38 protein-coding genes and 2 pseudogenes (1 of these 40 running past the window's edge) are annotated in these 43215 nt (G+C 70.3%); 16 read left to right on the top strand and 24 right to left on the bottom strand.

The features are described from left to right. Positions 1-71 precede the first annotated feature (71 nt). A complete protein-coding gene (locus tag QMG73_RS07690) occupies positions 72-1550 on the top strand; it encodes a glycoside hydrolase family 53 protein (RefSeq protein ID WP_281893372.1) in 1479 nt (492 codons plus the stop codon). Then, positions 1550-3055 carry a glycoside hydrolase family 53 protein gene (locus QMG73_RS07685; RefSeq protein WP_281893370.1) on the top strand — a complete coding sequence of 502 codons (1506 nt, stop codon included), beginning with the start codon at positions 1550-1552 and terminating at the stop codon, positions 3053-3055. The genes QMG73_RS07690 and QMG73_RS07685 overlap by 1 nt, the downstream gene beginning before the upstream one ends. Here QMG73_RS07685 and QMG73_RS07680 read toward each other — a convergent pair. Next, positions 3042-4916: an EAL domain-containing protein gene (locus QMG73_RS07680; protein ID WP_281893387.1), complete on the bottom strand. Its 1875-nt coding sequence runs from the start codon at positions 4914-4916 to the stop codon at positions 3042-3044. The two genes, QMG73_RS07685 and QMG73_RS07680, sit on opposite strands and share 14 nt — an antisense overlap. A gap of 2 nt (positions 4917-4918) precedes the next feature. Further along, positions 4919-5461 carry an RNA polymerase sigma factor gene (locus QMG73_RS07675; protein ID WP_281893368.1) on the bottom strand — a complete coding sequence of 181 codons (543 nt, stop codon included), beginning with the start codon at positions 5459-5461 and terminating at the stop codon, positions 4919-4921. A 364-nt stretch (positions 5462-5825) separates the two neighbouring features. Between QMG73_RS07675 and QMG73_RS07670 the strand changes: the two genes are divergently transcribed. Continuing rightward, positions 5826-6398 (top strand): PadR family transcriptional regulator, encoded by a 573-nt coding sequence (locus tag QMG73_RS07670; protein WP_281893366.1) that lies wholly within the window; start codon positions 5826-5828, stop codon positions 6396-6398. 49 nt (positions 6399-6447) lie between these two features. Here the strand turns inward: QMG73_RS07670 and ispG are convergent, their stop codons facing one another. From ispG to QMG73_RS07650, 4 genes are read right to left on the bottom strand one after another with little or no spacing between them, the layout of a single operon-like run. Beyond that, complete coding sequence (gene ispG / locus QMG73_RS07665) at positions 6448-7620, bottom strand: flavodoxin-dependent (E)-4-hydroxy-3-methylbut-2-enyl-diphosphate synthase (protein WP_281893364.1); 1173 nt, start codon at positions 7618-7620, stop codon at positions 6448-6450. Positions 7621-7632: 12 nt separating this feature from the next. Beyond that, entirely contained in the window at positions 7633-8913 is a 1281-nt protein-coding gene (locus tag QMG73_RS07660) for a M50 family metallopeptidase (protein ID WP_281893363.1), read from the bottom strand. Continuing rightward, a complete protein-coding gene (gene dxr / locus QMG73_RS07655) occupies positions 8910-10112 on the bottom strand; it encodes a 1-deoxy-D-xylulose-5-phosphate reductoisomerase (RefSeq protein WP_281893362.1) in 1203 nt (400 codons plus the stop codon). Before dxr ends, QMG73_RS07660 begins: the two co-directional genes overlap by 4 nt. Positions 10113-10122: 10 nt before the next feature. Continuing rightward, on the bottom strand, positions 10123-12264 hold the full coding sequence (locus QMG73_RS07650) for an MMPL family transporter (RefSeq protein ID WP_281893361.1): 2142 nt from the start codon (positions 12262-12264) through the stop codon (positions 10123-10125). Positions 12265-12360: 96 nt separating this feature from the next. Between QMG73_RS07650 and QMG73_RS07645 the strand changes: the two genes are divergently transcribed. Together QMG73_RS07645 and QMG73_RS07640 are read left to right on the top strand one after the other, a co-directional pair. Next, positions 12361-13059 (top strand): TetR/AcrR family transcriptional regulator, encoded by a 699-nt coding sequence (locus tag QMG73_RS07645; protein ID WP_281893360.1) that lies wholly within the window; start codon positions 12361-12363, stop codon positions 13057-13059. Positions 13060-13069: 10 nt separating this feature from the next. Continuing rightward, positions 13070-14623, top strand: a complete 1554-nt coding sequence (locus QMG73_RS07640) for a phytoene desaturase family protein (RefSeq protein ID WP_281893359.1) — start codon at positions 13070-13072, stop codon at positions 14621-14623. A 60-nt stretch (positions 14624-14683) separates the two neighbouring features. Here QMG73_RS07640 and QMG73_RS07635 read toward each other — a convergent pair whose 3' ends face one another. Then, complete coding sequence (locus QMG73_RS07635) at positions 14684-16000, bottom strand: S8 family peptidase (protein WP_281893357.1); 1317 nt, start codon at positions 15998-16000, stop codon at positions 14684-14686. A gap of 124 nt (positions 16001-16124) precedes the next feature. After that, entirely contained in the window at positions 16125-17669 is a 1545-nt protein-coding gene (locus tag QMG73_RS07630) for a Rieske 2Fe-2S domain-containing protein (protein WP_281893356.1), read from the bottom strand. Between the two features lie 119 nt (positions 17670-17788). Between QMG73_RS07630 and QMG73_RS07625 the strand changes: the two genes are divergently transcribed. Then, a complete protein-coding gene (locus tag QMG73_RS07625; protein WP_281893355.1) occupies positions 17789-18010 on the top strand; it encodes a DUF2631 domain-containing protein in 222 nt (73 codons plus the stop codon). A gap of 51 nt (positions 18011-18061) precedes the next feature. Here the strand turns inward: QMG73_RS07625 and QMG73_RS07620 are convergent, their stop codons facing one another. The 3 genes and pseudogenes from QMG73_RS07620 to QMG73_RS07610 form a co-directional block, all read right to left on the bottom strand. Continuing rightward, positions 18062-19333, bottom strand: coding sequence for a DivIVA domain-containing protein (locus tag QMG73_RS07620; RefSeq protein ID WP_281893354.1), 1272 nt, complete (start codon positions 19331-19333; stop codon positions 18062-18064). Positions 19334-19338: 5 nt separating this feature from the next. Continuing rightward, complete coding sequence (gene rlmN / locus QMG73_RS07615; protein ID WP_281893353.1) at positions 19339-20472, bottom strand: 23S rRNA (adenine(2503)-C(2))-methyltransferase RlmN; 1134 nt, start codon at positions 20470-20472, stop codon at positions 19339-19341. A 36-nt stretch (positions 20473-20508) separates the two neighbouring features. Beyond that, positions 20509-21429: pseudogene (locus QMG73_RS07610) on the bottom strand (phosphatidate cytidylyltransferase); the annotation flags it as partial. A gap of 142 nt (positions 21430-21571) precedes the next feature. On the opposite strand from QMG73_RS07610, the gene QMG73_RS07605 reads away from it, so the two are divergent. Next, positions 21572-22333, top strand: coding sequence for an META domain-containing protein (locus QMG73_RS07605; protein ID WP_281893352.1), 762 nt, complete (start codon positions 21572-21574; stop codon positions 22331-22333). Positions 22334-22336: 3 nt separating this feature from the next. Here the strand turns inward: QMG73_RS07605 and frr are convergent, their stop codons facing one another. The 5 genes from frr to QMG73_RS07580 form a co-directional block, all read right to left on the bottom strand. After that, positions 22337-22894 (bottom strand): ribosome recycling factor, encoded by a 558-nt coding sequence (gene frr, locus QMG73_RS07600; protein ID WP_281893350.1) that lies wholly within the window; start codon positions 22892-22894, stop codon positions 22337-22339. Between the two features lie 20 nt (positions 22895-22914). After that, on the bottom strand, positions 22915-23679 hold the full coding sequence (pyrH, locus tag QMG73_RS07595) for a UMP kinase (RefSeq protein ID WP_281893348.1): 765 nt from the start codon (positions 23677-23679) through the stop codon (positions 22915-22917). A 124-nt stretch (positions 23680-23803) separates the two neighbouring features. Further along, the gene (gene tsf / locus QMG73_RS07590; RefSeq protein WP_281893346.1) at positions 23804-24634 is read right to left on the bottom strand and encodes a translation elongation factor Ts; all 831 of its coding nucleotides are present in this window, start codon (positions 24632-24634) and stop codon (positions 23804-23806) included. A gap of 41 nt (positions 24635-24675) precedes the next feature. After that, positions 24676-25545, bottom strand: coding sequence for a 30S ribosomal protein S2 (rpsB, locus tag QMG73_RS07585; RefSeq protein WP_281893344.1), 870 nt, complete (start codon positions 25543-25545; stop codon positions 24676-24678). Positions 25546-26912: 1367 nt separating this feature from the next. Beyond that, positions 26913-27734, bottom strand: a complete 822-nt coding sequence (locus QMG73_RS07580; protein WP_281893343.1) for a hypothetical protein — start codon at positions 27732-27734, stop codon at positions 26913-26915. A 95-nt stretch (positions 27735-27829) separates the two neighbouring features. On the opposite strand from QMG73_RS07580, the gene QMG73_RS07575 reads away from it, so the two are divergent. The 6 genes from QMG73_RS07575 (at position 27830) to QMG73_RS07550 (ending at position 34438) form a co-directional block, all read left to right on the top strand. After that, a complete protein-coding gene (locus QMG73_RS07575; protein WP_281893341.1) occupies positions 27830-28966 on the top strand; it encodes a DUF2332 domain-containing protein in 1137 nt (378 codons plus the stop codon). Positions 28967-29069: 103 nt separating this feature from the next. Then, complete coding sequence (locus QMG73_RS07570) at positions 29070-29429, top strand: YraN family protein (protein WP_281893340.1); 360 nt, start codon at positions 29070-29072, stop codon at positions 29427-29429. Next, a complete protein-coding gene (locus tag QMG73_RS07565) occupies positions 29430-30953 on the top strand; it encodes a YifB family Mg chelatase-like AAA ATPase (RefSeq protein WP_281893339.1) in 1524 nt (507 codons plus the stop codon). After that, positions 30950-32272, top strand: a complete 1323-nt coding sequence (gene dprA / locus QMG73_RS07560) for a DNA-processing protein DprA (RefSeq protein ID WP_281893338.1) — start codon at positions 30950-30952, stop codon at positions 32270-32272. Before QMG73_RS07565 ends, dprA begins: the two co-directional genes overlap by 4 nt. A gap of 86 nt (positions 32273-32358) precedes the next feature. Beyond that, positions 32359-33246 (top strand): tyrosine recombinase XerC, encoded by an 888-nt coding sequence (locus tag QMG73_RS07555; RefSeq protein WP_281893385.1) that lies wholly within the window; start codon positions 32359-32361, stop codon positions 33244-33246. A gap of 13 nt (positions 33247-33259) precedes the next feature. After that, positions 33260-34438, top strand: a complete 1179-nt coding sequence (locus QMG73_RS07550) for an aminotransferase class V-fold PLP-dependent enzyme (protein WP_281893337.1) — start codon at positions 33260-33262, stop codon at positions 34436-34438. 63 nt (positions 34439-34501) lie between these two features. Here the strand turns inward: QMG73_RS07550 and QMG73_RS07545 are convergent. The 8 genes and pseudogenes from QMG73_RS07545 to trmD form a co-directional block, all read right to left on the bottom strand. Further along, a pseudogene (locus QMG73_RS07545) lies at positions 34502-35095 on the bottom strand (murein hydrolase activator EnvC family protein); the annotation flags it as partial. Between the two features lie 111 nt (positions 35096-35206). Beyond that, a complete protein-coding gene (locus QMG73_RS07540) occupies positions 35207-35530 on the bottom strand; it encodes a DUF2469 domain-containing protein (protein ID WP_265252411.1) in 324 nt (107 codons plus the stop codon). Next, the gene (locus QMG73_RS07535) at positions 35530-36315 is read right to left on the bottom strand and encodes a ribonuclease HII (protein ID WP_281893336.1); all 786 of its coding nucleotides are present in this window, start codon (positions 36313-36315) and stop codon (positions 35530-35532) included. The genes QMG73_RS07540 and QMG73_RS07535 overlap by 1 nt, the downstream gene beginning before the upstream one ends. Next, on the bottom strand, positions 36309-36785 hold the full coding sequence (locus QMG73_RS07530; protein ID WP_281893335.1) for an NUDIX hydrolase: 477 nt from the start codon (positions 36783-36785) through the stop codon (positions 36309-36311). Before QMG73_RS07530 ends, QMG73_RS07535 begins: the two co-directional genes overlap by 7 nt. Positions 36786-36810: 25 nt before the next feature. Beyond that, on the bottom strand, positions 36811-37449 hold the full coding sequence (gene lepB / locus QMG73_RS07525) for a signal peptidase I (protein ID WP_281893334.1): 639 nt from the start codon (positions 37447-37449) through the stop codon (positions 36811-36813). Continuing rightward, positions 37446-38345 carry a signal peptidase I gene (lepB, locus tag QMG73_RS07520; RefSeq protein WP_281893333.1) on the bottom strand — a complete coding sequence of 300 codons (900 nt, stop codon included), beginning with the start codon at positions 38343-38345 and terminating at the stop codon, positions 37446-37448. Before lepB (QMG73_RS07520) ends, lepB (QMG73_RS07525) begins: the two co-directional genes overlap by 4 nt. Before the next feature lie 235 nt (positions 38346-38580). Beyond that, complete coding sequence (rplS, locus tag QMG73_RS07515; protein ID WP_265252416.1) at positions 38581-38937, bottom strand: 50S ribosomal protein L19; 357 nt, start codon at positions 38935-38937, stop codon at positions 38581-38583. A gap of 97 nt (positions 38938-39034) precedes the next feature. Next, entirely contained in the window at positions 39035-39808 is a 774-nt protein-coding gene (gene trmD / locus QMG73_RS07510; RefSeq protein ID WP_281893332.1) for a tRNA (guanosine(37)-N1)-methyltransferase TrmD, read from the bottom strand. Between the two features lie 63 nt (positions 39809-39871). On the opposite strand from trmD, the gene QMG73_RS07505 reads away from it, so the two are divergent. From QMG73_RS07505 to QMG73_RS07495, 3 genes are all read left to right on the top strand, one after another. Further along, a complete protein-coding gene (locus QMG73_RS07505) occupies positions 39872-40099 on the top strand; it encodes a hypothetical protein (protein ID WP_281893331.1) in 228 nt (75 codons plus the stop codon). Between the two features lie 5 nt (positions 40100-40104). Next, the gene (locus QMG73_RS07500; RefSeq protein WP_281893329.1) at positions 40105-40416 is read left to right on the top strand and encodes a hypothetical protein; all 312 of its coding nucleotides are present in this window, start codon (positions 40105-40107) and stop codon (positions 40414-40416) included. A gap of 108 nt (positions 40417-40524) precedes the next feature. After that, positions 40525-43215, top strand: the 5' portion of a protein-coding gene (locus QMG73_RS07495; RefSeq protein WP_281893328.1) for a helix-turn-helix transcriptional regulator. The gene runs 186 nt beyond the window's last position; 2691 of the gene's 2877 nt are visible here — the first part of the coding sequence; the start codon lies at positions 40525-40527; its stop codon lies beyond the right edge, outside the window.

The raw sequence follows: 43215 nt of genomic DNA, 5'->3' as shown, positions 1-43215 counted from the left end.
ATTGTAAGCGCTCACAGTGTGTCGGCAGTGTTTCGTACGTAACTCCTCGTCACCTGACTGTGAGCGCTCACATGAAGAAGTTACGAACCGCTACCGTCGTCGCCCTTACCGCCATTATCGCGACCGGCGCGGTGCCAGGCGCCGCCCAAGCCGCCCCCACCCTGCGGAATCCCGGATTCGAAGACGGTCTCGCCGGCTGGCGCGGCACCGGTGCGGTCGCCGCCGGAGGCCACACCGGAGCGCAGCGCCTCGCCCACACCGGTGCCGCCGTCACGTACCAGCACGTCAAGGGGCTCGCGTCGGGGGCGTACACCTTGCGTGTCTGGGTGCGCGGTGGTGGCGCCGCGTCTGCCGGGCTGACCGGCTGCGGCGCCGCAGATCGCCGGGTCGACGTGCCGCGCACCGGCCCCGACCTGTGGGTACAGGTCGCGGTCAGCGCCTGGGTCAGCGGCCGCTGCACGATCAGCCTTTCCTCGCGCGACTGGGCCGACTTCGACGATGTCACGCTCACCAGGGGTGCGCTCGACCCGGTGCGGATCAAGGGCGCCGACATCTCGCACCTGGCGAAGAACGAGGCGTATGGCGCGATCTACCGCGATCGGCACGGCCGGCGTGGCGACGCGGTGCGGCTCCTGCGCTCGAACGGCGTCAACTACGCGCGGCTCAAGGTCTGGGTCGACCCGGCCGACGGCTTCAACAGCTCCGAGCGCGTGCTCGCGATGGCCAAGCGGGTCAAGGCGCAGGGCATGAGGCTGCTGATCGACTTTCACTACTCGGACGCGTGGGCCGACCCGGGCAAGCAGAACAAGCCCGCCGCGTGGGCGAACCTGCCGTTCGACCAGCTGACGCAGGCGCTCTACGACCACACGTACGACGTGATCGCGGGGCTGCGGGCGCAGGGTACGCCGGCCGACATGGCCCAGGTGGGCAACGAAATCAACGGTGGGATGCTGTGGCCGGACGGGCGGTGGGACAACTGGGACGGGCTCGCGGCGCTCCTGACCGCCGGTAGCAACGCCGTCAAAGCGGCTTCACCGTCTACAAAGGTCGCGCTGCACCTCGCCGAGGGCGGCAACAACGGCGGCCACCGCTGGTGGTTCGACAACGCGGTGTCGCGCGGGGTGCCGTTCGACGTCATCGCGGTGTCGCACTACGTGTACTGGCACGGGCCGCTCGGCGCGTTGCAGGCCAACCTCATGGACCTGACCGTCCGATATGGAAAGCCGGTCGCGGTCGTGGAGACGGCGTACGGGTTCACGCTCGCACAGGACGACCACGAAACCAACATCTTCAACGCGTCGCTGGCGCAGGCCGGTGGGTACCCCGCCACGCCGGAAGGCCAGGCCGACGCGCTGCGCGACATCTTCAACGTCGTCGCGGCTGTGCCGAACAGCCTCGGCGTCTTCTATTGGGAGCCGACCTGGACCGCCGTCGACGGCGCCGGCTGGGACCCGGCCGATCCGTCCTCTGGGGACGGTTGGGAGAACCAGGCGGTCTTCGACTACTCGGGTCGGGCGCTGCCAGCGCTCCGCGTCTTCGGGAGGTTCTGATGAGGGTACGGCTCGCGCTCCTGGCCGCCATGGTTCTGCTGATACCGGCGGCACCCGCCAACGCGGCCACGACGCTGACGAACGCAGGGTTTGAGTCGGGGCTCAGCGGATGGAGTGGCAACGGATACACCGAGTCGGGCGGGCGGTCGGGTAACCGGCTCACGCACTGGGCGTCGGCGGCGTACCAGTGGGAGACCCGCCAGACGCTGACCGGGCTCACCAACGGCAGCTACACGGCACGTGCCTGGGTGCGCTCCGGCGGCGGCCAGATCGCCGCGTACCTGGCCCTGAAGAATTGCGGCAGCGCGGAGCAGCGGGCCACCGTGCCGGCGAGCGACGCGTGGACGCAGATCTCCGTGACGCTGAACGTGTCGGGCGGCAACTGCACGGTCAGCCTGTTCTCCAACGCGAACGCCGGAAACTGGGCCAGCTTCGACGACATCACGTTCGGCCCGACGTCCAACGGAGGTGGCAGCACGATCCAGATCCGTGGCGTGGACATCTCCACGCTGAAGAAGAGCGAAGACCGTGGCGGCGTGTACCGGAACAGCGCCGGTACGCAGAGCGACGCCCTCACCCTCATGCGCTCCAGCGGGGTCAACTACGCCCGGCTCAAGGTATGGGTGAACCCGGCCGACGGGTACAACAACAAGGCCCGGGTGCTCACCATGGCCAGCCGCGCCAAGGCGCAGGGCATGAAGCTGCTGATCGACTTCCACTACTCAGACTCCTGGGCCGACCCGGGCAAGCAGAACAAGCCCGCCGCGTGGGCGTCGATGTCGTTCAGCCAGCTCCGGCAGGCGGTGTACGACCACACGTACGACGTGTTGAACGCGTTGAAGGCGCAGGGCACGACGGCCGACATGGCGCAGGTGGGTAACGAGATCAACGACGGCATGCTGTGGCCGGACGGGCGCAGCAACAACTGGGCGAACCTGGCCTCGCTGCTCACCGCGGGCAGCCAGGCGGTCAAGGCGGTGTCGTCGTCGACGCAGGTGATGCTGCACCTCGCCGAGGGCGGAAACAACACCCAACACCGCTGGTGGTTCGACCAGGCCACGTCGCGCGGCGTGCCGTTCGACGTGATCGGGGTGTCGCACTACGTGTACTGGCACGGCAGCGTGGCGAGCCTGCAGTCCAACCTCATCGACCTCGCTGGGCGGTACGGCAGGCCGGTCGCGGTCGTCGAGACGGCGTACGGCTTCACGCTCAACCAGGACGACGGCGAGCCCAACATCTTCAACTCGTCGTTGCAGCAGGCCGGCGGGTACCCGGCGACGGCGCAGGGCCAGACGGACGCGCTGCGTGCGGTCTTCAACGCGGTCAAGGCGGTGCCGAACGGGCGCGGGCTCGGCGTCTTCTACTGGGAGCCGACGTGGACAGCGGTGACCGGCAACGGCTGGGACCCGACCAACCCGTCGTCCGGCAACGGCTGGGAGAACCAGGCCCTCTTCGACTACTCCGACCGAGCCCTGCCCGCGCTACAGGTCTTCACAAACCCCTGACGGCCAGTTCCAGCACGATCGACTGCTCGGCCGATCGCGGTGCTCCCGCGATCGGCCGAGGCATGCCCACGGCCTCGCCCTGCACGAAGTCGACACCGTACCCGCGCAACAGGTCGATCGTCGCGCCGTCCTTCACGTACTCGGCCGCGGTGAGAATCCCCAACGCCCGGCACATCTGCACCAGCGAAACCACCATCGCCTGAGCCGCCGGTGAGTTCCGCAGGTCCACAATGAACTCACCATCGATCTTCACGAGGTCGATGGGGAACGACCGCAGGTAGCTGAACGAGCTGTACCCCGTGCCGAAGTCGTCGAGCGCGAGCTGGCAGCCGAGCTCCCGTACCCCGTTCGCGAACGTCAGGGCCTGCATCCGGCTCCCGATGATCGCCGTCTCGGTGATCTCGAAGGTGATCTGCCGGGGGTCGACGCCGTACTGGTCGATGAGGTCGCACACGTGACCCAGCAGATCGGGGTCGTCCAGCGAACGCGCGTTGAGGTTCACCTGGTAGTGCGACGTCGGCGGCCCCTGCGCGATCAGCTCCAGGGTGCGGTCGAGCACCCACCGGTCGATCACCGGCATCTCGTCGACCCGCTCGGCGATGTCGAGAAACGGAGACGGCGAAACCGGTTCGCCGGCGTCGTTCAGCGGCCGGAGCAGGATCTCCTGGCGGGTGATCTGGTTGAGCCGGAGGTCGAGGATCGGCTGGGTGTAGAGCGTGAACCCGTTGCCCGCCACGGCCGCGCGTACGCGGGTGCGGCAGGTCTCCGCCCGCTCGTCGGCCGGCGCGGGCTGCGACCAGGCGTGCAGGCTCTCGCCGGTCTCCTTGGCCCGCCGCCACGCCGACTCGGCGTCGATGATCAGGTCGAAGCTGGACGCGCCGTCGTTGGCGCGGTATCGCACCAGGCCGCCCCACGCGTTGACCCGCAACCGATGCCGTCCGGCCACAAAGGACTGACCACGGAGGGCCTCGACGATCGCGCGAGCGCGGGCGGTGGCCGCGCGCAGTGGCGTGTCGTGCATGAGAACGCCGAGCTCGCCGTAGCCGACCACGCCGCACAGGTCGCCACGCTTGGCGACCTGCATGACAAAGGCGGCCACAGCCGCGGAAAGGCCGGCCTCAGGGCTGGAGCCGCCGGCCTCCGCCGGGCCCACCATCTCGGTCGCCACGACCAGCAACGCTCCGGTACCGGCACGCAGCGCCCGCTCCACCTCGTCGGTGAACCGGACCCGGGTGAGCAGCCCGGTGACCGGGTCGGCGTGCGGTGGCTCGGCACGCACGGTCTGCCGGCGCCGGGCGAGCCGGTCACGCTCCTGGCGGGCGAGCTCCAACTCGGTGACGTCTTCGACGGTGGCGACGATGCCGTACGGCCGGTGGCCCTCACCCGCGACCAACTCGATCAGGGCGTGGACGTACCGCGTGGTGCCGTCGTGCCGGATCACGCGGCAGGTGGTCTCGGTGACGCTGCCCCTCACCCACGCGCGCACCGCATCCCGGTGCGCCTGGATGGCGTCGGCGGGGTGGACGGCCGCGAAGAGCGCGTCGATCGACGGTCGCACCGCGCCCGGTGGACGCCCCAGGATCAGGGACATCTCGTCGGACCAGGTCAGCTCGCCGGTATCGGCCAGCCACGTGACGCTGCCGAGCTTGGCGAGCTGAGCGGCCCGCACGATGCGGGTCACCTCATCGGCGACGGTGGTCAGCGGGTCGGACGGGTCGACGTCGCCGACCACGTCGAGTCCGGCGGCGGTGGCGTCGGCGTACCGCCTCAGGACCTGGTCGGCGGCGCGCCGGGCGCGTGCCGACTCGAATGAGGTGGGCGTGGGGTCGGCTGCCAGCGCCAGGATGTCGTCGAGGTCCATCGTCACGCCTTGAACCCGGCCTCTTCGGCGATCCGCCGCAGGCGCTGCCGGGCCACGCGCTTGTAGGTGCGCACGGTGTTGTACGCGACCCCGAGCACGCGGGCGATCTCATCGTCGGACCAGCCGTCGAGGGACATCTGAAGGATCTCGCTCTGGCGCGGCGGCAACTGCCGCAGCCACTCGGCGAGCAGGTCGCGCGCCTCCTGCGCGTTGGTCGGTGCGGCGAGCAGCCGATCCGGCACGTCGTCGAGCGTGGCCATGCTGTTCTGGCGGCGCAGGCCCTGCTGGGCCATCAGCTTGTACCGCGCGGTCTTGATCAGCCAACCGAGCGGCTTTTCGAACTCCCGGAGGTGTCCCCACTTTGCCCACGCCGTGATGAACACCTCCTGCACGGCCTCCTGCACGAGGTCGAGGTCGGCGCACTGGCCCTGCAGGAACCGCCGGACCTTCGGGTGGTACTCGTGGCAGAAGAGCTCGAACGAGGCGCGGAACTCCGCCGCGGCCACTGTCTCCGCGCGTGCGGCCACCGGCTCGACCACGCTCATGCCGCCGCCTCCTGACCCATCATGTCCCCCTCCGCAGTTATGCTCCTGCATATCACTCTCTGTTGAGGAGACGATGAAGGGGTCGTGCGTACGTCGAGATTCTTTCTCGTTTGGCGGCAGCGTTTCTAGCAGGTGTGATTCATACGATCATCCAGATAGACGAGCCGTACGAACCAGTTACTGTACGTGACAGTCAGGACACTATTTGTCCGACGGAGCGCCGCCCGTCACGATCTCATGATCGAGTAGCCCAGCCTGCCCTACTTCCGCGTATTCCACGTCACTCACCTCCGGCATCTCTTGTCGAGCGATACGTTACCGATATATCGTCAACGTATCAACGACAGAACAGAGGAGAACTGAGATGGGATTCCGCAGAGGTGTTCACCAACTGCACGAGGCACGCATGCGCGGCTTCGGATTCGGGCCGGGCTTCCCGGGCGGCGGCTGGGGCGGTCCCGGCGGCCACGGGCACGGCCACCGCGGTCGCGGCGGCGGTCGCCGGCAGAACGTACGGGCCGCCGTTCTGGCGCTGCTCGTCGAGCGCCCGATGCACGGGTACGAGATGATCCGTGAGCTGGAAAGCCGCACCGGCGGCATCTGGCGGCCGAGCCCCGGCTCGGTCTACCCGACGCTCCAGCTGCTCGAAGACGAGGGGCTGATCGTGGCGGACCAGCCCGGCGAGGGCCGCAAGCGGTTCACGCTGACCGACGCCGGGCGGGAAGAGGCGGCGCGTGCCGCCGAGGCTCCGCCGTGGCAGGAGTTCGCCGACGACACCGTGTCGCAGGCGCAGGACTTCCGCGACGCGGCGTTCGGCATCATGAACGCGCTGCGTCAGGTTGGCTTCAACGGGACGGCCGAGCAGCGTACCCGGGCCCTGGAGGTCCTGAACGAGACCAAGCGCAAGCTGTACGCGATCCTGGCCGAGTCGGAGTGACCAGCTCGTGCAAAGGGGCCCGGCACCGCCGGGCCCCTTTCGCGTGCGCCTAGTGGACGGTGACCTGCGGGCCGAGCGCGAGATCGCGGAGCTCCTCGGGGAGCTCGGCGCCCATCTCGTCGGCCAGGCGGACCGCCTCTTCGATCAGGGTCTCGACGATCTGCGACTCCGGCACGGTCTTGATGACCTTGCCCTTGACGAAGATCTGGCCCTTGCCGTTGCCGGACGCGACGCCGAGGTCGGCCTCGCGCGCCTCGCCGGGACCGTTGACCACGCAACCCATGACCGCGACCCGCAGCGGCACCGGGAGCCCCTCCAGGCCCGCCGTCACCTGCTCGGCCAGCGTGTAGACGTCGACCTGTGCCCGGCCACACGACGGGCAGGACACGATCTCCAGGCCGCGCTCGCGCAGCCCGAGCGACTCGAGGATCGCCTGGCCGACCTTGACCTCTTCGACGGGCGGGGCGGACAGCGACACCCGGATCGTGTCGCCGATGCCCTCGGCGAGCAGCGCGCCGAACGCCACCGCCGACTTGACTGTGCCCTGGAAGGCCGGCCCTGCCTCGGTCACGCCGAGGTGCAGCGGGTAGTCGCATTGGGCGGCAAGCTGGCGGTACGCCCGGATCATCACGACCGGATCGTTGTGCTTCACCGAGATCTTGATGTCGCGGAAGCCGTGCTCCTCGAACAGTGAGCACTCCCACAGCGCCGACTCGACCAGCGCCTCGGCTGTCGCCTTGCCGTACTTCTCCAGGAGCCGCTTGTCGAGCGAGCCCGCGTTGACGCCGATCCGGATCGGTACGCCGGCGTCGCCCGCCGCCCGCGCGATCTCCGCGACCTTGTCGTCGAACGCCTTGATGTTGCCGGGGTTGACCCGCACCGCCGCGCACCCGGCGTCGATCGCCGCGAACACGTACTTGGGCTGGAAGTGGATGTCGGCGATGACCGGGATCTGCGACTTCTTCGCGATCGCCGGCAGCGCCTCGACGTCGTCGGCGGATGGCACGGCCACCCGCACGATCTGGCAGCCCGACGCGGTCAGCTCGGCGATCTGCTGGAGCGTCGCGTTGATGTCGGCGGTCAGCGTGGTGGTCATCGACTGCACGGTGACCGGTGCGCCGCCACCGACCGGCACCGACCCGACCATGATCTGGCGGGACCGGCGCCGCTCCGCGAGCGGCGGGGGCGGCACAGCGGGCATACCGAGGGAAATGGCGGTCACGGGCGGCTCACCTCAGAAGGGCAATTCGATCGGATTGAGAATATCCGCAGCCACTGTAAGCAGGGTGAACCCTCCGAATATGAGGATTACCACGTACGTGACCGGCATGAGCTTGAAGTAGTCGACCCGTCCGGGGTCTTGCCTACCCAGTTTGGCGTACAGCCAGGAGCGGACCCGCTCGAACCACGCGATCGCGATGTGCCCGCCGTCGAGCGGCAGCAGCGGCAGCAGGTTGAAGATGCCGACGAAGAAGTTCAGCGCGGCGAGCAGCAGGATGAACGACGGCCACTCACCGCGGTCGAAGAGCTCACCGCCGATCCGGCTGGCGCCCACGACGCTGATCGGCGTCTCCGGGTCGCGCTCGTCGCCCGAGAGTGCGGCGAACAGCGCGGGGATCTTCTCGGGGAACTTCTTCAACGCGGTGAACGTGCCCTCGATCATGAAGACGGTCTGGTCGGCGGCCTTGCCGACGCCGTCGATCGGGCCCGCCGTGCTCTTCGGGATCTCCGGCGTGATGCCGAGCATGCCGACCTTCTCCAGGTCAGCGGGCGTGATCTTGGAAGCCGGGCGGTCGGGGTCGTCCTGGATCACCTGCTGCTTGACCCGCTCCGAGACCGGCAGCGTCACCGACTTGGTCTGCGAGGTGCCGTCGCGCTCGAACGTCAGCGAGACCTCCTGGCCGCCCGACGCGCGGATCTTGGCGGTGAGCGTGTCCCAGCCGCGCACCTGCTGACCGTCGAGCGCGGTGATCACGTCGCCGGGCTGGAGGCCGAGCTTCGCCGCGGCGCTCTCCGGATCCTTGCCCGCCTCGCAGGCGACCTGCCGCTGGGTGGCCGGGTCGACGCTGAACTTCTCCTCGACGCACGGCGCGACCTGGGCGATCGTGACCGGATCGGTCTGTAACTTGCTGTCGTCGTTCAGCGGGACGAAGGAGAACAGGCCCCACAGGATCAGCACGCCGAGCGCGAAGTGCGTGACCGAACCCGCGGACATGACGACGGTTCGCTTCCACACCGGGAATCGCCACATGGCGCGGGGCTCGTCTTCGGCCGCCACGTCGTCGTCTTGCGGCGTCATGCCGACGATCTTCACGAAGCCGCCGGCGGGGATCGCCTTGATGCCGTACTCGGTCTCGCCGCGCTTGAACGACCACAACGTCGGCCCGAAACCCGCGAAGAAGCGGGTGACTTTCATGCCGAACATCTTGGCCGTGCCCATGTGTCCAGCTTCGTGAAGGCAGACCGAGAGGAAAATGCCCAGCGCAAACAGGACAATCCCGAAGATCTCCATCAAGCTCCTTCACCAATGATCGCCTGGGCGTGGGTGCGTGCCCACGACTCGGCGGCGAGCACATCCTCGACGGTACCTGGTTCGGCGTAGTCGGGTGCGTCGGTCAGGACGCGCTCCAACGTGTCCACGATGCCCAGGAACGGCAGCCGCCCCGCCACGAAAGCGGCCACGCACTCCTCGTTCGCCGCGTTGTAGATCGCTGGCCGGCAGCGCCCGACCCGCCCCGCCTCCTTCGCGAGCCGCACCGCCGGGAACGCCGCCTCGTCCAGCGGCGTGAACTCCCAGGTGTGTGCGGCGGTCCAGTCGACGGCCGGTGCCGCCTCGGGCACCCGGTCGGGCCAGCCCAGCGCCAGCGCGATCGGCAGCCGCATGTCGGGCGGGCTGGCCTGCGCCAGCGTCGACCCGTCGACGAACTCCACCATCGAGTGGATCACCGACTGCGGGTGCACCATGACCTCGATCGCTTCGTAGCCGATATCGAAGAGCTCATGGGCCTCGATGACCTCTAGCGCCTTGTTGACCAGCGTGGCCGAGTTGATGGTCACGACCGGGCCCATGTTCCACGTAGGGTGGGCGAGCGCGTCGGTCGGCGTCACGCCGGCCAGGTCCTCGCGGCGGCGGCCGCGGAACGCGCCGCCGCTCGCGGTCAGGACCAGCCGCCGCACCTCGGCGGCGGAGCCGCCGCGCAGGCACTGCGCGAGCGCGGAGTGCTCGGAGTCGACCGGCACGATCTGCCCCGGTCGCTGGGTGGCCGCCCTGACCAGAGGGCCGCCAGCTACGAGCGACTCCTTGTTGGCGAGCGCGAGGGTACGCCCACCGCGTAACGCGGCGAGCGTTGGCGCGAGCCCGAGCGAGCCGACGACTCCGTTGAGGACCATGTCACACGGCCACTCGGCGAGCTCCGTCATGGCATCGGGGCCGGCGACGATCTTCGGTATCCGGAAGTCTCCGCTCGCGTACCCCCGCCGCGACGCCTCGGCGTAGAACGCGAGCTGGAGGTCCTGTGTGGCCGATGCCTTGGCGACACCGACCGCCTCGACCCCCAGCTCCAAAGCCTGCGCGGCGAGCTGCTCGACGTTGCCACCACCCGCGCCGAGCGCCACCACCCGGAACCGGTCGGGGTTGCGCCTGACGATGTCGATCGCCTGGGTGCCGATCGATCCGGTGGAGCCGAGCAGGACGACGTCGCGGGGAGAGCTCACGCCCCCATTCTCACCGATGGGTGGTGGTCGCCATCTCGCGCGCCGGTCCTTCCTCCGACTCGCGGATGCCGTACCGGCGGTACAGCCTGCCCAGCGGGCCCGGCGCCCACCAGTTCCAACGGCCGAGCAGGCGCATCGTCGCCGGCACCAGCAGCGCCCGCACCAGCGTCGCGTCGACCACGATCGCGACGATCATGCCGACGCCGATCAGCTTGATGAACGTGATGCCGCCGGTCGCGAAGCCCGCCACCACCACGATCAGCAGGAGCGCCGCCGCCGTGATGATCCGCCCGGTGTACTGGAGCCCGTGCGCCACCGCGGACGTGTTGTCGCCGGTGCGGTCCCACTCCTCGCGCACCCGGGACAGCAGGAACACCTCGTAGTCGGTGGCCAGCCCGAAGAGCACCGCGAGCATGAGGATCGGGTTGCTGGGCTCGATGAACCCCGTCGGCGTAAAGCCCAGCAGGTCGGCGAGGTGGCCGTCCTGGAAGATCCACACCACGACACCGAAGGACGCCCCGATCGAGACGAGGTTCATCAGTACCGCCTTGATCGGCAGCAGCACCGAGCCGAAGGCCAGGAAGAGCAGCACCAGCGTCGCCGACGCCATGATCAGCGCCATCCAGGGCAGCCGGCTGCCAAGGCTGTGGAGCAGGTCGAGATCGGCGGCGGTGCGGCCGCCGACCAGTACCTCGGCGCCGTCCGGCGCGGGCAGGTCGCGGATACCGCGCACCGCGTCCTGAGCGGGGTCGCCGGTGGGCTCGCCGGTGTACGTGACCGACAGCAGCGTCGACTCGCCCCGGCTGGCCGTCGCCGTCACCCCCGTCACGCCGGGCACCGCCTTGACCTGGTTGGCGAACGCCTCCGCCGGTGCCCCCGAGACCAGCACGTCGATGGGCGCGACCGTGCTACCCGGGAAGTCACTGGCGATCCGGTCGGCGACCAGGCGCGGCTCGGCGGCGGCCGGCAGGACCCGCTCGTCGAATCCGCCGAAGTTCATCCGCAGGGCGGGCGCCGCGAAGATCGCAAGGATCGCTACCACGCCGACGGCGTACAGCCAGGGGCGGCGCATGACGCTGTGCGCGACCTTGGCCCATCCCGCGCCCGGCTTGGCTCCGCGGCGCCGGGGCAGCGGGATGCGCAGCGCGTTGACCCGCGGGCCGAGTACCGCCAGGAGCGCCGGGAGCACGGTGAGCGCGCCGAGCATCGCGACCAGTACGGCGGCCATGCCACCGATGCCCAGCGAGCTGAGGAACACCGGCGGGAAGATCAGCAGGCTCGCGAGCGCCAGCGCGATCGTGAACCCGGACACCATCACCGTGCGGCCGGCCGTCGTCATGGTCCGCTGGATCGCGGCCGGTGTGTCGTGGCCGGCGGCCAGCTCCTCTCGGAACCGGCTCACCACGAAGAGCGCGTAGTCGATCGCCATGCCCAGCCCGATCAGGGTGATCACGTTGATCGCGAAGACGGAGACGTCGGTGACCATGCTGATCAGGCGTACCGCGATGAAGGCACCCATGATCGCCAGCCCGCCGACGAGCAGCGGCATGCCCGCCGCGACAAGCCCACCGAAGATCAGCACGAGCAGGACCAGCAGCACCGGCAGGGAGAGCGTCTCGGCGCGTACCAGATCGCGTTCGGTCTGGTGGTTGGCCTCGTACTGGAACGGCACGTTGCCACCGGCCTCCGTGGTGAGCCCGGGAGCGTCGAGCGCCGGCCGCAGGTCCCCGTACGCCTCGGTCTTGGCATCCGGGTCGGTGCCGCGCAACTGCACGAGGGCGTACGTGGCGTGGCGGTCGGTGGACACGAGGCTGGGCGCCTGCGTGTCGTACCAGCTCGTCACGCTCGCCACGTCGGAGTGCCGCCGGAGCTGGCCGAGCGTCGTGGTGACCGCCTCACGAAACGCCGGCTGGTCCACGGTTGTCGTATCACTGGAGTACAACACAAGGATGTCGATGTCCTGGCTGCCCAGCTCCGCCGTGATCCGCTCGCGGGCCCGGCTCGACTCGCTCGCCGGGTCGTCAAAGCCGCCACCGGTCAGCGTGCCGAAGACGCCTGCGCCCCAGGTGGCGCCCACGATCACCAGCACGGCGGCGGCCGCGAGCACGACCCACCGAAAACGTACGACCGCTTTGCCCCACCACGCGAACATGCCGCCCCCGGTACTCTTTGTGACAGTCGATTAGGCGCGTTAACACCGTTTACTATGCAAGCAGTGTTAGCGCGCAGTCAAGGGAGTACGGCCCGGATGACGATCACAAGGCGGGAGCGCCTGCGCACCGCCACCGTGTCCGAGATCAAGGAGGGCGCCCGGCGCCTCCTGGTCTCCGGCGGACCGCAGGCGGTGTCCCTACGCGCCATCGCCCGCGACATGGGCATGACCGCACCCGCCATCTACCGGTACTTTCCGAGCCTCGAAGCGCTGATCAAGGCGCTCGCCGACGACCTGATCGACGAGCTGGCCGCCACCGTGACCGCGGCCGGGGAGGCAGCCGGCGACGACCCCACCGCGCAGCTCGGTGCCATGGCACGGGGATTCCGGCGGTGGTCCATCGAGCACCCGGTCGAGTTCGGGCTGATCTTCGGTACCCCCAACCCGGCCTTCGGCGACCTGCAGGCCGAGTGCGGCCCCGAAGATCCCGGTGCCCGATTCGGCCGCCCCTACCTGGCGACGTTCCTGCGGCTCTGGGAGCGGTCGCCGTGGCCGACGCCGCCCCGCGAGCTGATGGAGGCCCACCTCGGGCCGCACCTGGAGCCGCTCTGGTTGAGCCAGGGCGAGCTCCCGATCGAGGTCGCGTACACGTTCCTGTCCGGCTGGAGCCGGCTGTACGGCCTGGTGGCGATGGAGGTCTTCAACCAGCTCCGCTGGGCGGTCACCGAGCCCGAGGCACTGTTCGAGGTCGAGCTCGCGATGTTCCTCATCCAGCTTGGCGCCGCGCCGGATTAGTCTGACCGGCATGAGCGACCTACCAGAGCGCGCCGATGTGGTGATCATTGGGGCCGGCCACAACGGCCTGGTCTCCGCCGTCCTGCTCGCCCGCGCCGGGCTCAAGGTGGTGGTCCTCGAAGCCGACGACGTCATCGGCGGCGCCGCCCGCACCGAGACACCGTTTCCGCGGGTGCCCGAGCTGCGCCACTCCACCGGCTCGTACCTGCTCGGTCTCATGCCGCCCGAGCTGCTCAAGACGCTCGACGTCGACATCCCCGTGCTGCGGCGCGACCCGCACTACTTCCTACCCACCACCGACAAGCGATACCTGCTCTTCGGCAGCGACCGCGCCGCCACCCGCGCACAGATGCTGGAGTTCTTCTCCCCCGCCGACGTCGCCGCCGACGACGCGCTCCAGGCCGAGCTGACCGCGCTCCGCGACGACCTCGGGCCCGCCTGGCTCGCCGAGCCGCTCAGCGTCGAGGAGACGGCCGCCCGATACATCCGCCCCGCCCTCCAGGAGACCTTCGTCGACCTGGTCCGCGGCTCGGTGGCCGACTACCTGGCGCGCTTCGAGTTCCGGTCCGAGCTGCTCGTGTCCATGTACGCGGTCACCGACGGCCTCTCCGGCCTCAACGCCGGCCCCGACGACCCCGGCACGGGCCACAACTTCCTGGTGCACAACATGTGCCGGCTCCCCGGTGCCGACGGCACCTGGATGATCGCCAAGGGCGGCATGGGCACCGTCTCCAGGACCTTCGCGGCCGCGGCACGCGCCGCCGGAGCACAAATCTTCTCGGGTACGCCGGTAGGCGCCATCACGATCGATGGTGGCGCAGCTTCGGGGGTCGCCCTGCGCGACGGCCGTTCGGTTAGCGCCACCGTCGTCCTGGGCGCCTGCGACCCGTACCGGCTGATGGAGCTGATGCCCGACGGCGCCCTGCCGGCGGAGCTGACCGCGCGGATGACGGCCGTCCGCCGCCCCGGCACCACCCTGAAGGTCAACCTGGCGCTCGCCGGCCTGCCGGCGTTTTCGTGCCTGCCCGAGGGGGCGCCGAGCCCGTTCGGCTCCACGATCCACCTGCTGCCCTCGTCAGGCTCCCCGATGACCGCGCTCCGTGCGATGTGGGCGTCCGTGGTCGCCGGCCAACTGCCCGACGAGCCCACAATGGAGTGGTACGTCCACACGACCGTCGACCCATCGTTGCAAGACTCGGCGGGGCACCACTCGTCGGCGCTGTTCGTGCAGTCCGTGCCGTACGCACTCGCCGACTCGACGTGGTCCACCGTGGTCGACTCCTATGTGGAGCGACTGCTGGCGATCTGCGACCGATACGCGCCGGGGACATCGTCGCTGGTCGCCGACGTGGTGCCCTTGCCGCCGCCCGGCATCGAGGAGCATTTCGGCATCACCGGCGGCCACATCCACCACGTCGACAACACGGTCTCCTTCACCGACCGCATGCCGTACTTCACCGGCGTCGACGGCGTCTACGCGGGCAGCGCCGGCTGCTTCCCGGCCGGCAGCGTGATCGGCGCCGCCGGCCACAACGCCGCACACCGCATCCTGGACGACCTGTGATCAGGGCCTCCCTCAAGTCGCTCTAACAACTTGAGGGACGCCCTGATCATGGAAGAGGCGTTACGGGGCTGGAGCTGGGGCGGGCGAGGGCACTGGGATCGCGGGCAGGCCCGGGATCGCCGGGAGTGGCGGCAACGCCGGCAGCGGTGGCAGCGCCGGCAATGGCGGTAGCGCGGGCAGCGGCGGTAGGGCCGGCAAGGCTGGCAGTGCCGGCAACGGCGGCAGCGCTGGCAGCGACGGCAGGCCCGGTACGCCGGGCAGGCTCGGTGAAGGTGACGGCGAGGGAGACGGCTGGGTCGGGTCCTCGTCGCCGATGTAGAGCAGGCGGTTGGGCGTACCTTCCATCGGGTCGACCACGACGTCGGGCGTCGCCGCCAGCAGAACAGCCGCCATCACCTGCGGGACCGTCGCTTGTGGATTCGCCTGGTACGCGAGCGCCGCCGCGCCGGCCACGTGCGGTGCCGACATCGACGTACCACTGATCGTCTCGGTGGCGTCGTCGCCGGTACCCCACGCGGAGGTGATCTTCACGCCCGGTGCGAGCAGGTCGACGCAGGTGCCGTAGTTGGCCCACGCCGCCCGGTTGTCGTCGCGGTCGGTGGCCGAGACGGTGAGCGCCTCGGACACGCGAGCCGGCGACTGCATGCACGCCTGGCGCGGCTGGCCACCGGAGCCGTTGCCGGCCGACAGCGCGTACACGACGCCGGACGCGATCGATTTCTTCACGCCCTCGTCGAGCACCCGGTCGGCGCTGCCGCCGAGGCTCATGTTGGCGACGGCGGGCTTGACCGCGTTGGCGGTCACCCAGTCGACGCCGGCGAGCACGGTCTCGGTCGTACCGCTGCCGCCGCAGTCCAGTACCCGGACAGCCACGATCTTGGCTTGCTTGGCGACGCCGTGCGTCGCGCCGGCGATGGTGCCCGCGACGTGCGTTCCGTGACCGTTGCAGTCGTCGGCGGTGCCCCCGTCGATGGCGTCGTATCCGCTCTTCGCCCGACCACCGAAGTCGTTGTGGGTCGTGCGCACACCCGTGTCGATCACGTACGCGTGCACGTCGGTCGCCTCGGTCGGCGACGTGTACTCCGCGTCGAGCGGCAGCGCCCGCTGGTCGATGCGGTCGAGCCCCCACGAAGGCGGGTCGGCCTGCGTGCCCTGTGCGCGGTAGACGACGTTGCGCTGCACGTACGCGACCCGCGAGTCCTGGGCGAGCGCGTCCGCCTGTGCCGTGGTCAGCGCGGCGGAGAAGCCGTGTACCGCCGCCTCGTAGGTATGCCGGACGGGTACGCCATGCCGGTCCGCGACCGCCTCGGCCTGGAACCCGGCCTTGAGGACCACGATGTGGACCTCCGGCGGGCCGACCGCTGGAGTCTGTGGCATCGCGGCCAGTGCCATAACCAGGGCAAGCCCGGTTCCTACCATCGCCCTCACCCGCCGATCGGGAGTTCGTACAAGGGGTAAATTGACCCTTTTGTACCCCACAAACTCCAAGATCGTCCGGGTTTTACTCCGCTCGGTGGGCTCTGATCTCGTGACCGACGCTTGTCAAGCACCGCCCGGATGACAGATCGAAACGCCACCCGTGCAGCTGGCAGGTGAGCTGGTTGCCCTCGACGATGCCGAACCGGGTCAGGTCGGCCTTGAGATGTGGGCAGCGTCGCTGTACGACCCAGTCTCCCAGACGAATGTCCTCTTTGTCCGCGTTCTTGAGATGCTCGTCGTACCAGCCCTCGGCGTACTGCAGCCGCTCCTCGGATAGGCACTTGAAGAACGCGTAGACGAACTCGTTGTACTGCCCGATCCGCGCCGCGGAGAACCGGCACGACAGGAACAGCGAGTTGACCCAGTCGACCTCGTCGATGAACAGCAGGTGCTCCACCAGCGCCCGCTCGGTCCGGAACCGGTACCGGACCTTCTCGTCCCCGTACGGCCGCACCTGCTTACCCGGGAAGTCCACCACGATCGACTCGACCGACTCGCCGTCGTAACCGACCAGGTCGAAACGCACCGGCCCGCCCACACCCTTGGCCAGGTAGAGCGACTCGTCCAGCAGCGGCTCGATGACCCGCTTCATCTCCTTGAGCACGTCGATCTCGGGGTGCCGCCACGACGCCTTCTCGGCCTCGATGATCGGGCGCTTACGCTCCCGCATCTCCTCCAGGTGCGCCTTCTTGTTGGCGAAGAACTCGTCGACGTCGGTCGGGTGCGTGGTCGTACACGAATCCGCCGTCACCTCGGCGACCGACCCCGGCAACAGCACCACCCCGTTGGTGCCACCGACCTTCGCGTACTCGCGCATGAACACCGACTGGTCCGGGAAGATGTTGCCCTCGTCGCCGAAGACGTCGTTGAACTGCCACAACTCGTCGTCCAGGAAGCACGGCGGACCCGCGATCGGAAAGACGTGCGACGCCTTCAGATCGTCGATGTACCGCCACGTCCGGTCGAACTGCCGGTCCCGCTTCTGCTTGCCGAACGCGGTCTTCGCCGCCTGCGGCAGCTCGTAGACCATCGGGTACCAGATCGCACCCGAGAACTGCAGCATGTGCGCGTGCACGTGCCCCAACTCGGCGAACGTGGACAAGTCAGACGGGCGCGCGTCGTTCTGGTTCAGCAGCCGCACACCGTCGTACTCCACCCACAGCGACGAGTCACCGATCGGCCCGTCCGTCGGCGAGGTCAACGCCTGGATCATCACCTTCAGCCCGCCGTCGAGCTCCACGACCTCATTGGTCTTCGTCTCGATGAAGCTCGTGAACCCCAGCTCACGCAGTTCGTCTTCCAGCTCACTGGTCGGGTACTCCGGCAGCAGCACCGTCGCCTTCTTCGACACGAACCGCGTCAGGTGCGCCGCGTCGAAGTGGTCGCGGTGCAGATGCGACACGTACAGGTAGTCGACCTGCCCCAGGCTCTCCCAGTCCAGCAGCGAGTTGTCCGGAAACGGGAACCAGGAAGCGAAGTACGCCGGGTTGACCCACGGATCACAGAGGATGCTGCCGGCGGCCGTGTCGATCCGCATACTCGCGTGCCCCGTACCGGTGATGCGCACCGCATCTACTCCCTCGATCAGGCTGCTGTCCCGTCTCGACGCTACCGGTACCGCGCGCGGACTCGCCGCCGGGGCGTGCCAGACTAAGTCCCGAGATCCGTTCGAGGGAAGGACCAGAAGTGGCGGGAAGCGAGCCGGTGACCTCACCCGACCAGCACAAGCCGGGGCACCGCAAGGCGAGCCGGATTGGCGGGATCGTCACCATCCTGGCGCTGCTGGCCATGCTGGCCGGCAACCACACTGGCCGCACCGAAGACATCTTCCTGATCGCGATCGCTGCTGGCATCGCGGCCATTCTCATCGGCGACGTGGTCCTGCGCCGCAACGGCCTGCGCTCGTAGCTCGTAGCTCGTAGCTCTTAAAGGGCGGGGCGCTCGACGCGCCCCGCACTCTCACTGGCGGCGCAGGATGTCCTGTACCGCCTTCAGGGCGGCGTCGACCTCGGCTTCGAAGTAACCGCCCGGCACCAGCCCAAACTGCGCCTGGTCGAGCTCGGCCGGGTTCATCGGCATCGGCCCGCGCCCCGTCACCGCCGCCAGGATGCCGTCGAAGAGCCGGTCGACCTGCACCGGGTCGTATCCGCTGCCGAACCGGCGCACCTGGAACTGGCGGCGCATGTGGTCGATGCGCTGGAGCTCCGGCGGCAGCCCACCCATCGGCGGCGGACCGCCCATCGAAGGGGCGCCCATCGGACCGTCCATCCCGCGGTCGGGCATGCGGATCTCGGCGGTCATGTCGGCCTTGCCGTGCCGGCCGGCCGCGAACCCGTCGAACCGCTCCTCCGGCCCACCGAACCGGTCAGCCCCGTACCCGGGACCAGGTCCACCGGCCGCGAACCCGCCGCTCGGCGCGTCGAACCCGGCCCGCGACGGAGGCCCGTCCATGCCACGCGACGGGAGCTTGTCGAATTCACGAGAGGGCCCGCCGAAGTCACGCGACGGCGGACCGTCGAACTCACGGGACGGCGGACCGTCGAAGTCACGCGATGGCGGCCCATCGAACTCACGGGACGGCGGACCGTCGAACTCGCGCGAGGGACCGTCGAAGCCGCGGTCGAACCCACCGCCGCGCGGCCCACGCTCGAACCCACCACGGTCGAAGCCACCGGTCGGGTCGTCGTACTGCCCATACGGGTCGCGAGCCGACGCGCCCTGCACCGGCATGGGGCGGGGCGGCATCCCGGAGGGCGGTGGCATGCGGTCGTCGCGCACCGGCGCGATCCGCTCGGTCATGCCGCTGCCCATGCCGTTGGAGACGCCCATGCGATCGGGCGGCCCCATCCGGTCAGGCGGGCCCATGCGGTCGGGCGGGCCCATCCGGTCAGGCGGGCCCATCCGATCAGGTGCGCCCATGCGGTCGGGCGGCCCCATCCGGTCAGGAGCGCCCATGCGGTCCGGGGCGCCGCTCCGGCCGTAGCCGCCGCGCTCCTCGAGCTCGGCGAGCTGCCGCTCGACCCGGTCGAGGTGCAGGTCGACCTGCCACTCGTCGTATCCGCCGAAGCGCACCCGGAAGACGACGTCGTGCACCTCCTGGGAGGCGACCGGCGCGCCCATGGGCTCGCCGGCGAGGGTGGCCTCGACCCGGTCCAGGAAGGCGTCAACCTCGTCGACCTTGTACCCCCGACGAAGCGCCCGACGCCGGAAACGCTGACCCTGACTCGCCACCTATGTCACCTTCCGTCCGCGCTGCCGGTCTCACTGGCGGCCAGCTGCCCGCACGCACCATCGATCTCTCGACCTCGAGTGTCACGCACCGTGGTCGACACGCCCGCAGCGCGCAACCGCCGCACGAACTCGCGCTCGACCGGTTTGGGGCTCGCGTCCCACCTGCTGCCCGGGGTGGGGTTGAGCGGAATCAGATTGACGTGCGCCAACCGGCCGGCGAGCAGCCGACCCAGCAGATCGGCGCGCCACGGCTGGTCGTTCACGTCCCTGATCATCGCGTATTCGATGGACACCCGGCGACCCGTACGAGCGGCGTAGTCCCACGCGGCGTCGAGCACCTCAGAGACCTTCCAGCGTTGGTTGACCGGCACGAGTTCGTCGCGCAGCTCATCATCGGGTGCATGCAACGACAGCGCAAGGGTTACGGAGAGTTCCTCTTCCGCCAACTTCCGCATTGCCGGCACCAGACCCACCGTCGAAACGGTGATGTGACGCTGTGACAGGCCCAGACCCTCGGGAGCCGGTGCGCACAGCCGCCGGATCGCCTCGATCACCCGGGCGTAGTTTGCCAGGGGCTCGCCCATGCCCATGAACACCACATGCGAGAGCCGCGGCGGCGATCCGCTGACCGCTCCGGAGGCGGCGACGCCCGCCAAGTAGACAGCCTGGTCGACGATCTCGGCGGTCGACAGGTTGCGCGTCAGGCCGGCCTGGCCGGTGGCGCAGAACGGGCACGCCATGCCGCACCCGGCCTGACTGGAGATGCACACGGTCACGCGGTCCTGGTACCCCATCAGGACGCTCTCGACGAGCGCGCCGTCGTGCAGGCGCCACAGCGCCTTGCGCGTGGCGCCGTCGTCGCACGCCATCTCGCGCACAGCGGTGAGCAGCGTCGGCATCAGGCTCTCGGCCAGGCGCTCGCGCGCCGCCGCCGGCAGATCGGTCATCTGGGCGGGATCGCGCACGAGCCGGCCAAAGTAGTGCGTGGAGAGCTGCTTGGCACGAAACGCCGGCTCGCCCAGCTCGACGACCAGCGCTTGGCGACCAGCCAGGTCAAGGTCGGCGAGATGGCGCGGCGGACGCGCCGGGCGGCGCGGTGGCGCGCCGGTCGACAGCGGGAGTACGGGCAGGCTCGTCATAGCCCGTCCAGTCTCCCATGAGCACGCACCATGCCGTCAGCCCGGCGGTGCCGCGAAGAGCGTGAGCAGCAGGTACGCCGTCGGCGCCGCGAAGAGGATCGAGTCGAGGCGATCCATCAACCCTCCGTGCCCCGGTAGGAGCTGGCTCATGTCCTTGATCTTCAGATCGCGCTTGATCATGGACTCGGCCAGGTCACCGAGCACCGACGCCACCGAAACCGCCAACCCGAAGACCGCTCCCCACCACGGCTCGACGTCGAGCAGCAGCATCAGGATCACGGCACTGCCCAGGGCGGTCGCCAGCAGCGAACCGGCGAAACCCTCCCACGACTTCTTCGGGCTGACCGACGGCGCCATCGGGTGCTTGCCGAAGAAAACACCGGCCGCGTACCCGCCGGTGTCCGACAGCACCACCGCGGCGAGCGCGGCGACGACCCGCTTGCCGCCGTCTTCGGGTGCCGCGAGCAGCGCCGCGAACCCGGCCAGGAATGGCACGTACACCGCGATCAGCGTGGACGCGGTCAGGTCGCGCTGGTAGCCGCGTGGCCCGTCGGCGAGGCGCCACACCATCGTGGCCAGTACCGTCACGAGCAGCCCGAGAAACAGCGCGTCCGGCCCCGCGTACCAGGCAAGGCCCGTCATGACGACGCCGCCCGCGACCAGCGGGACCAGCGGCGGACGCGCCTCGATCGCGCGGACCGCGCGGACCATCTCCCAGATCCCCACGCCGACCGCGATGGCGATCACGCCGAGAAACGCCTGCTTCCAGACGAAAAGCGACACGAGCACGATCGCGCCCAGCGTGACACCTACGCCGATCGCCGCTGGCAGGTTGCGGCCCGCGCGCCCCGGCGCACGGCCCTTACGGCGCCGGCCAGGACCGGGTCGGCGCGGTCGCACCGGTTCCGGTTCGGGGTCGTTTCGCTCGATTTGAGGGTACGCCGCAGTGGGCGGCTCGTCGTCCGGATATCCGTCGACTCTGGGGCGGTCAAGGTAAGACATTACCCTCGAGCCCCCTTTTCGCGGTCAGTTGAGCCGAGCGTACTGGCAGTCGTGCGGCCAGCCGTAACCGGTGCATCATGACTGTATGTCGAAATTGATGAGCATCATTCTGTCAGCGACGATGGCCGGCTCCGGCGGCGCGGCGGCCTGCCCTGATTCGACGGTCTGGCAGCGCACGTTCCGGTCAGTGTCGGTGACCGAGAACGGCCAGCCGCGGGCACTGGTGCCGGGCACCAGGATCCGGATCGACTTCCCCGACGGCAAGGTGAACGCCGGCGCGGGTTGCGGCCAGATCAACGGCGCCGCCGCCATCAACGGCTCTCAACTGGTGGTCAGCGGCGTCAACCTGTTCCGCAACGGCTGCACCAACGACGCGGCGTACGCCCAGGACGCCTGGCTCGCCGCGTTTCTCGACCGCGACCCGACCGTCCGGCTGCACGGCCACAAGCTGGTGCTCACCGACGGCACCATCCGGTTCACCCTCACCGACAGCCCCGCCGTGGCGACCGACCCGCCACTGATCGGCACGTACTGGGTCATCGAGGCGCTCGTCGAAAACGGCGTGACCACCACCCCGCGGCCCTTCCCCCAGCCGTACCTGGTCTTCCAGGCCGACGGCACGGTGGTGGCGTTCGCCGGGTGCAACTGGATCACCAGCTCGGCGGCTCACCACGACGGCGGCGCGACGCTGGGCGAGGCCGACACCACGAAGCGGTCCTGCGCCATCGAGAACCCGCTGTTCGAGAACCGCTTGTTCGCCGTGCTCGACGCGGGCGAGGTCACGCTCCAGATCGAGGCGGGCCGCCTGACCGTCGACCGCGCCGGCGGCCCCGCCCTGCTGCTGCGCTCCGAGTCCTGAGGCTCAGACCTCGAGGAGCTCGGCTTCCTTGTGCTTCACGAGCTCGTCGACGTGCGCGACGTACTTGTGGGTCAGGTCGTCGAGCTCCTTCTCGGCCCGGCGTACCTCGTCTTCGCCCGCCTCGCCGTCCTTGACGATGCGGTCGAGCTCTTCCTTGGCCTTGCGGCGCACGTTGCGGATGGCGACCTTGGACTCTTCACCCTTGTGACGGGCCACCTTGATCATGTCGCGGCGGCGCTCCTCGGTCATCTGCGGGAGCACGATGCGGATCTGGGTGCCCTCGTTGCTCGGGTTGACACCGAGGTCGGAGTCGCGGATCGCCTTTTCCATCGCGCCGAGCTGCGACGCGTCGTACGGCTTGATGATGGCCATCCGCGGCTCGGGGGTGCCGACGGACGCCATCTGCGTCAGGGGGGTGGGGCTGCCGTAGTAGTCGATAATGATCTTGGAGAACATCGCCGCCGTCGCACGGCCCGTGCGGATCGCGGCGAACTCCTCCTTGGCGTGGTCGATCGCCCGATCCATCTTGTCTTCGGCCTCGAGGAGCGTGTCGTCGATCACTGTCTCCGTCGCCTCCTTCCCTAGTTAGCAGTGATCAAGGTGCCGATGCGATCGCCGCCGACCGCCTTGATGATGGTGTCGTCACCCTCGGCGCCAAACACGAGCATGGGCAGCCCGTTGTCCATGCACAAGCTGAACGCGGCGGCGTCGGCCACGCGCAGGCCGCGGCGCAGCGCCTCGCCGAAGGTCACGGTGTCGAGCTTCGTCGCCGTCGGGTCGATGCGCGGGTCGGCGGTGTAGACGCCGTCGACGCCGTTCTTGCTCATCAGCACGACGTCGGCGTGGATCTCCAGCGCGCGCTGGACCGCCACGGTGTCGGTGGAGAAGTACGGCATGCCGGCGCCGGCACCGAAGATGACCACGCGGCCCTTTTCCAGGTGCCGGATGGCGCGCAACGGAATGTACGGCTCGGCGACCTGCGCCATCGTGATCGCCGACTGCACCCGGGTCTCGATGCCCTCTTTCTCCAGGAAATCCTGGAGCGCGAGGCAGTTCATCACCGTGCCCAGCATGCCCATGTAGTCGGCGCGCGCCCGGTCCATGCCACGCTTCTGCAATTCGGCACCGCGGAAGAAGTTGCCGCCGCCCACCACCACGGCGACCTGCACGCCACGCCGTACCACGCTGCCGATCTGCCGCGCGACCGCCTGGACCACGTCGGGGTCCACGCCGACCAGGCCCCCGCCGAACACCTCACCCGACAGCTTCAGAACGACCCGCCGCGACCGCCCCGGCGGAGGTGCGATCGGATCCTCCGTCGCCTCGTTAGCAACCGCATGCGTCATCCGAGCCGCCTTCCGTCCGGTGAGAGCCTGCCGTTCACAGTATGTGACGAGGAGGCCGCGGTGTCTGTCGCGTACACCCGCGGCCTCCTCGTTTTCGTCTCGGGTCTGGCCGACCTCTTGTTGCTTAGGCCTGGCCGACCTCGTAGCGCAGGAAGCGCGTCACGTCGATGCCCGCCTCCGCGAGCACCTGCTTGACGGACTTCTTGTTGTCGGCGACCGACGCCTGCTCCAGGAGCACGTAGTCCTTGAAGAAGGCGTTGACCCGACCGTCGACGATCTTGGGCAGAGCCGCCTCCGGCTTGCCCTCCTCGCGAGCGGTCTGCTCGGCGATCCGGCGCTCCGACTCGACGACATCGGCCGGCACCTCGTCACGCGTGAGGTACTTGGGCCGCATGGCCGCGATCTGCATCGCGACGCCGCGCGCGTCGGCGTCGCCGGCCTCGTCCGACTTGCCGCTGTACTCGACGAGCACGCCGACCGCCGGAGGCAGGTCCTGGCTCTTGCGGTGCAGGTAGACGGCGACCGTGCCGTCGACCCGGCCAAAGCGGTTGACGACGAGCTTCTCGCCGATCTTGGCGGAGAACTCCTGGACCGTGTCGGCGACCGTGCGGCCGTCAGCCAGCGCGACGCCGAGCAGCGCCTCCGCGTCAGCAACGCCCGCCTGCTCGCCCTGCTGGACGATCTCCTGGGCCAGCGCCACGAAGTCGGCGTTCTTGGCCACGAAGTCGGTCTCGCAGTTCAGCTCGAGCAGTGCCTTGCCCGAGTGGGCGACGAGCCCGTTGGCGGCGGTGCGCCCGGCACGCTTGCCGACATCCTTCGCGCCCTTGACGCGCAGGACCTCGGTGGCCTTGTCGAAGTCGCCCTCGGCCTCGTCGAGCGCCTTCTTGGCGTCCATCATGCCGGCGCCGGTCAGGTCGCGGAGCTTCTTGACGTCCGCGGCGGTGAAGTTGGCCATGACTCTCTCTTTGGGTGTGGGTGTGCTGGCTGGGGCGGGCTTTACTCGGCGGCGGCCGTGGCGGGCTCTTCGGCCTGCTTCGGCTCCTCGGCCAGCTTCGGCTCGTCCGCCTTCTTCTCGGTGTCTTCGAGCAGCTCGCGCTCCCACTCGGGCAGCGGCTCGTCAGCGCCCACCACGCCCGGCTCCGGCTTCTCCTCGGCACCGCTGCCGCGGGTCGCCCGGCCGGAACGCGCAATGAGACCGTCGGCGACGGCGGCGGCGACCACCCTGGTCAGCAGCTCAGCCGAGCGGATCGCGTCGTCGTTGCCCGGGATCGGGAAGTCGACCTCGTCCGGGTCGCAGTTGGTGTCGAGCACCGCGATGACCGGAATGTTCAGCTTGCGGGCCTCGTCGACAGCGATGTGCTCCTTCTTGGTGTCGACCACCCAGATCGCCGACGGGGTCTTCTGCATGTCGCGCAGACCACCAAGGGTGCGGGTCAGCTTGTCCTTCTCGCGAGACAGCTGCAGGGTCTCCTTCTTCGTGTAGCCCTGCGCGGTGCCCGTGAGGTCGAGCGACTCCAGCTCCTTCATCCGCTGAAGGCGCTTGTAAACCGTCTGGAAGTTCGTCAGCATGCCGCCCAGCCAGCGGTGGTTGACGAAGGGCTGGCCGACGCGGGTCGCCTGCTCGGCGATCGCCTCCTGGGCCTGCTTCTTCGTGCCGACGAAGAGGATCGTGCCGCCCTCGGCCACCGTGTTGCGCACGAAGTCGTACGCCTTCTCGATGTAGTCGAGGGTCTGGCGCAGGTCGATGATGTAGATACCGTTGCGCTCGGTGAAGATGAAGCGCTTCATCTTCGGGTTCCAGCGGCGAGTCTGGTGCCCGAAGTGGACACCGCTCTCCAGCAGCTGGCGCATGGTCACTACGGCCATGGTGAGGTGCTCCTTGACTATTCCCTGGTTGTCACGCCGGGCCGGCTGGCCAGGCGTCCTAGCGCCTGATCGCCGGCCAGCGTGCCCCGACGAAAATCGGGACCAGGGGACCGTCGCCCCAAGGACAGTGCCGCGGGGAGGGCGCGCGAGGTCGACCGCCGAGGCGGTCGCCAATCGCCAAGTGTACGCCCCTCCCCTCCCACCCCCCGACGTCCCCCACCTCCCCGCATCCGCTCCGCACTTCCCCGCTCGCCGCACTCCCTCCGCTCCCCACGCCGCACGCCCTGCGCCGCACGCTCTCCGCTCCCCACGCCGCGCTCCCTCCGCTCCTCGCGCCGCGCGCCCTGCGCCGCGCGCCCTGCGCAGGGCGCCCTGCGCCGCGCGCCCTGCGCCGCGCGCTCCGCGCCGGAGGCGCGCTCTCCCCGTCGATCAAGGGCGAATGCACGTGGTTGGATCTCTGATCCGGGCGTGGGCGGCGTGCCGCGTGCGTGGCACGGCGTGTCGCCACGCCGCTTCCGCCGATCAAGGGCGAATGCACGCGGTTGGATCTCTTTTCCGCGTGCATTTGCCCTTGATCCATGCGAATGTCCTTGATCGGCGCAGGCGTGGTGGTGGGGTGGGGCGCGTGACGGGCGCTGCTCGCGCCGCGCAACGAGCGCCGAACCGCAAGCGCCGCCCACCGGCGCCGACCACGCCCGGCTGCCGCACTGCGGCCTCATTCCCGAGATCTTGGCCGTCGCGGCGCTGCGGCGACAGAACCCGGAGTCCGGCGCACGGCAGAACGGCCTGGTGCGGTCGCGGACCTGGCAGCGTTCCAGCGCCGCAGCACCCGCCCGACGCGATGCGAGTGGCCCGCGCGGACAAGACCACCGCACGAACAAGGACGCCACACACACAAAGGCCACCGCGCGGACAAGGACGCCGTGCGGGCAAGACCACCACGCAGGCCCGCCGATCAAGGCCAAGTGCATCGATCAAGGGCAAACGCACGCGGAAATGAGAGCCAAGCACGTGCATTCGCCCTTGATCGGCGCTGCCGGCGTGGCGACACGCCGTGCCGTGCCGGCCGCGCGGCGCCTGCGCGAGGATCGGAGATCAAACCACGTGCACTCGCCCTTGATCGGCGGAAGCGGCGTGGCGACACGCCGCACCACGCGCGCCGCGCGGCGCCCGCACCCGGATCAGAGATCCAACCATGCGCGCTCGCCCTTGATCTGCGGGAAAGCCGCCGGAGGCGGCGCAACGCATCCCTAGCCACGCAGGGCGACGCCGGGGCTAACAGCGCCGCGTGCAGCACGCCGCAGCCCGCAGGCACGGGGCCGGGCGGCGCAGCGCGAGGCGGGAGCGGCGCGGACCGGTGGCCGCGGTTATGGGCCGGCGGCCAGGGCAGCTGCTAGGAGCAGGATCAGGGCGATCGGCAGGTACGCCGCGGGTGGGCGGAGCCAGACGTGGATGCCGCCGCCGGCCTCCGGGCTGAGCCGGGTGGCGCCGGTCACCAGGGCGTAGAGGCCCAGCGCGAACAGTGGCAGCCCGATCACCAGGAACAGGCCGGATACCAGGCCGGCCGCGGACACCGGGCCACCGATCGCGGCATCGAGGAAGAGCCGCAGTGCCGGTACCTCGAAGATCACCGTCAGTGCCACCAGTGCGAGACCCACGGCGGGACGGCGGGTCCGGTACACGCCGTCGCCCACGGGGGCGATCGGCGCGGAGGGACGGCGCAGCGAAGCCCGGTCGATCGGTTCGGCGTGGAAACGCGCAGGCTCCGGCTGTGGCGGCGCCAACGGCGACGCGACAGGAGGCCCCAAAGGCGACGCGACAGGAGGCGCCAGAGGCGGTGCGACCGGCGGGGGTACGGACGGTGGCTGGAAGGCGGGCGTGCCCGAAGGGTTGGCGATCGTCAGGCCGAGTTCGACCGCGTACCCACCCTGGGCTGCGGACGGCGGGTACGGCCCCGTGTCGGCGGGGCGAGGTGAAACCGGCGCCACCGCCCCGGTCGGCTCCTCCAGGGGCTGGCGGGTCGATTCCCTCGCGGCCGCCGTCGCGAGCGGGTTGCCGGCGTCGTTCAAGCCGTACGGGAGCGCCGCGGTCAGCGGATCGCCATCGAAGCCGTCGTGCTGCCCGCGAGGCCCGGGGATCCGGTACCCGTCCCACTCCTGCGGAGCACCGTTCCAGCGTTCACCTTCCACCGGCGCACCGTATTCGACCAGCAGCGATCCGCGCTACCTGTCACCTGTGACGGCGGTCGCTGCGGCCAGCCCGCACGGAGCGACACGATCAGAGGATGACGTCGGCGGAGTCCCGCGCGCTGGGCCGGATGTTCCGGCATTTCGCGCTCAAGGAGTTCCACGGCCATTCGGCGCGATACGAGTACCTTTCCGGCGTCGTGGCCGACCGGCCGGACCTCGCGGCGCCCCTGCTCGCCGCCCCGCCGGGCCAGCGCCGCGCGATCCTCTATTTCGCCGCTGTCCAGTACCTCTTGCGCACTATCGCGCGCGATCACCCGCTGTCGGCGTATTTGCCGGTGCTCGGCGGCACTCGCGGCGTGGACAGCGAGTTGCCCGCGGCGCTGGCGAGTCTCGTGTCCGCGCACCGCGACTCACTTACCGCGCTGTGCGCGACCAGGACGACCCAGACGAACGAGGCGCGGCGCGCCGCTCTGCTGCGGCCCGGCTTCGGCCGCGCGGCGGCCCTCGCCGGCGGGCGCTCCCTCAGCCTGGTCGAACTCGGCACCAGCGCCGGCCTGCTGCTGATGAGCGACCGGTACGCCTGCCGTTACGAGCACGGCGCCCGCGCCACCACCTACGGGCCGGCCGGTGGGCTGGCGATCACCTGCGAGGTGCGCGGCGAGCGGTGGCCGGAGCCCGCCGCTGGACCGCTGCCGGTCGCGGGTCGGGTGGGCATCGACCTCGCGCCCATCGACGCCGCGGACGCCGGCGCCACCGACTGGCTACGCGCGTGTGTCTGGCCGGAGCAGACCGACCGCCTGGCCCGGCTCGACGCGGCGCTGGCGGAGGTGGCGCGGGCACGGCCGGCGATGCTGGCCGGCGACATGGTCGAGACCCTGCCGCTCGCGTTGTCCACTGTGGATGATTCCGCGGTGCCGTGCGTCTTCTCGTCGAACGCCATCACGTATCTGCCCGACGCCGACCGCCGGCGGCTCGTCGCGACGCTCGCCGAGGTTGGCGCGCGCCGAGACCTCACGGTGCTGTTCAACGAGGCGGCGCCCTTCGGCGCCGAGATGTTCATCGGGCGCCGTCCGGCCGAGGCCGGACCGCGCGGCGTCCTCGCCGTCGGAGTGCTCACCCTCGTCGCGTGGCGGGATGGCCAGGCCACCGTGGAGGTCCTCGCCCGGACCGGCCCGCACGGCCAGTGGTTGGAATGGACTCCGAGGGTGTACGGGTACGCGCCTCGCGTGTAGCACGCGGGTGGCTTGATTGTCCGGGTATCCACAGCGTGGCTGGTTGTCCACAGCTCGACCGGTTGGCATTTGTCAGAGCTGATGGGCTGACACCGTCACTGCCATGACGAGGGAGAGGCAGGCGGTCGGCGCGTACGGCGAGCGCCGTGCGGTGGAGCACCTGACCGAGGCGGGCCTGCGCGTCGTCGCCCGCAATTGGCGATGCGCCGACGGTGAGATCGACATCATCGCGTGGGACGGCCAGGATCTCGTGTTCTGTGAGGTCAAGACCAGGCGCACGGTGGAGTTCGGCCTGCCGATCGAGGCGATCGTGGGTGCCAAGGCGGCACGGTTGCGGCGGCTGGCGGTCCAGTGGCTGGCATCCCATCGCGTTCAGGCTCGCGACATCCGCTTCGACGTCGTGTCGATACTGGCTCGCAAGCGCGGCCCCTGGCGCATCGAGCACCTGCGGGGAGCGTTCTGAATGAGCTACGCCAAGGTGCTCTCGGCCGGGCTCGTCGGGGTCACCGGCCACCTGATCGAGGTGGAGGCCCACCTGGCGACCGGCCTGCCCGCACTGGTGCTGTCGGGCTTGCCCGATACCGCCCTCCACGAGGCGCGCGATCGGGTCCGCGCGGCGATCATCAACTCCGGTCAGGAGTGGCCGTCCCGCCGCATCACCGTCAACCTGCTGCCCGCGACGCTGCCGAAGCGGGGCTCGGTCTTCGATTGCGCCATCGCGGTGGCGATCCTCGCTGGCGCCGGTGTGCTGCCGCTAGCCGCGTTCGACCGGGTGGCCATCCTCGGCGAGTTGGGCCTCGACGGCGCCGTTCGCCCGGTTCGCGGTGTGCTGCCGATGGTGGCGGCCGCGCTGCGCGCCGGGATCACGCGCGTGGTCGTGCCGCTCGGCAACGCGCAAGAGGCGGCCATCGTTCCCGGCGTACTGGTGAAGGCGATCGACACGCTGCACCGGCTGATCGCGTTCGTTCGTGATGGCGTGCCGATGCTCGACCCGTCTGATCAGGGGGTTCCCGCGCACGGCGCACCCGGTCCCGACCTCGCCGACGTGGCCGGTCAGCCGCTCGGCCGGCGCGCCATCGAGGTCGCGGCCGCCGGTGGGCACCATGTCGCGATCTTCGGCCCGCCGGGAGCGGGAAAGACGATGCTCGCCGAGCGCCTGCCATCGATCCTGCCCGAACTCGACGACGAGGCCGCTCTCGAAGTCACCGCACTCCACTCGATCGCTGGCGTCCTCCCGCCGGGCGGTCGCCTCCTGCGCCGGCCGCCCTTCCAGGCTCCCCACCACACCGCGACCATGCAGTCGCTGGTTGGCGGCGGCAGCGGGCTCGCCAAGCCGGGCGCGATCTCGCTGGCGCATCGGGGCGTCCTGTTTCTGGACGAGGCGGCCGAGTTCAGCGGGCGAGCACTCGACGCGCTGCGGCAGCCACTCGAATCCGGTCGCGTGCTGCTGCGGCGGGTCTCCGGTGCCACCGAGTTCCCGGCTCGCGTGCAGCTCTGCCTCGCGGCCAACCCGTGCCCGTGCGCCCGTCCCGCCGGCGATGTGTACTGCGAATGCAGCCCTCGGGTTCGCCGGCGTTACCTGAGCCGGCTGTCCGGCCCGCTACTCGACCGCGTCGACGTCCAGGTGATGTTGCCGCCGGTGACAGCCGCCGATCTGCTGTGCGCCGGCGCGCCCGGTGAGTCGTCCACCACCGTGGCCGATCGCGTCGCCAAGGCCCGTGCGGCGGCGGGCGCGCGCTGGTCGGCGAAGGCGTGGCGCACCAACGCGGAGGTGCCGGGTCCAGCCCTGCGCGGTGCCGATTGGCGCCTGCCAGCACGCGACACCACTGCTCTGCTGCGGCTGCTGGACTCCGGTGCCCTGTCCGCGCGCGGCTTCGACCGGGTCGTCCGGATGGCCTGGACCATCGCCGATCTCGACGGTCGACACCGGCCGGGGCGCGAAGACGTCGCCGAAGCGATCCAACTCAGGATGGGTGTGCTCACATGACAGAGTTGATTGACGCTCTCCTCCCCTTGCGCATCGCCCGCATCGCACTGCACTGGCTGGTCGAGCCCGGCAACGCCGCCGTGCACCGCATGGTTCGCCGATACGGTCCGGTGCGGACCCTCGACAAGCTGCTCGACGGCGACATGCCCGACCAGGAACTGCGTGGTTCGGTTGCGGCGCGACTCAAGGCCGGTGACCCGTATGAGGTGGCCGCCGCCGCCATCGCACGCGCCGACGAGTTGGGTGCCCGCATCGTGACCCCGGAAGACGTCGAGTGGCCGCATCAGGTCGACGACCTGAAACACCTCCTGGAAATCCCCTCCGACAACCGGATCGACCGCGACACCGCACCGCCGCTGTGCCTGTGGGTGCGCGGGCCGCTGCCGCTGGCCGAGACACTCGACCGGTCGGTGGCGGTGGTGGGCGCCAGGGCCGCCACGGCGTACGGGGAGCACGTGGCGACTGGTCTCGCGTTCGGGCTGGCGGAGCGCGGCTGGACCGTGGTGTCCGGCGGGGCGTACGGCATCGACTCCAGCGCGCACCGCGGCGCCCTGGCTGCGGGCGGGGCGACGGTGGCGGTGCTGGCGTGCGGCGTCGACCGGCCGTACCCGATGGGAAACACCTCGTTGTTTGATCGCATCGCCGAGGCGGGACTGATGATCAGCGAGTGGCTGCCGGGCGCCGACCCCGTGCGGCACCGTTTCCTGATCCGCAACAGGGTGATAGCGGCCGTTACGCGGGGCACCGTGGTCGTCGAGGCGGCGGCCCGGAGCGGGGCCAGTCAGACGCTGCGGCGCGCGCAGGCGCTGGGCCGCCGGCCCATGGCAGTACCGGGTCCGGTGACGTCCGCGATGTCGGTGGGCTGCCATCACCTGCTGCGCGAGCATCCGCAGATCCGCCTCGTCACCGGCCTGCCCCACGTGCTCGAAGAGGTGGGCAGCATCGGCAACGACCTGGCACCGACGCCACGCGGGCCCGACCGGCCACACGACGTGCTCGACTCGGAAGCCACCATGGTCTTCGACGCGATGCCGCTGCGCCGCCCGGCCGGCCCGGACGCGCTGGCCGCCCATGCCGGTCTCGACATCCGCACCGTGATGCGCAAGCTGTCGCTGCTGGAACAGCTCGGCTTCGTCGTGCGCCGCGACGGCGGCTACATCCTGGCGCCCAAAGAGCGCGAGAGCAGCACGCCCGGCGAGCGCAAGGGCAGCGCGCCCAACGAGAGCGAGCGCCGCGCGGCCGACGAGCGGGAGGGCGGCGCAGCCGACGAGCGGGAGGGTGGTGCGGCCGACGAGCCCGAGGGCGGCGTGCCGGCTTGACTAGGTGCCGGGCGACGTTCCACGGTCAAGTGGTGAAGCGCAAGAGCCGCAGCATCCAGGCCATCCATGAGGGCCTGCCCGCGCCGATGCGCGACGCGGTCGACGAGTTCGCGCGGCACCTCGCCACGGTGGAAGACCGTTCGGTGCACACGGTGCGGGCATACGTCGGCGATGTGGTCTCGTTGCTCGATCACGCGGCGCTCATGGGCAGCGGCGCACCCGGTGAGATCGACATCGCGGTGCTGCGGAGCTGGCTGGCGAAGCTGCGCACGCTCGGAGCGGCCCGCGCGTCGCTGGCGCGGCGTGCGGCATCGGCGCGCACGTTCAGCGCCTGGGCGCATCGGGCCGGTCTGCTCGCCACCGACGTCGGCGCCCAGCTCGCCAACCCCAAGGCGCACCGCGAGCTGCCCAACGTGCTGCGCGCCGATCAGGCCGAGACGCTGATGACGGCGCCCGGCGACGATGCGGACCCGGTGGTGCTGCGCGACCGTGTCCTTCTGGAACTGCTCTACGCGACCGGCATCCGCGTCAGCGAACTGTGCGGGCTGGACATCGCCGACGTCGACCGGGGTCGGCGGGTCGTGCGGGTGCTGGGCAAGGGCAACAAGGAGCGGTCGGTGCCGTACGGAGTGCCGGCCGAGAAGGCACTCGACGTCTGGTTGCGCCGTGGCCGCGGCGCGCTGGCCGGACCCGACAGTGGGGACGCCCTGCTGCTTGGCGCGCGGGGCGGCCGGCTGCAGACCACCGTCGCTCGCCGGATCGTGAGCGGGTACGCCCAGGCGGCCGGACTGCCGCGTACGAGCCCGCACGGCCTGCGTCACTCGGCGGCCACACACCTGCTCGAAGGGGGCGCCGATCTCCGGGCGGTGCAGGAGCTGCTCGGCCACTCCTCCCTGTCGAGTACGCAGATCTACACCCACGTCACCGTCGAGCGGCTGCGCGCGGTGTATCGCCAGGCCCATCCGCGCGCCTGACTACGCTTGGTCGATGGCGGCCATCGAAGGCGTCCCGGTGAGCTGGGAACGCATCAGGGAGTGCTTTTCGCTGGACCCCTCGATCGCGTACCTCAACCACGGCGGGCGGGGCGCGATGCCGGTGAGCACCCAGCGGGCCCTCCAGCGGCTGCGCGACGAGGCCGAGTCGAACCCGATTCTCTTCTTTCGTGACCTGCCGCAGCGGATCGCGCACACCCGCCGGCACCTCGCCACCTTTCTCGGCGCCGACCCGGACGGCTCCGCGCTCGTCGGCAACACCACGATGGGCACCGCCGTCGTGCTGCAGTCGCTGGGTCTACGAGCCGGAGACGAGGTGCTGCTGACCGACCACAGGTACGGCGCGGTGGCCCTCACCGTCGACCGGGAGTGCCGGCGCAGCGGGGCTGCCGCGCGGACTGTGCGGGTGCCGCTCGACAGCACCGACGACCAGATCATCGCGACGCTCGGCGACGCGCTGCGACCGGGGCGGACGAAGCTGCTGGTCGTAGACCAGGTCAGCTCGGCGACCGCTCGCCGCTTTCCGGTCGAGAAGATCGCGGCGGTGGCCCGCGAGCAGGGCGTGCCGGTGCTGGTGGACGCGGCCCACGTGCCCGGGATGCTGCCGGTGGCGGTCGATGAGATCGGTGCCGATTTCTGGGTGGGCAACCTGCACAAGTGGGCGTACGCACCGCGCGGCACCGCGTTGCTCTGCGTAGCGCCACGCTGGCGAGACCGGATCGAGCCGCTCGCCGTCTCGTGGCAGCAGGAGAGCGGCTTTCCGGATCGGGTGGAGTGGCAGGGGACGCTGGACTACACGCCCTGGCTGGCCGCGCCCACGGGTCTCTTCACGCTGCGCACGCTCGGCCTCGAACGCGTGCGCGAGCACAATGCCACGCTGGCCGCCTACGGGCAGAAGGTGGTGGGCGGCGCGCTCGGCCTGGCCGGGGGCGACCTGCCCGACCCTGGTGCCCCGGAGGTCGCGATGCGGATCGTGCCGCTGCCCGGCGGCCGGGCGAGCACGATCGACGACGCGATGGCGCTGGAGGCCCGGATCGCGGACGAGCTGGCGACCGTGGTGGCGGTCTTCTCCTGGGACGGTCGCGGGTGGCTGCGGCTGGCCGGGCAGGTCTACAACGTGCGAGCGCAGTATGAGCGGCTGGCCGAGAGCCTGCCCAGCATCCTGCGCGGCTGAGCTGGCCGGCCATGCTGGCTGAAGGACGCCGTGTCCCCCCGCGCCGCGCGCCGGCTCCAAGGCGAGCGGCAGCAACCGGACCCGGCCGAGGCCCAGCAGGGCGAGCGGGTCGAGGTATTGACCGGCTCGGCGCAGGCCCCAGTGCAGGCAGGCGGCCTCGGCGCACCCGGGGTGGCCGCCGAGCAGGGCGCCGATCGGCTCTCCGGCGCGCACCCGGTCGCCGGCTCGCACCGCCGGGACGACCGGCTCGTAGGTGGTGCGCAGGCCGCCCGGGTGCGTCACGCTGACCACGCCACGGCCGGCGATGAACCCGGCGTAGTGGACGACCCCGGCGCCGGCAGCGCGGACGGTGGCGCCCGGTGTGGCGGCAAGGTCGACACCGCGGTGGCCAGCCAGCCAGGGCTGGGGCGGCGGGTCGAAGTCACGCGTCACGCGCGGCGCCCCGTCGAGCGGCCAGCGCCAGTCCGCCCCGGCGGGCCCAAGGAGAGCGGGCCAGCGCGCAGCCTCGGCGGGCCCAAGGAGAGCCGGCCATCGCGCAGCCCCGGCGGGCCCGAGCAAAACCGGCCAGCGCCCAGCCCCAGCAGGTCCAAGGAGGACCGGCCAGCGCCCAGCCCCGGCCGGAGCGAGAGAAAGCAGTGCAGCCAGAAGAAGACTCATGCCGGGCAGCCTGCGCCCGAGTCATCCGCCCAGCAACCGCCGATCACCCGCCCTGTGGAAAACCGCGGACGCTGTGGAAAACCTCCGCGAAGCGAGCCGATCTGCTATGGGTCAGCCGCCGAACCCGGTCTCGGTCGGTAACGAGATGTCGGGTTTCTCCAGCTCTTCGACGTTGACGTCCTTGAACGTCATAACCCGGACATTCTTGACAAACCTCGCCGGCCGGTACATGTCCCAGACCCAGGCGTCCTGCATCTCGACCTCGAAGTAGACCTCGCCGTCCGAGTTGCGAACGTGCAGGTCAACCTGGTTGGCGAGGTAGAAGCGACGCTCCGTCTCGACCACGTAGGAGAATTGGCGGACGATGTCGCGGTACTCCCGGTAGAGCTGCAGCTCCATCTCGGTCTCGTACTTTTCGAGATCTTCTGCGCTCATCACACTCCGCCTTCCATGGCCACATCTTCCCCCACCAGCGCTGGTGGCCGTGCCTGCTCGTCCAACGCCACGCCGACGGTACTCCCTGGGAGGCTCTGGTGCGCTACTGGACGCCGAGCGCGGGGCGGACGGGAGTCGCGACCCGAGACAGCGGCCACATTGACGTACGAGAAGCGATGCTCCAGACACGGACCGTGACGCTCCAGCGCGGCGCGGTGCTCCGGGGTGACGTACCCCTTGTGCTCGTCGAACCCGTAATCCGGGAACGTGGCGTGCAGGTCCACCATGATCCGATCTCGGGTGACCTTGGCCAGCACGCTGGCCGCCGCCACACACGCCGCGACCTGGTCGCCCTTCCAGACAGCGAGACCGGGCACACCGAGGCCGTCGACGCCGAAGCCGTCGGTCAGCACGTACTCCGGGCGGGTGGTGAGCGCCGCCAGTGCCCGGCGCATCGCGAGCAGATTGCAGACGTGCAGGCCGCGGGCGTCAACCTCGGCCGCCGGGATCACCACGACGGCGTACGCCAGTGCCCGCTTGACCACCTCGGCGTACACCCGTTCGCGCGCGGCGGGCGTGAGCAGCTTGGAGTCGGCCAGTTCCTCGATCTCGCCCCGCCGCCCCTCGGGCAGTACCGCGGCGGCCGCCACCAGCGGACCGGCACAGGCCCCCCGCCCGGCCTCGTCGGCGCCGGCGACGATCCGGAACCCTCGCCGCTGGAGCGCCCGCTCCAAGGCATAGATCCCGCCCTCGCGCCGGACCACCGTCCGCGGCGGCGTCAGCACGGCGCCTCACCACCATCCGCGTGTGCCAGCACCCGACGCAGCAGAGCGCCCAGGTCATCGGGGTACACCACCTCGGTGGTCGCCTCCAGATCGGCCATGCCCCACCACCGGTGCCCGTCGATCGAACCCTGCTCCACGTCGTCGAACCCCGTCGTGTCGACTTCCCAACTCGGCACCCGGAGCAGGAAGAAGTCCTGCCGCTGCCGATACCAGACACCGTCGAACGGGTACTCCGTGACCTCGCTCCAGACCGGCTCGCCCAAGCGCTCCGGCGGCACCCGCAGGCCGGTCTCCTCGGCCAGCTCGCGGGCGGCACCCATCACCGACGGCTCGTCGTCGTCGAGACCACCGCCCGGCGTGAACCAGTATCGGTGGTGTGGCCTGGCCGGATCGAAGCCCCTGAACATCAGAACCCGTCCGGCCCCGTCGACGAGCAACACGCGTGCGGCCCGGCGCGGTGTGAAGTCCACCGCCCCAGCCTAGACACGTCTCGCGCTAGCCCGTAGGCGCGGGGATCGAGTCGAAGCTATCGGGTATCGAAAGCCACTTGGCCCGGCCGACGGGCCAGAAGACGGTGAACGCCCGCCCGATGACGGCGTCTTCCGGGATCGTGGCGGAGTTGATGTCGCGGGTCCGCTCCCAGTGCTCCAGCGAGTCGCCGGACGCCGACCGGTGGTCGCCCATCATCCACAGCCGGTCCTTGGGCACCGTGATGTCGAACGGCTCGTCCGCGGGCAGGTCGGTGGTGCCGCCTTCGGAGTACAGGTACGGCTCGTCGAGGGGCTGACCGTTGATCGTGATGCGCTGCTGGGCGTCGCAGCAGACGATGTGGTCGCCCTCGGTGCCGATGACCCGCTTGATGAAGTCTTCGCCGTCCGGGTTGCTGCGCCAGTCAGCGGGCGCCTCGAACACGATGATCTCGCCACGCTTCGGTGAGCGGAAGTCGTAGACCAGCTTGTTGACGAGCACCCGGTCGTAGATGTCGAGCGTGTGCTCCATTGACGGCGACGGGATGTAGAACGTCTGGAGGACGAAGGCCCGCACCAGCACGGCGACCAGGATGGCCACACCCAGCAGGATGGGGAGCTCGCGCCAGAAGGAATTCTTCTTCTTGCCGGTCTGCTCGTCAATCACGGACGGAGCCTACGACGGCGACCTGGCAACCAACGACGGGCACGCGCGGAGAAGAGCAAAGAGCCCACGATCGGCAGGACAACCGCGACACCTCCGGGATTCGGCTGGCTCACCGGCGGCGCCATCGCCGCGACTTGGGGTACACCGTCGAACGTGGACGGTACGGAGAGCCCGTTCCAGCGATCGTACGGCCAGACGATGATGAACGCGCGCCCGATGACGTTGTCGATCGGCACCTGCCCCTGGCATCGCGAGTCTTGCGAGACGAGCCGATGGTCGCCCATCACGAAGAGGTTGCCCGGCTGCACGGTGATCTCGTCGAACCGGCGCGACCGGCACTCCTGCGGGTTTGGCGGCAGGTTTGGATCGGAGTTCTCGATGACGTACGGCTCGTCGATCGACTTGCCGTTGACCTGAACCCGACCCTGGTCGTCGCAGCATTGGACACGGTCGCCGGGAACGCCGATGACGCGCTTGATGAAGTCTTTCTCGCCGGGGCGGCTCACGCCGACGAGGTCGCCCACCGTGCGGCCGAGCTTGGCGCCGAAGCCGAGCTCGGGCTCCTGGAACTCGGGCGTCCAGTTGGGAGGCCCGCGGAACACCACGACCTCGCCCCGCTGCGGGTCGCGGACGTCGTAGACGACCTTGTTGACGAGGACCCGGTCGCCGACGAGCAGCGTGTCCTCCATGGACCCGGACGGGATGAAGAACGCCTGGAGCAGGAAGGTGCGGATCAGCACCGCCAGACAGAACGCGACGATCAGCAGCAGCGGCAGCTCCTGCCACAGCGGCATCTGCTTGCGGCGCTCTCGCTCTGGCTCGTCGCTTCGCCGCCGGCCACCAAGCCCCGCTGGCCGGCGCCACGGATCATCGTCGTCGGGCTCCACCGCGCGCATCCCCCGTACCCGAGATACAGCACTACCGCCCGCGGCACTTCCTCCTCGGAAGGTCGGCGAGCGGTAGTCCGGAGGCATCGCGCCGCCCGCGCGACCGCCGCGGACGTAGCGTTCTTCGTACGTCACCGCGGCTAGCGTAACCGGACGGCGCACCAAGCGGCCAACGTCAGACCGAACGAAAAACGGGCTATACGCAAACGCCCGGTCAGAAATCAGCGCAGGGTGAGAAGAAGGCTCAGCTAGCCTGCTTCTCGCGGCGCTCCTTGATCTTCGCCGCCTTACCGCGCAGCTCACGCAGGTAGTAGAGCTTGGCACGGCGGACGGCGCCACGGGTCACGACCTCGATGCGGTCGATGGCCGGGCTGTTGACCGGGTAGGTGCGCTCGACGCCAACGCCGAAGCTGACCTTCCGGACCGTGAACGTCTCGCGCAGGCCCCCGCCCTGGCGACGAATCACGACGCCCTGGAAGACCTGGACCCGGGAACGGTTGCCCTCGACGACCCGGGCGTGCACCTTGACGGTGTCACCGGCGCGGAAGTCGGGGATGTCGGTCCGCTGCGACTGGGCGTCCAGTGCATCGAGCGTGTTCATCGCTGTGGTTTCCTCGTGGCTCGTCGGGGCGATCATCACCCGGGTGGGACCGGGCACGACGGGCACACCGAAGCGGCGCCCGGTCGTGGCAACCTCACTACTTTGCCACATCAGGCCCCGGTACCTGAAATCCGGCCCCGGTGAGAGCCGCGACATCGCGCTTGTCCAGGGTGTCGGGGTCCAGGTCCGCGAGGAGGTCAGGCCGCCGCTGTGCGGTGCGCAACAGCGACTGGTCGCGGCGCCACCGTGCGATCCGGCCGTGGTCACCGGACCGGAGGATCTCGGGTACCTCGTGCCCGCGCCACTGCGGCGGCTTGGTGTACACGGGCGCTTCCAGCAGGCCGTTCGCGTGCGACTCCTCGGCGAGCGACTCGGCGTTGCCCAGTACGCCCGGCAGCAGCCGGACGATCGCCTCACACATGACCAAGACCGCCACTTCACCGCCGAAAAGGACATAGTCCCCCAGCGACACCTCCGATACCGGCATCCGCGTGGCGGCGTGGTCCAGTACCCGCTGGTCGATCCCCTCGTACCGGCCGCAGGCGAAGATCAGATGCGGCTCGGCGGCGAGCTCATGCGCCACCTTCTGGGTGAACGGCGCTCCGGCGGGAGTCGGCACGACCAGCCGCGCCCGCCCCTCGGCCCTGGGGGCGAGCGCGTCGAGCGCCTCTCCCCACGGCTCCGGCCGCATCACCATGCCCGGTCCCCCACCGTATGGACTGTCATCGACGGTCCGGTGCACGTCGTGCGTCCAGGTGCGCAGGTCGTGGATGGTGACGTCGAGCAGTCCGGAACCGCGTGCCTTGCCGATCAGCGACAGGTCGAGCGGCCCGAAATACTCGGGAAAGATCGTCACGACATCCAGCCGCATTAGTTTTTGACCTCCGCATGGTGGCGGATGTATCCGGTTTCACGAGGGCGCATCGTCTTACCCATGAACGGATCACCCGAGCAGGCACTCTACGTGCTGGGCCAGGCGGCCGATGTGCGAGCCCGGGCCGACGCCACGTGGCGCTCGGCGATCAAGCACGCCCTCGCCAGCAACGTTCCGGTCGAGCAGATCGCGAGCCGCGCCCACACGTCGATCGACATCGTCCTCGCGATCGTCAATAGTCCTCAGCGACGTGGCGGATGTTTCTACCGCAACGCCGGGGCATGGTGAGAGCCATGTCACCCCTCAACGTGACCGCCACCCGCTGCGAAGCGCTCTTCGTGTCCGCGATCCAGGACTCCGACGAGCCGAGTGCCGAGCAGGTGCGAGCGGCGGTCCTCCGCGCGATCCGGGACTACGGCGTCCGGAACTGTGTGGCGCGGGTGGCGCAGGAGTTCGGCGACCACCCCGACGCCGCTGTGGCCCGGATGCGCTGGGCCCGCGACGAGATCCAACGCGCCTACACCCCCAAATCACGAGGATGGTCGACCCGAACGACCCCTCACCTGATGGCCGCCTCCGCCCTGCCTCCGGTCAAGGCGGCCTGAGCAGCCGGCCAATCCCCCCGGCCGGCCAGCCCCGGGTGGCGGAAATGTAATCGCCTCCCCGCCACCCGGGGCATCTCATTCACCGCTCCGCGGCGATACGCTCACCCCATGTCCCCGGGGGTACCTTCTCCCGTGTTCGTGGGACGGCAGGCCGAGATCCAGCGGGTGTCCGAGCTGGCCCGACAGGCCGCCTCGGGACGTGGCGCCGTCGCACTGGTCGAGGGCGAGCCGGGCATCGGAAAGACGACCCTCCTCGACGCGTTCGCGATGACGTGCGGCCGGCTCGGGATGCGGGTGCTGCGAGGCGCCGCCGAAGATCTCGAGCAGCGGCTGCCGTTCGCGACGATCGGCACGTGTCTGGGCTTGCGGGCGGGCCCGCACAGCAACGCGGACGGCGACGGGGCACGCGTGGCCCGGCTGCTGCGCGGCGAAGACGCCCTCGGGCAGAGCGTCAGCGCCGCCAATCACGAGTTCGCGGCCACCGAGGCGATCCTGGAGCTCATGGACCGGTGGTCGACCGCCGGTCCCGTCGCGCTGATCGTCGATGACGTGCAGTGGGCCGACCCGCCCAGCGTCCTGGTGCTCCACCGCCTCGCCCAAGGGATCCGGCAGCAGCCGCTCCTCCTGGTCGTAGCCGCCCGCACGGCGGCGGAGAGTGAGGCGGTCGCGGGGCTGGTTCGCGGTCTCACGGCGCGCGGCGCCGATGTCCTGCGGCTCGAACCCCTGCCCGAGACCGCGGTCGCGACGCTGGTCGAGAGGCTGCTGGAGATGCCCGCCGGTCCCGCGCTCTCCGGACTGGTCGCCCGCGCCGGCGGCAACCCGATGTACGTGACCGAGCTCGTCGACGCCCTGTACCGCGAGTCGGTCATCGCCGTCGAGGACGGTGTGGCCGAGGTCAGCGGTCAGACCGAGGCGCCGCTGCCGGGCTCGCTCGTCGAGGCGATCGCGCGACGGCTGGACTTCCTGCCCCGCCAGGGCCGAGACATCCTCGAGATGGCCGCGGTACTGGGGCCGGCCATCGACGCCGGTGAGCTGTCGGCGGTACTGGGCAGCCCGCTGGTCACCGTCTCCGAGACGCTGGTGCGGGCCATCGAGGCCGGTCTGCTGGTCGACACCGGTGAGCAGCTGGTCTTCCGGCACGATCTGATCCGGGAAGCGCTGGCCGAGCACCTGCCGGAGACCGTGCGCACCGCGCTGCGGCTGCGCGCCGGGCAGGTGCTGGCCGCGGCGGGCGCCCCGGTGGAGCGGGTCGCCGAGCACCTGCTCGCCGGCACGGTACTCGATCCGCAGACCGTCGGCTGGCTGGTACAGCAGGCAGACGCCCTCATCGTGCGGGCGCCGCGGCTGGCGGTACCGCTGCTGCGCAGAGCCCTTGCCGCGCTGGACGGTGCCGATCCGGCGGCGCCCGCGCTGCGACTACATCTCGTGCGCGCCCTGCTCTGGGACGGCGACCCGGCGGCGGCCGAGCAGGCCGCGCGCACCGCGCTGCTCACCGACGGCGGCGCCGCCCTCCGCTGGCTGCTCATGCAGGCGTGCTTCCGGCAGGGCCGGCTCGACGAGGCGGTGGTCGTATCCGAAGACGCGCTCCGCCTGCCGGAGCTGTCGGCGGGCGAGGCCGGCCGTTTTCAGGGGTTCGCGGCGTTCTGCCTGTTCTATCTGGAGCGGTTCGACGCGGGTGAGCTGGCGGCGCGGCTCGCGGTGGAGGAGGGCGAGGCGGAGCAGGACGCTCAGGCTGTCGGGCTCGGCTATCTGGGGCTGTCCGCGCTGCGGTTCGCGGAGGGCGACATGGTCAAGGCGCACGCGCTCGCCGACCGGGCCCTGCTCGCCTTCCACGGCGGCATCCGGCCGGACCTGCAGGCCGACCCGTACGCGATGCGCGGGTACTGCCTGCTGGAGCTGGACCGGTTCGACGAGGCGGACGAGGCGCTCGCCACCGCAGTGCGGCACAACCAGGCCACGGGCGGCGTGTACCTCGCGCTCGCCTACGCCCTGCGAGCCCGCATGCGGCTGCTCGACGGCCGGTGGGACGACGCGCTCGCCGAGATCGAGGCCGGCCTGGACGGCCCGGACCCGCTCGGGCAGGCGCCGGGGCTGCGCGCCATGGCGGCGCTGGTCGCGATCCGGCGCGGCACCTATCAGGCGGAGCGCGAGGAGTTGCCGGAACCGGACGATGGCGTCGGCGGCCGCAAGTACGGATACCTGACGCGGTGGGCGCAGGCGCTGCTGGAGGAGTCTCGATCCGATCCGCGGTACGCGCTCGACCTGCTGTATCCGGTCTGGGAGCGGGCGTGGGGGCTCGACCAGCGGCGGGTGATCTATCGGATCTGCGCCGACCTGGCGCGGCTCGCCGCCGTCGTCGGCGACCACAAGCGCGCCCTCGACCTGGCGACCACCACCGAGGCGCTCGCCGCCAAGCAGCCGACCCGCGGCCTGACCGCGACGGCGCTGCTGTGCCGTGCCCTCGCGGAGCCGGCCCAGGAGCCGGCGCCGTCACCGCGCGGCGTGGCGGAAGGCCAGCGGCCAACTGGCGCGGCCCCGGACATGCTGCTGAGCGCCGCGCGGGCGTTTGAGGGGTGGCCGCTCTACGCCGCGCTGGCTTCCGAGGAGGCGGCGGTCGCCCTGGCCCAAGCGGGCCGGGAAGCGGAGGCGCGGGACGCGCTCGGCACGGCGCTGGGCGGCTTCGCGGCGCTGGAGGCGACCTGGGACGCGGCGCGCGCGGAGGCCCGGCTGCGGCAGCTCGGTGTCCGGCGTGGACGGATGGGGCGCCGCAACCGCCCCAAGCACGGCTGGGAGGCGTTG

Origin of the sequence: Phytohabitans aurantiacus (assembly GCF_027923225.1) — a bacterium.
GTDB classification, from domain to species: Bacteria; Actinomycetota; Actinomycetes; order Mycobacteriales; family Micromonosporaceae; genus Phytohabitans; species Phytohabitans aurantiacus.
The sequence above is the reverse complement of the archived record's forward strand: the minus strand, read 5'-3'. Positions and strand labels throughout refer to the sequence as shown.

What these genes read in the sequence shown, in the direction of transcription:
- QMG73_RS07690 (WP_281893372.1), top strand. Translation starts at nt 72, where the DNA reads ATGAAGAAGTTACGAACCGCTACCGTCGTCGCCCTTACCGCCATTATC.
- QMG73_RS07685 (WP_281893370.1), top strand. Translation starts at nt 1,550, where the DNA reads ATGAGGGTACGGCTCGCGCTCCTGGCCGCCATGGTTCTGCTGATACCG.
- QMG73_RS07680 (WP_281893387.1), bottom strand. Translation starts at nt 4,916, where the DNA reads ATGGACCTCGACGACATCCTGGCGCTGGCAGCCGACCCCACGCCCACC.
- QMG73_RS07675 (WP_281893368.1), bottom strand. Translation starts at nt 5,461, where the DNA reads ATGAGCGTGGTCGAGCCGGTGGCCGCACGCGCGGAGACAGTGGCCGCG.
- QMG73_RS07670 (WP_281893366.1), top strand. Translation starts at nt 5,826, where the DNA reads ATGGGATTCCGCAGAGGTGTTCACCAACTGCACGAGGCACGCATGCGC.
- QMG73_RS07650 (WP_281893361.1), bottom strand. Translation starts at nt 12,264, where the DNA reads ATGTTCGCGTGGTGGGGCAAAGCGGTCGTACGTTTTCGGTGGGTCGTG.
- QMG73_RS07645 (WP_281893360.1), top strand. Translation starts at nt 12,361, where the DNA reads ATGACGATCACAAGGCGGGAGCGCCTGCGCACCGCCACCGTGTCCGAG.
- QMG73_RS07640 (WP_281893359.1), top strand. Translation starts at nt 13,070, where the DNA reads ATGAGCGACCTACCAGAGCGCGCCGATGTGGTGATCATTGGGGCCGGC.
- QMG73_RS07635 (WP_281893357.1), bottom strand. Translation starts at nt 16,000, where the DNA reads ATGCCACAGACTCCAGCGGTCGGCCCGCCGGAGGTCCACATCGTGGTC.
- rlmN (WP_281893353.1), bottom strand. Translation starts at nt 20,472, where the DNA reads ATGACGAGCCTGCCCGTACTCCCGCTGTCGACCGGCGCGCCACCGCGC.
- QMG73_RS07605 (WP_281893352.1), top strand. Translation starts at nt 21,572, where the DNA reads ATGAGCATCATTCTGTCAGCGACGATGGCCGGCTCCGGCGGCGCGGCG.
- pyrH (WP_281893348.1), bottom strand. Translation starts at nt 23,679, where the DNA reads ATGACGCATGCGGTTGCTAACGAGGCGACGGAGGATCCGATCGCACCT.
- tsf (WP_281893346.1), bottom strand. Translation starts at nt 24,634, where the DNA reads ATGGCCAACTTCACCGCCGCGGACGTCAAGAAGCTCCGCGACCTGACC.
- rpsB (WP_281893344.1), bottom strand. Translation starts at nt 25,545, where the DNA reads ATGGCCGTAGTGACCATGCGCCAGCTGCTGGAGAGCGGTGTCCACTTC.
- QMG73_RS07575 (WP_281893341.1), top strand. Translation starts at nt 27,830, where the DNA reads ATGACGTCGGCGGAGTCCCGCGCGCTGGGCCGGATGTTCCGGCATTTC.
- QMG73_RS07570 (WP_281893340.1), top strand. Translation starts at nt 29,070, where the DNA reads ATGACGAGGGAGAGGCAGGCGGTCGGCGCGTACGGCGAGCGCCGTGCG.
- QMG73_RS07565 (WP_281893339.1), top strand. Translation starts at nt 29,430, where the DNA reads ATGAGCTACGCCAAGGTGCTCTCGGCCGGGCTCGTCGGGGTCACCGGC.
- dprA (WP_281893338.1), top strand. Translation starts at nt 30,950, where the DNA reads ATGACAGAGTTGATTGACGCTCTCCTCCCCTTGCGCATCGCCCGCATC.
- QMG73_RS07555 (WP_281893385.1), top strand. Translation starts at nt 32,359, where the DNA reads ATGCGCGACGCGGTCGACGAGTTCGCGCGGCACCTCGCCACGGTGGAA.
- QMG73_RS07550 (WP_281893337.1), top strand. Translation starts at nt 33,260, where the DNA reads ATGGCGGCCATCGAAGGCGTCCCGGTGAGCTGGGAACGCATCAGGGAG.
- QMG73_RS07540 (WP_265252411.1), bottom strand. Translation starts at nt 35,530, where the DNA reads ATGAGCGCAGAAGATCTCGAAAAGTACGAGACCGAGATGGAGCTGCAG.
- lepB (WP_281893333.1), bottom strand. Translation starts at nt 38,345, where the DNA reads ATGCGCGCGGTGGAGCCCGACGACGATGATCCGTGGCGCCGGCCAGCG.
- rplS (WP_265252416.1), bottom strand. Translation starts at nt 38,937, where the DNA reads ATGAACACGCTCGATGCACTGGACGCCCAGTCGCAGCGGACCGACATC.
- trmD (WP_281893332.1), bottom strand. Translation starts at nt 39,808, where the DNA reads ATGCGGCTGGATGTCGTGACGATCTTTCCCGAGTATTTCGGGCCGCTC.
- QMG73_RS07505 (WP_281893331.1), top strand. Translation starts at nt 39,872, where the DNA reads ATGAACGGATCACCCGAGCAGGCACTCTACGTGCTGGGCCAGGCGGCC.
- QMG73_RS07500 (WP_281893329.1), top strand. Translation starts at nt 40,105, where the DNA reads ATGTCACCCCTCAACGTGACCGCCACCCGCTGCGAAGCGCTCTTCGTG.